Here is a 57,671-nt window from a genome sequence, read left to right as displayed (position 1 = left end):
AGTGTAGCATCTAGGAGGCCGGGGTGTCAATGCTCTTAAGACTGTGGCGGGTGTCAATGCTCTTGATACCGCGGCACAAGATCCGCCTGCTCCGTCACCGGATGCTGGGCCTTTGTTAACACTTTCTCGATGAAAATATCGACCACATGGGGATCAAACTGCGTCCCTGAATTGTCCCTGAGCTCTTTCACGGCGGCTACAGAGAGGGCAAAAGATTTCAACGCAAGCGCTATACCCACAAGCACAATTAGGATAACAAAGGTGGCAACTCTGCCCTTCAAAAATGCCACCCCTTCATCACGGGATCTGCTCGAAATATTGTGTCAGTGGTTTAAACTATCCGGTAACGTTCCATCCCTTGCTCATAGAGGTCGTCACCATAGATATCATCCACCACTATTGCGGGGAAATCCTCCACCACGAGCCGTCGTATAGCCTCCGGCCCCAGGTCCTCATATGCAACCAATTCTGATGACTTGATCCTCTTCGCCAGCAAGGCACCAGCCCCACCGATCGCGCCGAAGTATACTGCTTTATACTTTCTCATGGCTTCTCTGACTTCAAGGGATCTTACGCCTTTCCCTATCATGCCTTTCAGACCATGTTCGATCAACAGGGGGGTGTATGGATCCATGCGCCCGCTGGTGGTCGGCCCGGCTGATCCCGTAGGGAATCCCGGCCGCGCTGGTGTGGGACCAACATAGTAAATCACCTGCCCCGCAAGATCAAAGGGCAACTGCGAACCAGATTTGATAAGGGAGACAAGCCTCTTGTGAGCAGCATCCCTTGCTGTATATAAGACGCCCGATATCGCGACCTCGTCCCCCGCCCGGAGCTGGGCTACTACCTCTTCAGTGAGCGGAGTTGTTATATAGATAGCCATCTAGCGATTTTCCTTTCCCTGAAGTCTCAAATCTCGAGCCATGACTCATCTTACTCACTTTGGATTCAAAGCTGGCCACAGCCGCAGAAAAAGTCGGCATCGAAGTGGTCCCGGGAGCCGGGAAGGCCAAGTCCAGGATCAAATAGTCATGGATTCATGGGGGGAAACATGGCAGTTGAGGTTGACCGCTACTGGAAGGCTCGCGATATGGCAGGGCATGACTTCCACATGCACGGCCAGAGCAGTAATCCTTCCGCCGAAACCCTGCGGGCCTATGCCAAGCTTGTTGACCCTCATGAGCAGATCTTTTTCGAGATCCGCAAACATTGGATTGAGATTATGGGAACCCAGGGGCCGGAGCAATGCCTTCTTTGCCATAAGCGCGACAGCCTCGAAATTCCCGCCTATCCCCACCCCGATTATAATTGGCGGGCATGGATTCGGGCCAGCCCGTCTTACAGTATCTATCACAAAGTCCTTTACTCCCTCGATCCCGGCGGCAGGAGTGAGCATGGCAAGCCGGCTCATGTTCTCAGCGCCACCACCTTTAGGAGCCACAGTGATCTTGAGCCTATCCCCAGGGACGACATCAACGTGGATGATAGCAGGTGTATTATCGCCAGTATTCCGTCGCTCATAAACAGGATCGTCCACCATCGATTTTCGAAGGTAGCCCTCGATATACCCCTGCCTTACGCCCTCATTCACGGCATCATACAGACTTCCGCCCACTATATGAACATCCTGGCCAATCTCCAGAAACACTACGGCAACCCCGGTATCCTGACAGGCGGGAAGGCATTCTTCTCTCGCGATACGATGATTCTCAAGGATTTGTCTCAGGACTTGCCTCCCTAGGGGTGATTCCTCGATTTCAATGGCCCTCTTAAGGGCGCGGAGGTTCTCCTGAGGAAGGTTGCAATTGGCGCTCATACAGAGCTTCTTCACCGCGCGGGTTACTTCCAATGCAGAGATCTCTCTTACTTGATTAGAACCCAACCGATCCTTCCCCCTCTTCCTGAGCCCTATCCATAGATCGGAAACGACTATCAGTCGGCACCCATTCAAGCCATGGGCGGCGGCGGGATGATCCCCCCATCCATCAGCATTCTAGTCGTTTCCCGGGACCTTCTTATCATGGAGACTGCCTTGTCGTAGAGTTCGTCCCTGCCCAGGGCGATCCTCGCGATCCCCTGCTCCACTGCCTTCAGTCCCACCGCGACGGCTACCCTGGGATAAACTTCCCATTCATCCATCGTAGGTATCAAATATTCCTCATTTATGCCCCTGTCTTCCGCGCATTTTGCGAGTTCCATAGCTGCTGCTATACACATCTCGTCTGTTATCGTCTTCGCCCTGACATCGAGAGCTCCCCTGAAAATCCCGGGGAATCCCAGAGAATTGTTTACCTGATTGGGGAAATCTGAGCGCCCGGTAGCCACGATGCGCGCCCCAGCTTCTTTGGCTTCCCAAGGCCATATTTCAGGAACCGGATTTGCGCAAGCAAAGACAATGGCGTCCGCGGCCATCTCAGCTATCCATTCCTTTTTGAGAGTATCAGGACCCGGTTTGGACAGGGCTATCACCACATCGGCGCCCTTCATGGCCTCAGGAATCTGGCCTGCAAGATGCCTGGCATTGGTTCTAAGGCACATCTCCCACTTTTCCTTATTTGTCTCCATGAGCTCTGTCCTTCCTGGGTGTAGCGTCCCTCTGCTGTCACACATGATGATGTTTCCTGGTTCAGCTCCTGCAGCGATTATCATTCTGGCGATGCAAATATTCGCGGCGCCGGCACCCACAAGGGTTATTCTCACATCAGACAATCTCTTGCCAACTATCTTAAGCGCGTTGAAAAGCCCTGCAAGGGTGACCGCCGCAGTCCCCTGCTGATCATCGTGCCATACTGGGATCTGCATCTCTTCACGGAGACGTTCAAGAAGGTAAAAACACTTTGGCTGCTCGAAATCCTCCAGATTGATCCCGCCAAACGAAGGCTGAAGCCATTTGATGGCTGAGATGATCTCCTCAGGGTCTCTTGTATCAAGGCAGATAGGAAATGCATCCACCCCGCCAAGATACTTGAATAACATGGCCTTTCCTTCCATTACCGGGAGCCCAGCCTCCGGTCCGATATCCCCGAGGCCAAGCACCCGAGTCCCATCTGTTACAACAGCCACCGTATTCCATTTATTGGTATACTCGTAGACTAATTCTTTGTCGTCCTTGATGGCCTTACAGGGCTCCGCAACACCGGGAGTATACCATATGGCGAAATCTCGCATGTCCCTGATACAGCCTTTAGGGGTAATCTCGATCTTACCCTTATAAAAGGGGTGAAGCCTCATGGCCTCTTTCGCGGGCTTTTGAGCTCTGGCGAGCATCCCTTGTTTATCTATTATCGCATTCCCATCTGACATCGCATTATCTCCTTCCCCGGACATGGCGAGTCCCCATTCCGTCCGAAATCTGCGCGGCTCCAGCGGACATGATCTTCTTCTTCTTTGAGGCGGACAAAACTCCTCTTTTCATCCCGAGCGCCCTCAACACCAGAGAAGCAAACGGCTGCTGGATCATGATGCTAACTCCGGAAGGAATTGCCACAAGAGGCGTGAAATAGGCGAGGGCGATGGCTATCCCGGCCCCGTCGTTTCGCATTGCATTAACAAATAGAAAAGCCTTAGCATCATCTGGAGAGAGCCTCAATGCCGTACGTGCCGCAAAATAGGCGATGACATAACCCATTATAGTTTGCAAGAGGATGACCAACAACACAAGGAAGGTAACCCTGCTATACTGAGCAAGAAATGGCGCATTCGCTGCCGCGTTGGAAACAACCACCAACATGACTGAAAGCTTCATGATGAGGCTGAGAAATGGACGAGCTATTGAAACGTACCTATTTCCTTTATGGGTGAAAAGCATTGCCAGGATAACCGGAATGAGCACGATCTTCGTAAGGGTGAGGAGAAGACTGCGAGGACTGAAGGGAATCACATGCCCTGCCACAAGCCCCATGATTCCCGGCACCGCGAAGCTACCCAGGATGGCGGTGAAAGTCAAAAGTCCGATACCAAGGGGAACATTACCCGAAGATAGCCTTACCCAGAGGGATGAACTGGTGGCGCTCGGCAGCGCGGCGAGGAGCACATGCCCGGCCCAAAGCTCGGGATTTGTTGGATAGAAAAGCCTGGATATAACAAAAGCTAATAGCGGCATGACGAGGTAAAAGGATAAAAATGTGCCAATAAACGCCCCGGGCTTGCGCCCGACCTGACGGAAGTTCTCTATCCTGCAACCGACCGTGCCTGAAAATGTCATTATGGCAATAAGATAAGGTACTATTGACACATATTGAGCAAAAGTCTTCTGCCAGATAGCCCCAACAAGTGTGCATCCAAGGATGATCCAGAAAAATCCTGCGCCAATCATGCGGTCTACGCGAGACACCCAGATAGATATGCCACCGGTCTTGCCTTCCTGCAACAACCATCATCCCACCATATCTTAAAGCAAAACGAATATTCGGCGATCCATATTTCTACTTTGTAGAGGAATCCCCGGCGCTTCAATATGTCATCATTCTACTGCAACATGGATGGCATTGTAAACCCTGAGAGTCAGTTTTCAGTCATCAGCAAAATCAACGCCGTCACCGGGCATGTAGACCTCAGATCTTCCGGGATCTTCTACCGGCGGCCAAGATGGTATTCTTCATTAGCATTGCGATCGTCATCGGTCCCACCCCGCCGGGGACGGGGGTAATGAAACCTGCCACTTGACTCGCCCCTTCAAAATCCACATCCCCAACCAGGCCTTCAGGCTCTCTATTTATCCCGACGTCTATGACCACAGCACCTGGTTTGATATATTCTCGCCCTATTAATCTGGCACGGCCCACTGCCGCTACCAGGATGTCGGCCTGCCTGCAGATATGGACGAGATCAGTGGTCTTTGAGTGGCAGACGGTAACAGTAGCATGACTCGCTAGAAGCAAAGCAGCTACAGGCTTGCCAACTATATTACTGCGACCGACCACTACCGCATGTTTACCTTTGATCTCAACACCTGTGCGTCCTATAAGCTCCAGTATGCCGGCAGGAGTGCATGGCACAAAGGAGGGGTAGCCCAGCGCGAGCCGCCCGACATTCACCGGATGAAATCCATCAACGTCCTTCGATGGATCAATTCTCTCCAACAGCCTTTTCTCATCAAAACTTTCAGGAAGCGGAAGCTGTAACAGGATTCCGTGGATCTTTTCATTGGAATTGAGTTCTTCTATCAAAGATTCTACTTCTCTTTGAGAAGCGCTTGCAGGCAGGCAATGTTCCTCAGAATACATCCCCAACCTGCTGCATGCGCGTTTTTTGCTATTTACATAGATCCGCGATGCGGGATCACCACCGACCAGGATAACGGCAAGCCCGGGCACAATCCCATGATCTCGCTCCAGGGCCTCAACTTCCGCCTTTAATTTCCTTTGGATCTCTGCCGCAATAGCTTTGCCGTCAATGAGCCTGGCTGTCATCTGCACCGCTCCTCCGTATAATATCTTTCACTATCTCTTTGAAACGGAGTCCTCGCTCCTTATAATTCCTGAACATATCGAAACTGGCGCATGCAGGGGAAAGGAGAATGACATCGCCGCTCTGGGCGGCATCGAAAGCTTTATTGACCGCATCCTCAAGGCCGCCTTCTGCATGAATCATCATGGGCATATGCCCACGGCGGACGCCGGCCGCTCTAACCGCCTCTTCGATCTTCGAGGCGGTAGCTCCCAATAATACGATGGCCCGCGCCCGCTCAATGGCAACCTCGGCGAATTCATCAAAAGGTAGGTGTTTATCATATCCCCCTGCAATCAACACTATTGGTTGCTTGAACGATCTTAGGCCAGCAATAGCTCGACTGGGGGTCGTGCTGATAGAATCATCATAAAAGCGTATGCCACTTACCTCTCCCACTAGCTCTATCCGATGTTCCACTCCTTTAAATTCCCTGATGACATTCCTCAGCACAGACGAAGAAATGCCCTCGAGGCCTGCGATCGCGGTGGTTGCGAGAATGTTCTCAACATTATGGTCACCCGGGATTTGTATGTCCTCCCTGGAACAGACGAATTCCTCCCGGCCGTTCAACCTGAGCCAGATCTGATCACCCCTTAAGAATGCGCCTGACTCAACCTCGCTGAGCCTGCTGAAGAACACAACACCAGCAGGGCACCTTGGCACCATCTCCCGGGAAATACGATTGTCAGCATTGAGCACTGCAAAGTCCCCGGGCTGCTGATGTAGAAAAATATTAGCCTTAGCCTCTATATATTCCTCCATAGTTGGATGATAATCCAGATGGTTGGGATGGACGTTGAGAACGACGCCTATATTGGGACTCATTCCAAGCTGCTGTAATTGGAAACTACTAAGCTCCAGGACAGCAATAGAATCGGGTCTCATGTCAAAAACGCGGCCCAGAAGGGGTGTTCCGATATTCCCGCCCACAAAGACATCTTTCCCGGCAGCTTTGAATACGAGGCCGGTAATCGTGGTTGTGGTGGTCTTCCCATCACTCCCGGTAATCCCAATGATCCTAGAAGGACAAAGTTGGAAAAAGAGCCGGAGCTCACTGGTTTCCTCGACCCCTCTATCACGAGCCCTGACAAGCTGAGGGAGATCCCGCCTCATCCCGGGTGTCACGACCATCATGTCGAAAGATTCCAGATCGTCCAAGTATGATGGCCCCAGATGAAATTCAACCGGCAGTCCCTTGAGGTTCTCGAGCACCGCGTGAAGCTCGGCGGCGGGCTTTGCATCACATGCGACAACTCTTGCCCCTGTGGATACCAAAAATGGAATGACTGATAGATTGCTCACCCCGATACCTAATACTGCTATTCGCTTTCCGCGAAGGTTATCGATGACTTTCCGCTGTGATGGCGTCAGATCACGGTCTAGCATATAGAAAGTATCCCCTTATACTCAATTACATTCAAAAATAAAATCCATGTGGGCTGGTGCCTAATCGGGGAACAAAGACTTACATCCGCATGAACATTATACTTCATCAAAGCTCGCAGGGGAAGCGGGGTCGCCTGGTCCCATCCATTATGGTAAAATTTATGTCGGGAACTTTTCCCCTGTATTTACGTTTATGAAATGGTGAAGGGTAGTGAGAGAGAGTGATCCGGACGGAGGCACTGGCAGGCGTCAGCCTCGCGCGTAAACCTGTCGAGGAATTTGAGCGCCTGGTCCAGAAATATGACAAAGCCATATATAACCTCGCTTACCGGCTTACCGGTGACAAAGAGGAGGCAAAGGATCTGGTGCAGGAAGCCCTGGTGAAGGCGTATCGTTCCTTCGATAAGTTCCAACTGGGCTCCTCCTTTGAAAAATGGCTCTACAGGATCGCGAGCAATATCTACATAGATCGTCTGCGTAGAAGGCCGAAATTCAGGATCGAGTCTCTTGATAGACCCATAGATACACTTGACGAACAGTTGCCCCGGGAGCTTCAAGATAATTCAGCGGGGCCCGAAGAGCTGGCTGAAATATCAGAACTCCACCAGGCCATCCAGAGGGGAATCCAATCCCTTCCGCCTGAATATCGCCTCGCTGTGGTATTATGCGATGTCCAGGGGTTCTCATATGAAGAGATCAGCGAGATACTCAAATGTTCCATCGGGACAGTGAGATCACGAATCCATAGAGGTCGAAGACTTCTCCGGAAGAGGCTATTGCCTTATCTCGGCCACCGCCAGGAAGAGGATCATGAAGCATCTCACAGATCACCCGGTGGGAGGTGAAAAGGGTGAATTGGGATCTGCCGTGCGACAAAGTCCAAAAACTGCTTTCATCATATGTAGACCGGGAGCTCAGTTATGATGAAGAACGTCGAGTAGCGCTCCACGTTGATGGGTGCCTGCGGTGCGCGAAAGAATTGGAGCAACTCCGGTCACTCAAGGATCTGCTCTCGTCGGTTCCCAGCCGTGATCTCCCCGGAGATTTTTGGCCAGGACTCCGGGCAAAGTTGGCTGGAGAACCGGCAGGCACCCGCGATATATCTCGCATCAGAAGAGGAACATGGTTCGCGATTTCGACCCGAAGGCCATGGTTCACCATACCGGGTAGTAACCGGCTGAGAATGGCAGTAGCCGCGGCGGCTCTGCCGCTTGTATTCTTCATGACGGCGCCTTTGATTTGGTCAATTGTTTCGCGACCGCAGCCTGTAGAGATAGCCCCCTTCTTGCGAACACATGCGCTATCTGCATATAGACAACCTTGGTCCGATGATGCATGGATCAATTATATGGCTTTGGAGTCCCAGCACAACCCTGGATTGACACCAGTGGAACAATTGGCTCACCCCGATGTCAGCGTGCCTGGCGGCAGCATGCCTACCGGGTTGAATGCATCTAATGATGACCAGGCAGCGGTCAGGCTGGTCGACTTCGACGCCCAGCCATGGGGCATACTCCCCTGATATGGGGTGACTTATATGCTCACTTTTCGAGGACTCTTTATACTACTGGTTGCCGTGGCCGCGGTAACTGTGCTGTGGTTCCAGGTCACGGAAGCTGCGATCCCGGATCAGGAAAACCCGGCCATGGCCATTTTGAGACGGGTTGCGCGGGAAAGTGAAAATCTCAGGTTTGAGGGCACCCAAGTAATGATATACTGGTCGCCTAGGGGCGCAAAAGCCAGTATCGTCCGTATTGCGCGTGAGGGCCTGTCTAAGGTCAGGATCGAATATCTGCCGTCGGCTGATAATCCATACCGTTTGTTTATCTCCGACGGCAGCAGGATATGGACATATGCCCCGTCACAGAAGATCGTGACTTCTCAGCCGGTAGGGCCGAGATCTTATTCCGTCCAATTTCCTATAGAAGGCGTCTATATGAAAAATCTCGACCTTGCTGGCGAAAATTACATGGTGAAACTCTTAGGACGGGCGGTTGTTGCGGGGCGAAGATCTTACGCTATTTTGCTATCACCAAAGTACAGGGGAAACCCTATTCGAAGGATATGGGTAGATTCGGAAAACCCGGTGATATTAAGGACGGAGGAGTTTGATGACAACAAAAACCTCACTTACCTGTCATATTTCGTCAGGATAGATTTTCCGTCAGATATCCCTGATGGACTCTTTGACTTCGCTCCTCCTCCAGGTGTAAAAGTAATATGTGAAAAGGAACAGCCTACGATGGTTCCACCGCAGGACCTCAGGCGGAAGTTCGGAAGTGACATCATATTTCCATCCTTCTCGACCCTGGGTTATTCCCTGGAGGGGGGGGCCCCAGCAAAGCTTGGGCCAGTAGCGTGTATTCACTTGCAGTATTCGGATGGATTTAACGTGGTGTCATTCTTCCAGACGCTCTCTGCTGATCGATCAAGGATACACCTGCAAAATGCAGAGACGGTAGAGGTAAACGGTTCAAAGGCTGATCTGGTTGAGGAACCACGGGCCAACATCCTTAGATGGGAGGCGGATGGCAGGAACCTCTTCCTGGTAGGCAATGTTTCAAAGGATATACTGATAAAAATGGCGGAATCCGTGAAGATTAGCGATGGGGTCCGTCGATCAGAGGGGCTCATCGAGGATCTCGCCAGCAAGTTTCTCCTTATACTGACAAGACATTGAGCTAGATGCAAAGGAGGATTTTTTATGAGCCTAAAGGAATTTAAAAGTAAATATCTACCATATGCAGTGGTTGCCATAGTGTGTTCTCTCATTACATCAGTCGTAGTGGTGCAGCTTACACATGACAAGCCGACTTTTGCCAATGAACCTGCGCCGGTGGTCAGCGCGGCCGGATCAAATGTGGTGGCCATTCAGGCCCTGGGAGAAAACACCATAGCCGATGTTGCAGAGAAAGTCTCGAAGGCAGTTGTGAATATCGATACAAAGCGCACAGTGCAAGTCAAGTCCGTATTTCCGTTTGACGACGAGTTTTTCCGCCAATTCTTTGGTGAATCATTCACGCCCAAAGAAAGAGTCGTTCCAGCGCAAGGGTCGGGTTTCATAATCAGGCCAGATGGATATATACTTACCAATAGGCATGTCATTGAGAAGGCAACAGAGATCAAGGTGACGCTTTCTGATGGGCGGCAGCTAAATGGCAAACTGGTGGGACAAGATTCCCTGTACGACCTGGCTGTCGTCAAGGTTGATGCTTCAAATCTACCGACGGTCGAACTTGGGGACTCGGATAAGATCCGTCCCGGGGACATAGCCATAGCTATCGGGAATCCATATGAATTTCAAAGAACCGTGACTGCAGGTATCATCAGCGGACTTGCGCGTTCCCTAGATGACCCGACAAAGCCCGGCAGCTACATCCAGACTGACGCGGCCATCAACCCCGGAAATAGCGGTGGTCCCCTGGTGGATATACGTGGCAGAGTGGTAGGGATCAATACTGCAATCATACCATTCGCACAGGGTATTGGTTTCGCAATCCCGGTGAATCAGGCCAAAAGCATTCTTGACGACCTTATTACCAAAGGGAAAGTGGCAAGACCATGGATTGGCATCGGGCTTCAGGATCTCAACAAACAGCTTGCCGATGCCTTGGGGCTCAAGAGCACCAAGGGTGCCATCGTGACAGAGGTCCAGCCAAACAGCCCTGCTGAAAAGGCAGGCCTTTCGACCTATGATGTAATCCTTGAATTCGGCAATATAAAAGTCGACAATTCCGATCATCTGGTCAAGCTCGTAAACTCAAAGAAGATCGGCAGTAAGGTCATTCTCAAGGTATGGCGCAATGGCGGCACGAGGATCATAGTCGTGACCCTAGAAGAGAGGCCGACGAGCATTGAGTGAAGTCTCCTCCTCTAATGTGATTTCCTCTGCTGACATTGCTTCCATATAATAGAGTCCCGTGCATGCCAAAACCTCCTCAGCGCAGGGATCGGGCCCCAACGCCCGGTCCCTGCGTCTTTATGACGCATTCCTGCGGCAGCCGGCCAGGGACCCTTGAAACGGAAAATGAAAAGTGGTATACTTTATTTAGCGTTAGATAAACTCTTTTGTAGGGAGTCTGAACCATAATGGTAACATCGAATGAGCGAGAAAATGACAGAGGCTCTCCACAATCAAGCTCGTATGACACCCAGCACAATGGCACTCTTGTCCGCGATCGTATCCTACAAGCCGCTATTTCTTTGATTGCCGGGAAGGGATACGAGGGGACATCGGTGCGAGAGATCGCGGAGGCCGCGAATACCACAGTGCCCATGATCTACTATTATTTTGATTCTAAAGAGGGGCTCTATGTCAGCCTCCTGGAGCATGGCATCGAATCTTTTTTGAATTCGGCGCCTGAATATCCCCCCAAATCTGGATTTCCAAACCATAGTCCCAAAAAAGCGGATTACCTCAAGCGAGCAATTGCCTCGGTGATTTCATTTTGCCAGTCTAACAAGACCATAGTGGAACTGATCTTTGAATCGTGGTTCATAAAGGGCTGTCCCTCTGGGGTTCCTAAGGTGGAGCAAGTCTATTGGGTCATGGTGGAACGCTTTGCCGCCATTCTCAAGGCAGGAATCGATGCCGGAGAATTCGCTCCGGTGGATGTGTATCTCGTCTCACAGCATATTGTAGGCATCATTACCAACCTGATGGCGCGACACCTTATCGGAGATGAAAAATTCTCCCCTGAAGAGATCGCCGGAGAGACAGTGGATTTCCTTATGACAGGTCTAGCGCCCCGCCAGTAAAGGCGTTCAGGATAGGGCCCCATATAACCCATATGATCTTTTGGCTTCAGATACAGAATCCAAAGAAGAGGTGAGATGAATGGCAGAGTTCTCTTACGACCTCAATGTGACCCTTGATCCTCCATCTGGTTCCCCCGGGACTACCGTAAAGGCAACCGCCAGATTCAGCAACGTCGTGGGTGAGATCAAGTCAGTCTATGCCATGGTGAACGCCTACGGATACTCCGAATTCCTTCCCAAGGCAGGCGAGAATACATATTCGACCACTATCGTCGTCCCCTACGGAGCGCCTCCCGGAACATATGATGTCACATTCTTTGCGCGAGATACGCAGGGTAACAGGGGGAAGGGTGTAACCGTTCAATTCACTGTAACCTAGACAGGCGACTCACTGCGAATCCGGGGCCCCAAGGGCGCAGATCCCGGGAGAGGCGGGGTGACCGCCTCTCCGTTTCAAACAAGGGAACCCGAATTCTAACCAATCATGCGGCCCCGAGATGGAGCCGCATAGTACCCGCAAACCACAAGATTCATGGATGCCGACATTTACCGTTTGATGAAGAATTGCTCAGGTGTGAGATAACCAGGGCTTGAATATGCATAAGCCAAATTGCCCTTGCGCGGAACATTCTTGAAATTCTTCTTGACCACTACAGGTATGTTATATCCTCCTAGTATGGGGATAACATACATATTCTTCGCCCACAACCTGAACATATCCTCGAGAAGCTTTTCGCGTTCCTTCTCGTCTATGGTGACGAGCATCTTGCTGAAGTCATCCTGTATTTTTGCAGCGTCTCCGACCGGTTTCTCGCCTTCCTTGCCACCGGTTACATACCACCTGCCCCAGAGGGGTGCCCAGTATGTGTTGATCTCATTTGGAACAAGACTTCTCATAGAATAACTTGCAACAAAGTAATCTGTGGCAAATTCCGTTGTATATCCCACAAACTGATAGTTATTTGAGTCGATACGAGGCCACCAGAGAGAGCCAGATATGGCGTCTACAACCGTCTTAATCCCGACTGCATCCCAATATCTTTTCACCATCTGCATGACATCGGCATGTATTGAATAACCTAAGTTCACTACAATTGTCAACGTCAGCGGCTTGCCATCAGGACGAAGCCTGAAACCATCCTTGTCTCGCTTGCTGAGCCCCATTTCGTCAAGAAGTCTATTCGCTTCCTTCGGATTATACTCATAGAACTTGCGGATCTCAGGATCATTCCCTACAGAAGCTACAGGGAACATTGTATATACCGGGGTCGCCTGGCCAAGGTAAGCCACCTCATTGACTTCATCCCGGTTGATGGCCATGGAAAGGGCTCTTCTAAACCTGACATCCCTCACCAAATTCCGCAGCACCTCATCACCTTCAAGGGTTTGATTCGGGAATATAGCGCTCGCTCCCTCTCCTGCATTCCAAAGATAAACCTCGTAACCCCCTTTGTCCCTGTTCTCCATAAGAAGTGGATAGTCTGAGAACGACAGGTTCCTTGCCTGCATATCGACTTCTCCAGAGACCGCCTTCATGGTGATCATCTGGATATCTTGCACCATGTCCCATGCTATCCTGTCTATATAGGGTAATTGATTACCCTTGGTATCGACTTTCCAATAGTAAGGATTCCTCTCTGCTATTATACGAGTGGCTGTTGGGCTTGATCTGAGAACCCAGGGTCTTATAGTAGGAAGATCAGGATTAGTAAAAGGCTGGGCTCTGTCTGCAAACAGCTTATACCAGCTATCAAATTTAGCCGCCTTGACCTTCGCATCAAGCTGACTCTTCGAGGTATACTTGGGATGGAATTGCTTCATATAATGCTTAGGATAGTTGAATACAGAGGGTCCTGCATTTGGGCTGGCGAGGTATTCCAGGAATAGGGCATGAGGTTTTACAAAGCTAAACCGGACGGTATAAGCATCCACCTTCTCAAACTCTGCAGGCTTGCCATTTACCTGCAGCCAGGCGGGATAGACAGGGGTCAGTTCCTTATTGCAAATTACATCTTCATACCAGAAGGCAATATCATCTGCGGTCAAGGGTTCCCCGTCTGACCACTTAATGCCTTTTCTAAGATGAAGTGTAAATGTCTTCCCGCCATTTCCTATCTCCCACGACTTAGCCACATTGGGGATCAGCTTCTTGCCATCTCTGTCCCATCTTACCAGGGGTTCATATCCAAGGCGGACATGTATCATGGTGTCTCCTGGACTCAAGGCGACTCTACGCCATGTCCCTCCATACTGGCCTACTTCATCCACAGGAGTGACAACCATTGGGTCATCGGGAAGTCTTTTCTCTACAGGGGGAAGCTTGCCTTGCTTCACAAGGGCCGCAAGCATCGGGGCCTCATTATAATCTCTAGATGCCGCAAAAGATGCATAAATGTATCCAGCTACAAGAGCCATCACAAATAGGACCGTCACCAATCGTCTCTTAATAGAATTGGTCATGCTTTCTTCCTCCTTATTATATTGAGAATGATCCTAACCCTATGTTCCACCATGAACGATCTAGATTAGCTCCTGCTAGCAAGGAATCCCATAGATCATTTCTCACCCCCTCGTAAATCCTGCCCTCGAGGCACTATTGATAACATGAAATCCTGCGAGATACCAAACCCGCTGGCTAGATATACCGCCTATTCTTCATAGCCTGGTACACCCTTGTCACGGCGAGCTCTACCGCAGCTTGGCAAAGATCAACTCCCTCATTCTCCGAGATGGCCCACGACTCTTCAAGAGCCTGGCCGAGCTTTTCCTCGAGCACCTTGAATACCTCTTCTTTCCTCATTTTAAGCGCGCTCAAGGACCTGGAGTATTCCTCCATAGAGGCCACAACCCCGCCTGAATTAGCTATAATATCGGGAACCACAGGGATCTTTCTCTTCCTCAAGACCTCCATGCCTTCCAGCGTTATGGGAGCATTTGCAGCCTCTACTATAATCCCTGCCTGCACCTTTCCGGCTTCCTTTGTTCCTATCACATGGCCCGCAGCAGCTGGGATCAATACGTCCACGGGTAGACTCAGAAGCTCAGCATTGGTAATAGATTTCCCGCCAAACCCAACCACGGTGCCAACTTTTCTCGCGTATTCAGCCAGTTTCTCTATATTGAGGCCATCTTCATCAAAGACCCCACCCTGAATATCGCTTATGCCGACGACCTTTGCACCAGATTCATAGAGGAATTTGGCCACGTGGCTCCCCACATTTCCGAAACCCTGAATTGCGACGCTCGTGCCCGAGATCTCCTTACGAGAAATGCGCCTGACACACTCCCTGGTTATATAGGCACACCCATATCCCGTGCTTTCTTTCCTCCCCGGAAGCCAGCCATGGGTGCCTTCAGGTTTTCCCGTCACCGACGCCGGGTCCAGAGTCTCATTGTAGATGAATGCCATCTCCTCAGGCCCTGTCCCCATATCAGGGGCTGGGATATAGATATGTTTACTGAAGAGATCCCGATAAGCTTGAGCATAATACTCCACAATATCAAGCGCGACTATCTTCTCGAATTCCTTGTCCCGCGGTTTCCGGTCATAGAGCCTGTAAAGGTATTCCCAATCGACCCTTACCCCCGTCTTCCCGCCCCCGAATTCTATGTCAGATACCGCAGTCTTGAGAGTCATGAGCCTTCCAAGCTCTATCGTCTCCCACATGTCCACGTCCGGGGCTATGCGAATGCCTCCCTTATATGGCCCTCGAGCATCATTATGAAGACATAGGACGCCCGAGAAAGTCACCGTCTTACCCAGTATCTTGCACGAAAGCCTAAATACCCTGACCTCCTGAGGATTGATTATTGCTTTGATCTCCTCTTCTCGAAGGCCGAGATGTCTGCCCCCTTCAACAATGTAAGCCACCGATCTAGTTACTGGTTCAGCGACAGGAATGACCTTATCCATATAACCCCTCCTCGATGAGCTCTTCATGAGTTACCTCGGGCAATCCCCTCATTTAAACGTTCAACTTAATGTGACTAATTAATCTGTTCGACATACCATCAGAATTTCCTTCTTACATGATGCGAGTCTTTTTCACGAAATTCATATGGCCACATCATGCATAGGGAGAATTTATTCCCCTCGCAACAGCTTAAGCAGGTCATCGGACCTATTAACGCTCACCCGCACAGGTCTATCCATAGTGCCATAGTATTCGATCCTACGCTCATATGGGGGGTTGATTTTATAGATAGGTAACTCCCGGCAACGTTGAATACCCAGGCGCGCCTTCTCGCGGATAAGCTCTCGGGCTTTATGGGGATGAAGATGAATGGCCGCCCCCCAATTCAATCCTTTCTTCACCGCGGCAACCTCGATGCCAGGCACAAGCGCTAGCGCCTCATTACAAACGGCATCATCTCCTGAGACCATCACAGTCGGAACACCGAAGTAACCGGCAAAGAGCATGTTTACCCCGAGTTCTCCCACGGAAATGCCATTTATGGTGTACTCCTTGACATCGAAACTACCTGTATGGGCCAGATGCCCCCCTGGCGTGCCCGCCTTGGAATGCTGTCCCACAATCACCATCGCGTCAAAGGATGCATCCAGCCCAAATGGATAGGTCATTGGCCTCCCCGCAAGAAGCTTGGCAGATGGATGGAGTTCCAATGGATTTATGGCGCCATGACCATGCCCGTCAAGAACCAGTATCTCATCAGCGCCAGCATCAAGCGCCCCCTCGACCGCTGCATTCACCTCAGCTGTGACAAGGCTCTTCGCCAGCTCATAATACCGGGCCCCTGGCTCGCCGTAGTCATCGAAATTGATTATACCAGCTGTACCTTCAAGATCAGACAATATATATACTTTCATAGAAACCGCGCCATAAAGGCTATTGACAGTCCCAATCGGCAGAAAAATGGCGCTCCCCCTTTCTGAACTTTACTTCAGACGCCCAAGATCGTGAGATGCAAGAATCGGCACCCCACGATCGCCAAAACGAATTTCATTCAGCCAGATCGATTCTATCTAGCCTCGCCTATATTAGCCTTGACCTTTTCTACCGCCTCAATTATGTCATCCATATCTTCCTTAGACCCCAGGAGCACACTCTGCGGGATCCATACCCCTTCTTCATTACACGCCCTCTCGGTGGCGGGCAAGAAGACTTTGTCATAACCGGCGTCTTTCCTCGAGTCGATCAGAGCGGGGAACTTATACAGCGGCACATATCCGGGGCTTACTGGTATGCCTTCCGCGTGCAGGGCTTTGAGGAAATTCTCACGCGGCAGGTCGCCAAACTCTTCGCTACGATACCGGAAGATATAAAGATGATATGCATGCCTGGTCACTCCTTCATCAGGTACCAGCGGTTCCACTCCCCCTATCCTCTTCAATCCCTCTGAAAGATAGGCCGCATTCTCTTCACGTGCCTTCATCTGCTCCTCAAGCCTCTCCATCTGGGAGAGTACCAGCGCTGCCTGGAACTCTGTTAGACGGTAGTTCCATCCAAGTATTGGATGATCATACCACCCGCCTTCTTTCACCCTCCCCACATTCATCAAAGACCAGGCCATATCCGCGAGCTTCTTATCATTGGTAATGATTATGCCGCCTTCACCTGAATTGAGATTCTTTGATGCCTGGAAACTGAAGGTTCCCATATTGCCGATGGAGCCTACCTTTTGCCCTTTCCACTCTGCACCTACAGCCTGGGCCGCATCCTCCAGGACCATCAGGTTATGCTTCCTGGCGACTTCAAGAACTCCATCCATGTTGGCGGGGCATCCTCCAATATGTACTGGAATGATGGCCTTTGTCTTTGGAGTTATAGCTTCTTCTATCTTCGTGGGGTCTATATTGTAAGTATCAGGATCAATGTCAACGAATCTCGGAGTGGCCCCCACCAGGACCGCAGCGCTTGCTGTAGCGATAAAGGTGTAGGCTGTAGTTATCACTTCATCGCCCTCCCCTACCCCCATCGCTTTCAGCGCGATCTCAAGAGCAGCGGTCCCATTGACACATGTGACTCCATATTTCGCGTCATGATAGCGGGCGAATTTCTCCTCCAGTTCCCCATTTTTCTTTCCACCACTCACCCAGCCCCAGGCGCCGCTTCTCACTACCTCTATAAGGGCGTCCTCATCAGCCTTTCCGAATATCGGCCATTTTGTAAACGGCTTTGTTCTTACAGGAGTTCCACCTTTGATAGCCAAAGATGCCATACGAACCCAACCCCCTCGATGTTTTCCTTATAGTATTTCTGCCGCAGCATCTCAAGCCTGCGCATCATGGCCCGGATTTCCTAGACTCTAACGTCATCCTCATATTTCGTGAATGAACCCCCTTATCCCTGCAATGGCGGTTTCGGCGAGTTTCTCGCCCGCCCCTGGCTCGAGGGGCAGCCGACTATAGATCCTGCATGAGGCATAGCCAGCATAACCCCGCCTTTGAATATCATCGGCTGTAGGAATATATCTCATGACCACATTGGCATTTCCGAGTGTCATGATATTCCGATCAGGAAATGCCTCCTTGATCATAAGCCCAAGGCGTGTAAAGGCTTCCCCAGGGAACCCGACCAGTAGGACATCGCCTATCCGGAACAAGTGTACGACCTCACACTCTGTTTTCGGCAGCGTCCCAGCCTGTATCTCGGAGAGTAACTTTGAATTCCACTCTTGTATAATCCGTGCGTAGCCGGGATTTTCCGTCTGAATAGCCTCGGCCTCTTTCATTTCCTCTAAAATGGCATCCCGGTCAGGAATCTGAAGCGGAAGCTCTACAGCAATTTCCATGGCATCTAGGGTGAGATCAGTAAGGGGCGACGAGTTCCTTATACCCTCAAGGGCGGCATCAGCTATCTTCTTCCCGTATTCCTTAATGGTCTCAGCCGTCCCGGATCCCCAGGAAATCCTGTTTATGGCCGGGTCAATATCCCCGCAGAAACCATTCAAAAAGACCGCCTCATACCCCATATCATCCATGGCTGCCACCACTTGACCCGGATAGTCAGCGGAGATCTCTTCATTCCTTCCGAGAACTACCGGGTGACAGGCATAGTTTATCAATACAAGTGGACGGGCACCCTCTCGCTCAAAGATGATCCCCCTTATCCTGGCGTCGACGGGGCCATCATCGCCGAGGACCCTGTTGTAGCCTATCCCTTCAAAATCCTGCACAAAATGGCTGACACCTTCCACTCTCTTCATGCTCTGTAAAGCTTCCTTGGCCGCCAGGATGAACTTTTCTGCTAGCCCGCTGACATACTCCGCATCCACCTCACCACAACCTGAAAGAGTTGCCACAGCCGGGCCGGAATGGGTATGAATCGAAAGCAACATGATATCCTTGCTTTCTAACCCATATTCCCCCTTCAGACTGTCTTTTACCGTCTGCACAGTCTTCGCGTCAAGCCCCACTAGATCGCAATCTATGAGAAGAATCGTCTTCCCATTATGTCTAAATGAAACGGCTCTGGCAAAAAGAGGATCAAGAACTCGCCGGGCTGTTCTTCCCAGAAAATATCCATAGCCGGATAACTCCACGCCGGGTTTGGGCGTGATATCTACCTTGCTAAATCCAGTTTGCATCTCCCCTCACCACCTCCAGCACAAAAGCGGTTCAAGTATTTTCCTAGCCATTTCCCTCTCTCTTCCTGCAATCACCAAGCAGATCCAACGCGGCCTTTACAAATGCATCTTCAGTTCCCGGAGCAAATGGAGTGGCTCCTGCTTCATAGCCACCCTCCAAGTAAGTTCGGTCGGTCACTATGTACCCGGCATAGTCATTACTATACCCACAAATGGTGAGATAAGAGAATCCCCCGTGGTTTATAAGCTCCTTCCCTATATCATGAGCGATCTCTCCGGGAAGGCCAATTATTGCAGTCTCATCGTCAAATCCGATAACTTGCAGTTCGCAGCTCAGATACTCCTCCCCGGACTCACGTAGATTCCTCACACGAGGAGCAAAGTAAGACTCCGCTTCTAGTGCTGTGATCTTGGCCATTTGTTCTCTTATCTTATCTAAAGAAGCACCGCATGCCTTGAGAGCCTCCAATTCCTTCCTGAGCTCCTGCAATTTGTGCTTGTAGTCTTCATCAGAAGATAGCGGCTCTTTTAATTTTAATTGAACATGCCTTGAGCCTACCCAAAGCTTCCCATCTTTTATAAGATGACCTGCGTCTATCTTCTTTTCTATTGCTTCACCCCACCTAATATTGTCTGCCGCAACTCTGTCTCCAAGGGCTAGAAGATCTCCCGCCAGCCTCAACACCTCTCCCCCAAGCACGAGACCAAATCTTTCAATCTCCTTGAAGCTTGGAGTTCTCCTGGCAGGGTTTATGTCAGCGCAAGCGCCATTAGTGAAAAGCACTGTGACATTTTCTCCCATGACAGCCTGAATTACTCCCACTACTGCACCGGGATAATCCGCGGAAATATAGAGGTTTTTAGAACCTAGTACCGTGCCATGACACGCAAAATTGATGAGAATAGCCTTGATATCTCCTGACTCATTTTCCGCAATCAATACAGTGAGACGCGGCAGTATACCCCAATCTGGGTCTCTTCGGTTTTGGCTCAAGGTATGGACGTCCATGAAACCTATCTTCATTTTACATGGTTCGCACTGAGATCTTGCAAGATTGACAAGACTTGCGAGTTTCCGAATGGTTATTTCTCTCAGGCTTGCATCAAATCCTGTGATGCCCTTTCGTAGTCCGTCAGGGCCGGAGTGCGTGTGCGTGCAGCAGATCATCAGATTGCTCGTGGGGAGCCCAGTCTGCTTTGTCACTCTCTCCCTTACCTCAGCAACTATTTCCTTGTCCAGACCTATCAGGTCACATGTTATTATGGCGACCTCAGTATGGCCATCCCCCACAACTAGACACCGCGCAAATAGGTCATCGTGTACCCCGATGGACACATCTTTCCGTGCGGCATAACCGGAAAGCAAACCTCCTATCGGAGGCGTGATACAAACGCTTGCAGCACCAACATTAAACATCCCATACCCCCCTTTAGGTCTCCTAACGATCTGCCAGGGACAAAACAATTATGCGGATGCTGTCCCTGGCAGATCGTTACTTCTCAAGATACTTGATAGAATATGTGTGTAGTTTACTTAAAGAACAATTGCTCTGGCCAAGTTATAAGGTCGCCTTTATTACGCCAATCAGCAGGGGCCTTTTCGATGAAATTCCTCAAGTTATTCTTCACGATCATTGGTCTGAATGGAGCCTGGCAAAGACCAATTATATAGAGATTCTTGTCATGTATACTAAGGATCTCCTGGCCTATTTCGTGTTGCTTTGCTTTATCTATGGTAACTTTCAGCTGATCATAGAGGATCTGCAGCCTACGCAAGTCGCCGGTAGGCTCTTCCCCGCCTTTGCCCCCTGTAGCGTACCAGATTCCATATAATGGCGCCCAGTAAGTCGAACCTAAAGTCGGAACATACCATAGCCCGTAGTCTAATACCCAGTTAACAAGTGCGCAGCTGTACCCCGGAAGCTCCATGTCCCCGGCAGGCGCACGCGTATACCACAGTGATCGTTCTAGGACCGTAACGGTAGCTTTGATCCCAATATCCTTCCAGTAATTAGCAACCATATGGAATTGATCAGCGACATTTGCCCCGAATTCCCAGGTCTCTATTGTGAGACTGAGAGGCTTACCGTCCGGACGAAGTCTATATCCCTGAGCATCCCTCCTTGTTAGTCCCAAATCGTCTAGGAGTCTATTAGCCTCTTTCGTATCGTATTCAATGGCTGTCTTGCCAAACTCATCCTTAAAGAACGGATCCCCAGGTCCACCAACGGGTTGCGCAATTCTCGCCATCCCATTGAAGAACAAGGAGTTCATCTCATCTCTGTTTATGGCCAGCGAAAGCGCCATCCTGAATCTACGATCGCAGAAAAGTTTCCGCAGGATGGGATCCTTCACATTTTGGTTGACATAGATACATGGTATGCCTGCTCCTATCCATCTCAATACCCTATAATTGCCTTTGTCCCTATTCTCCATATAGATAGGATAATTCTGGAAGCTAGCTTGCTCGAAATCCAACATGTCGAAATCGCCATTTAGCGCCCTCATTGTGAGAACTTCTAGATCTGATATGTCATCATAGGTAACTCTATCGATATAAGGAAGCTGGTTCCCTTCAGGATCAACTTTCCAGTAATAGGGATTCCTCTCCGCAACCATTCTCGTAGCAGGTAGTGGCACTGTCACCTTCCAGGCAGTTATTACAGGGAGTTCGGGGTTTTGAAATCTATTGTTTTTTCTGGCAAATAATTGATACCAAGACTCAAATTTGGCTTCTTTGGCCAACTTATCAAGTTTGTCCTTTGGGGTATATTTAGGATGAAATTGCTTCAAGTAGTGCTTTGGCGCAAAAGTTTCTCCGTCATATGCCAGGAACTCAAGGAAGATCCCGTAAGGTTGCTCAAAAACAAATCGCACTGTATAATCATTTACCTTCTCTACTTTTCCCGGTTTCCCCCCTACAGTAAGCCAAGTAGGAAATGAAGGAGTAAGCTCTTTGTTAAGAAGTATGTCATTGTACCAGAATAAGACATCATCCGCAGTAAAGGGTTCTCCGTCAGACCACTTCATTCCTTTCCTCAGATAGAACGTGTAGACTCTCCCGTCTGTGGAGATATCCCACTTCTTGGCTACATTCGGGACTACCTTGAGCTTGTCATTGCTATACTGCCATCTCACCAAATAATCGCTGGATGTTACGATCCAACTATATGAATTGGCGGGTCCCCTAATTGCCCTTCTCAACGTTCCTCCGTACTTTCCGACCTCCTCTATCGGCTTGACAGTCAACGGCTCCTCCGGCAACCTCTGATCAATACGTGGAAGCTTCCCCTGTTTCACGAGTTCTGCAAGCATTGGCGCCTCATTATACCTTTTTTGAGCAATGCAAATTGATGATACTACCAACAGCAGGACGGCACATAGAACTAATAGGATCTGACCGCGTAGGCTTCTCATTATTTCTATACCTCCTATTCACCGGTAAATCCTTTCTTAGACCCAAGGCATCCAGGACATTCCAGCGTCAAATCCATTCTAGAGCCTTATTCCCCTTACCTCATGGCTTTGCCCGAGAACCTACCTCCAAGATTCGCCTTCACCCCCTTTCTGCAGCATGGCGCAGGCGCAATCCCAAATCATCTTGGCTCAATCACAAAGATTGTCGCGTGCGCCCAACGCGTAACCAGACGAGCCAGATGGCCGCTTTTCCGCATAAATCGCTACCTCCTCACTAATGATACTTTCATCTCCGTCTCCGTCACACTGGGACAAAGCCTAAGTCATTGCAACGGAAATATGTACCGTAGCTCTTTTCACCACCTCCTACTCTATCCTGCATCCCCCCTTCTAACTTATAGAACCATTATATTTTTTGGAAAGCATGCCATCGAATTTTATGTTAGGAAATCCAAAATCAGATACCTCGTATGCTACAGTAATCCAGGCAACCCCTACATGCGACTGACGGGATCGCTCATCGGGACATACCTGATAGAAGAGTTATTCTGCGGAGGATCCAACACCATACATTTCGAGTACCTTGCGGGTAGTCTTTGCTATCTCCCTCGCTATTCCCGGCATGATCGATTGGGACGTAGCTAGTGTTATCACCCTCCTACTCACATCCTCCGTAACTGGGCAGTTGTGCGGCCCGGAGTATTTGCTAAATAGGGGACTACTGTATAGTGGACTTGGATAAGCAACCATGGCCGGCACCCTCTCTCTAGTAAGAGCCTCTACGATCTCATCCCGTTTCGGGGCCATCCCAGCAGGCAGGATAAATGTGTAAACATGATAAACACTCTCGGCATAAGGCTTCTCTGAGGGAAGGCGAAGGTCTAGCCTCCACAGTTCCTCTGTATATATAGCAGCATTTCTTCGCCTTGCTTCATTGAATTTCTCTAGTCTACGAAGCTGAACAATACCAATTGCGGCCTGAAGAGCAGTCATTCTATAGTTCCACCCGAGACGCTCAATTACATGCCAGCTCCTCTCTCCTTGATGGCGAACCCTACGGCACACGCTGGCAAAATCCGTGTCATCAGTGGTGATCATGCCACCTTCACCGGTGGTCATGTTTTTGGATTCCTGGAAACTAAAACATGTGGCGTGAGAGATGCTGCCAAGCTTACGACCTTTATACTCAGCTCCGTGAGATTGGCAAGCATCCTCGATCACTAGGAGATCATGTTCATCGGCCAATTTCCTGATTGCGTCTAAATCCGCAGGATGTCCAAATAGATCTACAGGTATAATTGCCTTAGTTCTAGTGGTTATTTTACGATCAATATCCTCGGGAGAAAGACAGAAGGTATCCAGATCTATGTCTGCGAATACTGGAGTTGCCCCCTGCTGCAGAACAGGTCCGACAGTCCCAATAAAGGTAAATGCAGGCACAATCACTTCATCTCCCGGACCTATATCATAAGAGGCAAGCGCTGTATGTATTGCAGCAGTCCCGGAATTCACTGCTATGGCTTCTTTGGCTCCCACATAGGAGGCAAACGACTTCTCAAACCTTTCAACCTCATCACTTGATAGCTGCGTGATTCTGCCGGACCTCAGGACCCGTTCAACTTCGGTTATTTCCTCGTCATCCAAAACAGGCCCAATGTAAAGACTTTCGGGTATACCAGGAGAGGATCTGACATCGCTGCCTATATTCATATTGAGACACCTCCAGAGATTAATCATGTCCCGTAACAAATTGATCCGCACATGATATATAGCTCGTCTTTCTATTTTAGCCCGGCAAAAACTCCGAACCTATAGATGCCTTATCTTACCCTTAAACCTTTTTACCAATTCAGAGTCAACCCTATCTCCATTATTGATGTTGCTACTAACATATATTGGAGGTATGATACCTTTCCTTACAAGCCTTTGCGCGACCTGACACATAATGCTGTTAAGTATCAGGATTCCCGCCACCGTTGATGTAGGCCCAACTGGATATGGCAAATCCTTTATCGCAACACTGGCATCCCCAGTGCCACAGCAGTTGTCAATGTATAGATCGACCACTTCATAGAGTTTCTTGTTACTTGGGTGACGCGAATCCATAGAGTTCGAATGCTGCAGGGAAGTGATGGCAATTGTAAACAGCCCCCGTTTTTTCGCTTCCATCGCCATTTCAACCGGTACCGGATTTATGCCAGAATTAGAAGCAATGATAATTACATCACCCGGGGAAACATCATAATCGTTAAGTATAATGGAGGCATACCCCTGGACACGTTCGAGAGCAGTGCTCTTGGCGGCGCCGTCATTAAACATGAGACCTGTCTCAAGAATTGCATTGACATTGGCGAAGCCCCCAGCGCGATAAAATACCTCCTCGGCAAGCATGTGGGAATGTCCAGTCCCAAATACATGAAGAAGGCCATTATGAGCCATCGAGTCTGCAATCGCTACTGCCGCTTTTTCCATCTTTTGCTCTTGCGTGGAGCAAATTCTGGACATTAAGTCCACGATATTAGTGAGATACTCTCTGCCGATCTCGAAACCCTTGCAACCGTCGACGCTACAAATGTCAAAGGAGTCTATTGTATCCATGGATTCATTCTCCTTGAAGATAAGTCTGCGATTCGCGCTCAGGTGGCCATACTGATAGACAGTTGGAGAGAATACGCTTCACCAGTGATATTTCATCATATTTTCTACATGATATCAAGTATCATTTATGAAGTATTACTACATGACAGATAATATTTCGCATATGATCTACATATATGAGCCAGAAAACGTCTTAGACGGCCGATTTTAGGTTTGATGGGCCTCAATGACTATGCTGAACTTTTAACGAATTCAACCCCGACTGTTGATATATGACGATTTCCGCAGGTCTCCAGCCCGAAAGGAGCTGGCGCGGCTCAGGCCGGCAATCCTTAAGGGAGAAGATGAATTCAGAGAAGATAAAGGAATCGTATCAGTCCCTCAAGTATGCAGAGCGGAGTTTCCGGCACATCAGTGGAGGAGATCCTCCGCTACTGGGATAAGCTTCGTTTGAGCCAACATGTGTCACGGGCAGAGGGTTACGCATCCAAAGAGTGGAATTGGCAATTAGGGGAATTGGAGCTCAAGATCAAAAAAGAGATGGAATTTATAAAGGGGGAACGCCGGTTAGGGGATTGATGGAGTCCTATGAGTATGCTAATCTCTTAGTTGATATAGTCGCAGAGCGAGGAATCTTTTAGTTCTAGGCGGTCCAGACCCTGAAATGAGCCAATATGATCCCAATGGCCAACATACGTATAATTGCCATGAAAATTATCCCTTTGGAGTCGATGCGAATGCAACCGCAAAAGCAGGTTAAACCTAGTTCCATGAATGTTCAGAGTAGGATACAGACCGTCTATGAATCACTCCGGCCTTCCGAAAAGAAGGTGGCAGATTTTCTACTAAAACACGCGGACAAGGTAATCTACCTTTCTGTCTCCGAGTGCGCAGACAGATGTAACGTGAGTGAAGCAACCATCATTCGTTTTGCTCGCTTGCTTGGTCTGTCAGGCTATCAGGAATTGAAGATAGAGATGGCAAGAAATCTACTTACCCCGACCAGCGATCTCTATGAAGAAATTACTCCCAATGACAGCCTGCCAGAGGCGGTAACTAAGGCATTAAGAGCAGACAGTCAGGCCGCGGCTGATACACTCTCTATCATGGATTTCGGCAGATTAGAGAGGGCCATTCAGGGTATTTCCAACGCAAAACAGATTCTCCTAAATGGGGTGGGGACCTCGAATCTGGCGGTTCAATATTTAGGTTACAAGCTATTGAGGCTCGGCATCCCAGTTTTATCATACCAGGATCCTCATCTGCAGCTCATCTCAACGGCACTTCTCGACCAAAATAGCCTTGTAATAAGCATTTCCCACAGCGGGGCCACAAAAGAGGTGATAAACCTTATCAGGGCCGCAAAAGAAAAAGGGGCGACCACCATATCTATAACCAATTACGAGCGTTCTCCCCTCGCCAAATACTCGGACATCATGCTGTTGACATCCTCCAAGGAGACCCCTTTCGGGAGTGGAGCCGCGTCCTCTCTTATCGCCCAGCTTGTAGTCATTGACGCCCTATTCGTTGGTCTAGCGCTATATCGTCGCGAGACTTCATTCAGCTTCCTAGAAAAAACCGGTGAAACGGTGAAATCTCAGAAAATATAGGGGCGGGGCATCTGCCTCGCCCACGAAGGGTTCCTTGGCGTGTGCACCTCTCACGTACCTACCGATCAGGCGTCTCATCGAATCTTCGATCCCGCCTCAACCTCGCGGTCAACAGTCAGAACTGAGATCTTGCCTTCGGCGCTGGTTGCCGCAAGAAGCATACCCTGGGAAATGAGTCCCCTGAGCTTCGCTGGCTTCAGGTTGGCCACTACTACAATTAGCTTGCCCTTAAGGTCATCCGGGGAATATTGCTGAGCTATGCCGGCCACGATCTGACGCCTTTCATCCCCAAGGTCCACCTCAAGCCTGAGAAGTTTGTCTGCTCCGGCGACTTTGGCAGCATCCATCACCTTTGCTACCCTTAAATGGACTTTGGCAAAATCATCGATGGTAATTATCCCTTCTGGCACCACTGGCTGCGTCTTCGCTTCTCCTTCTCCAGACTCGCGCTCAACTTTAGACGCATGATCAGCGCCCGCCTCCGCCGTTCCTCCCGGCGTATCTTCCATGGATTCAATACGTGGGAATATTGGTGATCCCCTCCTTATCTTGCTTCCGGGCTTCATAATGCCCCAGGTCTCTGCCTGATTCCACCCGGCTGATTCCGGTCTTCCATCGAGGCCGAGTTGATTCCAGACCCGGCCGCACGATTCAGGCATGAATGGACTCAATGTGATGGCGGCAATCCGCAAGGATTCCAGCACGTTATACATAACTGTGTTCAGCTGGTCCCGAGTCTCTTCATTCTTTGCAAGCGACCACGGCGCCCTCTCATCAACATACTTGTTCCCGCCTGTGACCACCGTCCAGATTTGCTCAATGGCTTCGGAAAAGCTGAGTCCCTCCATCTTTTCCCGCGCCCTCTTGATGGCCTCAATTGACTCGGATATGAATTCCCGATCACGCGCCGGCATGGCGCTGAAATCCTTAATAGGCTGCGGCACCACGCCTCCAAGAAATCTCTCCGTCATGGCCACGGCACGATTTAGCAGATTGCCAAGGTCATTAGCAAGATCGGAATTGTAGCAATTTATGAGCCCCTCCACCGAGAAATCCCCATCGCGGCCGAACGGAATCTCCCGCATCAAATAAAATCGCAGTGGGTCAGCTCCATACTTTTGCGCCAAGGCGATGGGATCTACCACGGTCCCCTCGCTCTTGCTCATTTTGATGCCCTTGATATTTACGAAGCCATGGCCAAAGACAGTTTTCGGCAGCGGGAGGTCACATGCCATCAATGTGGCAGGCCAGATGACGCAATGGAACCATGTTATATCCTTCCCAATCAAGTGCAGGTCAGCGGGCCACCATTTATTGAATTTCTCCGGCCCTTCCATATAACCGGCGCCAGTCACATAATTGATCAGGGCATCAAACCAGACATAGACAACCTGCTGGGGGTCAAGTGGCATCGGGACTCCCCAGGCCATGGTAGAACGGGATATGCTGACATCCTGCAAGCCGTCCTTGAGGCGGTTCAATATCTCATTCTTCCGCGTTTCAGGCTGAATGAACTCTGGGTGTTTCTCGATGTGGTCTATAAGGCGATCCTGAAATCTCGAAAGGGCGAAGAAGTAATTTTTTTCCTCAACCCATTCAACTCTCTTGCTGGGATGAAGTGGACAATGTCCCTCCACCAGATCATCCTCTCTCAAAAACGCCTCGCAGGAAACGCAATACCAGCCTGAATAGGTCCCTTCGTAGATATAACCGCGCTCATTGGCACGCCTGACGATATCCTGCACGGTCTTTACATGATCCGGATCGGTTGTCCGGATGAATCTGTCAGGCCGCACATTCAAAATATCCCACGCCCTCTTGAAGGATGCAACGATCCGATCACAGAATTCTTTAGGCGTAAGGCCCTCTGATTCAGCCTTTCGAGCCACATTGAGGCTATGTTCATCTGTGCCGGTCAGAAAAAAAGTATCATATCCGCAAAGCCTTTTAAACCTTGCGATCACATCTGCGGCAATCTTCTCATACGCGTGCCCCAAATGCGGCTCCGCATTCACATAATCTATGGCAGTGGTCAGGTAAAACTTCCTGCCTTGCCCTTCACCAGTCTCTTTTTCATGCTGCACTTTCGAGGTCGCCCCCTCTTATATTAGCTGACTAACCTGATGGGAGAGGTCCACCAGCTTGACATCTTGCACACCATCAACCTTGAGTATGTCCGCCAGGATCTCTTCAAGCCGAGTCCCCTTGCCATCGAAGTAGCCAGGAATGACGTCGACACCAAGCAGCATCAATGCCGTACCACCAGCAGTCTTACGGGCAACATGCATCGAGCCGATATTGACGCCATACCTGCCAAGCACCATGCCCACCGGCCCCACGACTCCAGGCTTATCTACATGTGGAATTATCAATACATGCCCTTCACAGGGGGCGTCAGCCCGGTACCCATCTATCTCCACAATCCGAGGATCGCGCTTCCCAAACAAAGTCCCTGCGGCGCGATGAGTACCCTTGTCGCTATCCACCTCTGCTATTACCACGCTCGCGAAATCAAAGGAGTTGACCTCCTTCGACTCAGAAATCCCGATACCTCGTCCGAGCGCCAGAATCCTCGAATTTATGATGTTGACCTCTTCTGTCATGACCTTGCTCAAGAGCCCCCTGAGGAATGAGGCCATGATCATGCTTGTGTCCACATCAGCAAGGTCGCCGCCATATGTGAGCCTGACCTTTCTTATACCCGCTCCGCATAGCCCGGCAAGCAATTTCCCCAGGCTTTCCGCAAGGGGTAGAAATGGCCCTACAGCAGCCAAGGTTTCTGCAGAGATCCTCGGCGCGTTCACGGCATTTTTGTATGGCTGGCCAAGCAGGACATGTGCCACCTGCTCCGCTACATCTACAGCCACATTGATCTGCGCTTCTTCTGTAGATGCGCCAAGATGTGGTGTCACGATCACGTTATCAAGCGCGATAAGAGGATTTCCCGTAGGGGGCTCCTGCTCAAACACATCCAATGCCGCCCCTGCCACTTTCCCCGAGACAATGGCATCATAAAGGGCCTTCTCATCCACAATGCCACCACGGGCACAGTTGATTATCCGGACTCCATCTTTCATCTTCTTGAATTCTTTTTGACCGACAATGCCCTTCGTTTCCTGGGTAAGCGGGCAATGTACGGTGATGAAATCAGCGGAGGATATAACCTCATCAAATTCCGAAAGCTCCGTGCCCAACTGCGACGCCCTTTCCTTGGAAAGGAACGGGTCGTATGCGATGACTTTCATATGCATCGAATGGGCTCTACGAGCGACTTCCGTGCCGATTCTTCCCAGTCCTATTATGCCCAGGATCTTCCCATAAAGTTCAACGCCAGTGAAACGGTTGCGCTCCCAATTGCCAGCCTTTAGTGAAGCGCAGGCCTGAGGCACATTGCGCGCAAGAGCCAGAATCATGGCCCAGGTATGCTCGGCAGTGGACATTGTGTTGCCCTCGGGAGCATTGAGGACAATGATACCTCGCCTGGTGGCACTATCCACATCAACATTATCTACCCCAACGCCGGCACGCCCTATCACCTTGAGCCGGGCCGCGCGAGCAATTACATCCTCCGTGACCTTTGTCCTGCTGCGGACGATGAGAGCCTCATAATCTCCAATTTTTTCAAGAAGTTCCTCGGGAGTGATTCTAGGCAGGAAATCTATCTCAAACTCTGGAAATGAACGGAGGGTATCTATCCCCTGCTCTGCAATTGAATCAGCAATCAGTATCTTCATTCTCCCACCTGCTTCCCACGCATGGCACTCATGGCGGCTGCAACCCCTGACCCGAATTTGACCGGATGCCCCATGTCCGCCAACGCAAGCTCAATTGCGGATATGGCCTTTATAATATCCATTTGACTTATGTACCCGAGGTGCGCAAGTCTGAAGATCTTGCCCGAAAGCTCTCCCTGCCCTCCAGCTAATACCACCTCATATTTCCGCACCTGTCGCCTGAATTCATCTGCGCTCATTCCCTCGAGCCCCTTTACGGCCGTTACCGTGGTAGACGCACAATCATCCTGGGCTAGAAGCGGAAAACCAAGCGCCGCTACCCCGCTCCTGGCCATCTGAGAAAGAACCTCATGATGCTTGATGAAATTCTCAGGCCCTTGTTCGAAGATGATGCTCAGAGCTTCATCGAGGCCGAATAACAGCGAGACAGCCGGTGTAGCTGGTGTCTCCCATTTTTCAGCCGACCGCTTGGCAAGGCGAAGGTCAAAATAGAATCGCGGCAGCGTTGCGCTCTCCATCGCTTTCCAGGCATCCTTGCTTACACCAACAACAGCGAGTCCCGGAGGCGTCATAAGAGCCTTCTGTGATGCCGCAATGACTACGTCCACGCCCCAGTCATCCATGGAGAGTTCCATGGCCGCAAAAGAACTTATCGCGTCTACGATGACCAGGGCTCCGTGTTCCTTGGCTATCCTGGCTATAGACCTGACATCCGTCCTTACGCCTGTAGAAGTCTCATTCTGGGTCACAAAGACTGCCTTGATTTTAGGATCACGTTTCAATTCTTCCTCAAAGTGAGCAGGATCCACGGCCTTCCCCGGTTCGCTGGAACGTATTCTGGTCACATTTACATGATAGGCCTCCAGGATCTTGGCATAACGCTCTCCAAAAGCGCCTGCTACACCAACCAGCACATGATCACCAGGGGATAAGAGGTTACTTGCGGCAGCCTCCATGCCGCCGGTCCCGGACGAGGTCAGTATAATAGCATCGCCACTGGTTTTGAGAAGTTCCTTCGCCTTCTCAGTGATATTCTTGAATACCTTATGAAATTCCGAGCCGCGGTGGTTTATAATCGGTCTTGACATGGCCCTGACCACTCGAGGCGGAATAGGTGTGGGACCGGGAATGAAAAGGTCGAATTTCTCCTCGAAATTCATAGAGCCTACAAATAGATCATGAACTTGTCCAGCAGACATGGTAGATTCCCCCTGGTGAGATGAGATGTGACTATAATAATTGTATATAATTTAACAGTCCCAGTGGCGAATGTCAACTGAGGAAGAAACCCTCTGGAGGAAGAAGCCCGCTCATGAAGAAACCTGCAAATGCGAACGGAAATGAGTCCTATGATCCGCCATGTCTATGCTGAGGTCTCGCTGACTTCGTGGGATGCGGCGTTCGCGGCGAGCCAGTATCCTGCCACAGAAAGGGCTCTTGCTATGGCTGTTATGCCCATTGAAACCCCCCAGCCCAGGCGTTCATAACCGAATGTCCACAGCATTGGCCCGGTAGTCGCCGCGAGTTGGACGGCCATGTTAAAATATGCTACATCTGTAGCCCGATGATCATCGGATGCAACCTCCAGGAGACGGTTTAAAAGACCAAGCCCGATGCCGGCAGTAGCCGCCCCGCCAACGAAATCCATAAGGGTAGCAAACCAGAGATCCTTCACGAAGATCCATGCCGCAGGTAGCATGGCGATCCCGGCTGAACTCCATATGAGCGCCGTGCTGTATCCTTTGCGTTTGCTCAACCTGGACCACCAACGATAGGTGACAACAGAGCCTATAGAGCTTGCCACCGTGGCCAGGCTCATCCAGACATTGTTGGCGTGAAGGAATTCTACACGATAGATAGTGAATAACGGCCATGCTCCCATCCATGCGAAATGGAAATATAGGGTTGCCAGGAGGAACCAAAAATATGGACGATCACCCCGCACCCTGCGCCATTCATTGGCAGCGCCGGCCCAGGGCTTCTGCGCTGGCTGCGGTTTCCCGTCATGCTCGCGACTGGCCTTCTGTTGCGCACCTTTTTCCTGTGAACTATCAGGCCCATCCAGCGGGATGACCAGACGATTCAGGAAATATGCCTCGGCAATTCCAGCGAGGAAAGATGCGACAAAGGCGACCTGATACCCGACCGGATAGGCAATATGATCCATGATCCATCCCCCAAGGAGCACTGAAACCGTGCCGCTGAGGGTCATCCAGATGCTACGTTCAGCAAAGGCATCAGACCTAACCTCGGGAGGAATAGCGGATCCTATGATGCTCTGCCACGCTACGCTGAGGAATGCCTGCGGAATTGTCATGATGGTGACCACCGCCAGCAACAGTATAGGTTGCCATCTTGACGGGAAAAAAGGGATCAGTGCGAGAGGCGTATATAGGAAACGCGTAAGCAGGATCAATGCCACAGTGAAATGCTTGTGGTTTGAACACCTGTCTACTAAAAACGCTGCCGGCAGGGCCGAAACCAGGCTGATCATGGCCGGAAGAGAAGTAATGAGGCCTATTTCCGTGTTTGTGGCCCCAACCCGCAGGCCGAAGATGCCGAGAAAGGGAATGACCAAATTCACCGAAACCAGGGCGGCGACTCCATTATAAATGTTATAACGGATGTTTTCCTCCAGCAGTGCCCGCCTGGTTCTTGGCCTATTCCTATCCCGCGCTTTGGAGAAAGAGAGGCGTAATCTAAGACGCGCCAGATCTAGACGCCTAAAGTGCAAATCCTGTGACCCCTTCGGTCGCGAGGGTAACCAAATCCCTCATCAGCGACTCGCGACTGAAGATGATTATATTCTTCTGGCATGCTGGTGGCAAGCCCGACATTACTGCTATTGACGCCTGAACTCCCCATTGCGGCCATCTTCAAGAAACCAGCGCCTTCAATTTCGCAAGGACATCGGCAACCGTCGCCCCCGGCAACTCACAAAGATATGTTGCATTTCTGACCCGCCAGTCCAGGCTTTTAATCTGATCACATAGAATTACGCCACTTACCGTCAGCCCTTCTGGAATCAAGACTTCAAATGGATATCCTTTTACTTGCGATGTGATCGGACAAAAGATTCCAAGACTGGTCACTTCATTATATGGGCGCGGGGATATGACGACAGCGGGTCTCCTTCCAGCTTGTTCATGCCCTGCTTGCGGATCAAAAGTGAGCCATACCACATGGCCCCGGTCAGGAATGTAGGTGCCGCGCATTACCACAATTCCTTCCCCATAGGGTCACCAGTTGATATCTCCCTATGTACATTTGATTCATTTATGCGTGAGACAAGTTCTTCCATAGAATATTCTTGGGATATGGGGCTGATCACAATTCTTCGGCCTCTGAGAGAAAGGTTGACTCGGGAACCCGGTTCAAGATTGACTTCCGAAGCGAAAGACTTTGGGATGCGCAATGCCAGACTATTCCCCCATCTTTGAACCTTAACGATCATTTCTCCACACCTCTTTCCGTCCGGCTAAATCTCAATCACCTGCCGATGCTTGTTGATGTTGTCCGGACGGAAACCATGCAAACATGTATCTACCTTGAGTATACATTCAAATCGGGCAGGATGCAATATATAACCTGAAAGAATCAATGTCGCGAAATATGGAAGGGCACCCCATAGAAGGTGCCCATATTCTTGCCCACGCAACCCTTTCCGATTAACGTCCCGCCACCGTCGGGCAAGGCCCTAAACTAGACTGCAATCAACTGGCTCTCTTCGCCGGCTTCTCTCTCGAACTTGACATCCTTCTTGGCAACCGCCGCTACTCCGATGTGATGATCTGCTCCGGCGTAGTAGACATAATATTCGTCTCCTACATCAACATGTCCGCAGCTGAAGACCACATTAGGAACAAGCCCCTCCTTCTCCCATGCCAATTCAGGTTCTAGGACCGGCTCATTCTGCCGGGCGATTACCTTTGTCGGATCCTCAAGATCCAAGAGCGCCACTCCAAGGCGGTAAACCCAATTTTCGTCCACCGCATGGTAAAATAGCAGCCAGCCATCATCCCTCTTCATTGGAGGCCCTGCGATACCTACCTTTCTGGATTCCCAGCCAGGACGGATATCCATTATCTTCCGGTGATCAGTCCAATTCTTCAGATCCTCAGAATACGCGACCCAAATGGCTGGAGGCCTACGATGAAACATGACATAGCGCCCACCTATCTTTTCCGGCAGAAGCGCCGCATCCTTGTTGGGTTCGTCCAACATGATCCCGTGCTTTTTCCATGAGATCAGGTTCTGACTGGTAGCAAGGGAAATCCGGTAGTCATCCGCGTACCTTGCCCCATATGCTGTGTAGAACATGTAATAAGTGTCGCCGAGTCTGGTGACGCGTGGGTCTTCAACCCCCGAACCTTCCTGCTCGCCCTCCCCGACCAGGACAGGACGATCCAACCTCAAGAAATTGAATCCATCTGTGCTGACCGCATATCCAATACTAGAAATGAACTTCCCGCCGACACCACTGTAATCACGATTCATTCCACGATATAACAGGTGAAAAAGTCCCCGGTCATAGACAGCAGCGCAGTTGAATACTGCCGCCCCTTCCCATTCATGATCCTGAATGGGGCTCAAAATCGGTCTTGTGGTGATTCTCCTCAGCTTAATCACAGCCTCTCCCTCTCCCTTATCCCTTTAGAAGGGGCTATTATGCAGCCTTTATTCTGGACCCGAGTAAGCAAGTTTGAACCCGTTCATTCACAGATTCTATCTGGTTCTCCTGACAACATTCTACCAGCTATGCATCTGAAATGCATATGCAAATTATTACTTAAATCTTCGCACATTCCACATGTAGCAACTGAATCCTGGCCGGCAATGGACCAGATAGCGCAATAGAAATCAGACTGGCACCTTCGGGGCGACCTAGACAAGTCCAAGTGCAGGCCCCTATGCAGACATGCCGATGATCCTATCCACAACCAACTGGCGAAATTCTGGCGACAGACTGCTGAAGTATGCGCTGAAGCCTGTCACCCGCACAACAAGGTCAGAATATTTGCCAGGATCCTTATGCGCCTCCAGCACCTTCTCTGCATCCATTACGTTTATATTCACCATGGTCCCGCCTAGATCAAAATGGGTCTTTATGAGACTAGATACGACATCGACGGCTCCTTCCTCATTTGAAATCGCAGGATCTATCTCTATCTGCATAGGCGCTGCGTTGCCATACCCAGGCTGTACAGACGCTATAGCCACAGCCATGGCGGTAGCAGCTCCATCCTTCCGGAAACCGGGGTCAGGGTTGGCCCCGTGTGAAATCGGGTCGCCGGCATGTCGTCCATTGGGCGTGGCGCCCAGGTTCTTGCCCATGGGAATGGTGTTTGCCCAGGAAAATAGACCCGGGATCATATTGTATCCGGCCGGGGTGGAGTTCTCTTTCACAAGCCTGGTAAAAGCCTGTGAGATGCGCACTGCATATTCATCAGCACGGGAGCCGCCGCTTCCGTATCGCGGGATATTCTTCATCATGAGCCTCAGTTGCTCCCCATCAGGCCCCGCCCAGTCAGTATCCAGATAATGCATCAATTCTTGCCATGTCAGTAGCCTTTCTTTTTCAACACGCTGTTCTATGGCAGCAAAGGAATCAGCTACTGTAGCGAGGGCCGCCCCATCCAGACACATGTTATAGAATTCAACCCCACCATGAGAAGCGTCAAGCCCTTTCTCAATAGGCCCGTAACAGCATAGATCAAGTACTAATTCGGGGAATACTTCATGCATGTGCTCAAGATGGAAGTCAAGGCCTCTGGCTATGGTATCCACAGCAATCCCGAGGTGTTTGATGAAGCGCGCCCACAATTCATCCACGCTTGGGGTGACGCTGGCGTCTGCCATCATCTCGCGTAGTGCCACATCAAATACCGTGGCAAAGTTGATCTTGACGCAATCCATTAATGTATATTCACGTCCCGGGATGCCATACCAGTGGCAACCAGCATAAGCACGCTCGCGGGCAAGCTCCATCGGGTAGCCATTCTTTGCAAATCCCTCAACGGTAGGATCAGTCCCCAAAAACTTAGGAATCCCAGTCTTATCATTGATGAGGATCTCCACGCCTTTACGCATGAGGTCGGGATCTACTCCGTTTCCGACACATACGCCGATATTGGCCGGAATCCGCAACCGGTGGGCAGCCTCCAATATCAGGAACGAAACCGGGTTCGTCGCATCGTTGCCAGCTGCGTCATACCCTCCGAGCTGGAGGTATGCCGTATCCCTCAGCAAAAGGCATGCTATATGGAATATCGCCCCTTCATCTGTGAGTATGCCTGCCTCCATATCGCGCTTATAATAGGGGTAAAGGAGCACGTCGAGCCGCCCAAGCGAACCGCTGCCGTTGTACATACGCGCAATTATGAGATACCAGAGTGTCCACTGGCACGCTTCCCTAAATGTACGGGGCGGATCTGTTATGAGACGTTCATTCATATCTGCCATGGCGTTCAGATTCTCTTTGAATTGCGGGTTTTCTTCCTTTTCAGCCATACGGCGCGCCTCTTCGACATGGCGCTTGATCCAGTTCTGCACGCCGAGGACTATATCTTCCAGCCCGTCATAGAACTCTGCGGACCGACATTCGTCATAGGACCCTGAAGGCTGAGACCCATCGCAGGGCCCGGCAGATTGGGCCTCATTGACCTTCCGATAATGTCTAATCTTATCCAGAAGGCCTCCCCAACCTAATTCAAAACCGATGGCCATATCCTGACAGAAGTGCTGAGTAGCGCCTATTCCGCTGACAAGCTGATATTTCTTCTGATTTTCACGTAGATGCGAATAATCGAAATCTGGATTCCAATGAGGCTTGCGGTAGGACATGAAGTTAACCATATAGCCGCCCAGGAGCGAGCTTATAGGATCTATATAGGTTGGGTGCACCTCCAGGAGCCTCCTGAAATTCTCGCCACATGCTTTCGGCCCGAAAAACCCTCCACTGGGATGGTTGCTCACAGGCTTGAAATCCTTCAGCAGCACATCGGTAATGGGCATCCCGGAAGAGCTCACAGTCTGGACGATTTCCCTTTTGTCCGGAGGCGGAAGTATAAGGCCCCAGTCATCATGATCCATGGATCCGATAACCTGCTGTTTCTCCCTTGTTTGTTCCAACTTCGTGGCGCGAAGCGCCTCGATGCGCTCCTGATAAGTCATTACATGTACACCCGCTCTCTGCCAATCAGACTCGCCATGAGGTCCCTCAATTCATCCATTCGCTGTTTGCCTGGCGGCTCCACCTCCGGCAGCCCCCTTCGTTGATTGAACTTCCATGGCTTGCTCATCCCAAGCTTATGATATGCCAGGAGCTTCACCCTCTTGACACACGTAAACTCCCTGACAAGACAGCCGATAGCTAATATATTCTCGTCTGAGTCGGTGTAACCTGGTATGATAGGGACCCTTATCTCCACAGGCTTATTAAACTCGTTGATTCTATGAAGGTTCTCGATAATCCTGCCATTTGGAACGCCAGTCAGCCTGAGATGCTCTTCTGGATCCATTTGCTTGAGATCATATAGCAAAAGATTTACAAAAGGGAGAAGCTGCGCGAGTTTCTCCCAGGCCACAAAACCCGAGGTATCGAGGGCGGTATGGAGCCCTTTCTCCTCGAGGGCTTGTAGCAGAGCAAGACAAAAATCAAACTGGAGGGTAGGTTCGCCACCGGAGAGGGTAACCCCGCCACCGGATGTCTTATAGAAAGGAAGGTCGGAAATCACCTCTCTTACGACATCCTCAACCGTATATTCCCGGCCCTGCACCACAAGGGCCTGATTTGGACAATTCCTTGCGCACGTCCAGCATGAGCGACATAGCTCCCTGTCATAGACCCTTCCCTTTTCCGGATCATCCCTAAGAGCCCCTGTTGGGCACGCCGCTACGCATCGCCCGCACCCGATACACTTATTGTCATAAAAGGCCAGCTCAGGCTTGGGATCGATCGACTCCGGATTATGACACCACAAGCAACGTAAAGGGCAGCCCTTAAAAAACACGGTAGTCCTGATACCAGGCCCGTCATGAAGAGAAAACCGCTGAATATCGAAAATACGCCCAGTCGGCGAAGGTTTTGTGTTGTTAGGAACGCCGTCATATACTTGATTCATGCTAGTTTGATTCTCCGTTTGCCCATGGTTTTGAGCCAGATATTCTATTTATGGAGGCATCTATCGAATCTTTGCTGATCCGCCCGCAACCCTCTGAGACAAATTCTATATAAAGGCTGATATTCCTATCATAAAGAAAAAATCTCAGCATATCCCTTGTGCACTCTGTTCACACTGTACATATCCTGATATACTGGGAGGTGAGGGGGAGTGAGCATGTTACCGGAGCTACGGTTCACAGAGGCCCGCGGGAGATTCAGCGCCATCTTTGATAATGTCTGGAGCTTACTCCAACCAACGGTGGTCGTCCGACGCAGAAAGCATGAGGATATATTGATGCTGCGTCGGGACTTGCAGCAAAACATCATTCTGTCAGCATACCGCTTCCCGGTCAAGATAACCCGGGAATCCGATAAATCTTATACCCTAACCATAGACGCCTTAGAATTATGGGCCAACGCTGAGACATTAGAAGCCGCAGTTGCGCAGCTTGTGGCCGATTTAAAGGAATATGCTTTAAGCTATGCAAATAACGCCCAGCTGTACCTAAATTCGCCTAACCGCCGCCAGCATTTCCCGTATGTATTGCGGATTCTCATGTGCGATTCAGATAAGGAAATAGAACACCTCCTGGAGTTGGAGAATGCCTCCTAGGTTTCGCGACCTGAAGCGCTTTATTGAAAAGACTGGCTGGGTGTTAGTGAAACAGACTGATCACTGGTATTTCGAAAAAGTATTGCCTGACGGACGTATCCTGCGGACCAAAATAAGCTTTGCATTGCATAAGGAAATACCGGCAAGCCTCTGGCAATTTATTCTGAAGAAACAGTTGGCGCTACCTGATGAGGAATCTTTTTGGCTCGGGGTGGGAGGCAAATTCAAATATTGACCAAAAGGAATTGCATCTTTGATGAAGAATAAAATTTATATGATGAATTAATTAGGAGCATGCGCGGTGGGTGTCCGCATAAGAGCGACATCCGCTCCGCACAGATCGACATACGCATACATAATAGAAAGGCTGGCGAATTCATCAATGGAGAAATACCTTGGGGATAGCACCTTCTTGGTCAAGCGACGCAATCGCGCCTTGATCCTTGAGATAATCCTGAAACGCGGCCCCATTTCACGCGTTCAGATCTCCGACATAACTCATCTGAGCCGCGCGGCTGTGAGCACACTTACCGCCGAACTCATCGAATGTGGATTGATTCATGAGGTACCTCAGGTTGCTTCTGAAGAAAGGCGAGGCGCGGGTCGAATACCTACCATGCTTGATATCCGCCAGGGACTTGGTGGCGTTATAGCCATTGACATTGCGCGGGATCGTGTTGCCGGAGCTTTCATAAACCTAAAAGGAGGCATTGATGAGGAAATAGTTCATGAGGTTCAAGACCCACGCGAGCTGCCGCAAGTGGCGGACCTTGTCCGGCAATTAATAGCAACGCTCAGAACTAACGCCTCTGAAAGGGGCAAGCTTCCCCTCGGCATAGGAGTATCTTTGCCGGGAATAATCCATCGAGAGACCGGCATCCTAGAATATTCATCCACCCTGGGATGGGAAAATGTTAATTTGATGAATATCTTCGCCAAAGACTCCGATATTCCGGTAATGATTGACAGAAACGCTAGGGCAATGGTCCTGGCGGAACATACATTTGGGGCAGGACAGGGATTCAGCAACCTTGCTCTGATATACGTGGGGACCGGAATTGGCTGCGGCCTTATGCTGAACGGGGAAATCTTCGCGGGCAGCACCAGCAGGGCTGGAGAATTAGGACATACTCATGTGGTAGATGGAGGTAGACGATGCTTTTGTGGCGGCAGTGGGTGCCTTGAGACCGTCGCCTCCGGCCGGGCCATTGCAGAACTCGCCATCGAAGAGATCGAGAAAGGAAATAAGTCATTGATAGGCAACCTCGCAGGCGGCGATCTCAGCAATATCACCGCAGAAACAGTGGCAAAAGCAGCCAACGAGGGGGACCGGCTGGCGCTCGAGATATTCGAGAACGCAGGAACCCACCTCGGAAATGCTATAGCTAATCTTATGGGCATCATTGACACGAGGCTCATAATCCTCGCGGGCGGCGTGATGAACGCAGGTGACCTGCTCCTAAAGCCCATAAGGAACATCATAACAGCCAGGACTCTTAGAGGCGGCGAGCCCCCAGAGATCAGGGTCAGCGCATTCGGAGACAAAATCGGCGTGATCGGAGCAGGGGCGCTAGCCTTGAAGGAACTTGTTTACTCGCCGAAACTCATCCTGCCGGGAGATATTGACCTGGAGGCAGCGCAGATCAAGTCTGCATTTATCAGCTATAACCGCAATTTCTAACCTCGGGGGTATCTAGGTTAGTTCACGAACGCATGCCCGAAGGAGTTCTGCCTCTGCCCCAGATCCTCAGCAGGATTACCTTAACCAAAATATTCGGAAATCATTGACTTACAATAATTATAGATTAAAATCTAATTAGCCAATTTATCCAGCAATCAGCTAACTATGCGGATTACCTTGGGTATTGCCATCAGAGAACGAAATTCCCATCATCACGAGAATATTCGCCTTTATTATATCGGTCTTCTGCATTCCGTCCCGCAGACATAGAAGATATCCTTGCCAGGCGGGTCTAGATTTCTATACGCCTGTCAGACTGGTGCCCAAAAAGCGAGATAGGGGGTGAAAACAGGAAGAGGCCAGTGAGGGTTATCTTCGTGTTTTGCCACGCTGAATCTTCTAAATCACCGCAAATCACATCAGGGGGGATGAAAAAGTGAAGCCACATATCAAACTGTGTTTCATCGGCATTTTGGCCCTTTCGATCATTCTCCTGGGGACCACCGCAGGGCTCGCCTACAATGAAGCTCCTATGCTTTCCAAGTTAGTCAAAGAAGGTAAACTTCCACCTGTGGAAAAGCGGCTGCCCGTAAAGGAAGACATCATGGTCGTCACGCCCGTAGAAGAAATAGGACAATACGGTGGCACATGGCGGGCTGTACACTGGGATCCCGGTATGGGCAATCTAAAGATGATAATGTACGACCCACCAGTACGATGGAATAGAGATTATACAGCCTACGTGCCCGGACTTGCAAAAAAATGGGAATTTTCAAAGGACGGGAAAACTATAACCTTTTACTTCCGAAAAGGAGTTAAATGGTCAGATGGTCATCCATTTACAACAGAGGATCTCAAGTTTTGGTGGGAGGATCTCGCCCTCAACGAGGACTATCAGGTAATCCGTCCTCCATGGTGGGCATATAAGAATGGCAAACTCATGAAGGTAAATTTCATTGATGATTACACAGTCTCGTTCACCTTCGACGCCCCCAACTGGAACGTCCCTTACGTCCTTGCATCGGGATTCTGGGAATGGGAGCCGCTAATGAAACCCAAGCATTATCTAAAGCAGTTCCATCCCAAATACAACCCCAAAATAAAAGACTGGAAGACTTTCCAGGATAAGGACCAGTGGTGGCAGAATCCTGAATATCCTACACTCTTTGCCTGGCATTGCGTGAAGTATGTCCCTGGCGAGAGGGTAATCTTTGAAAGGAATCCCTATTATTGGAAAGTAGATACAAAGGGTAACCAGTTGCCTTATATAGACCGGATCGAAAGTGTTGAAGTAACAGATCCCGAAGTTCGGCTCTTGCAAGTGCTGAAGGGCGATTATACCGCTACCTTCCGCGGCGTTGATAATCCGCGAAATATTCCAGTATTGCTCGAGCGTCAGGAGGCCGGAGGCTATCGCGTGATCCTATGGCAGAATGGCGCCGGTGGATGGCCAGGCATCTTAGTAAACCAGAACTATGTAGGGGATAAGTGGATGCGGGACCTTCTGCGAAATCAGAAATTCAGAGCGGCTCTATCGCTTGCGATCGACAGAAATCGTGTCAACGAAGTCATATGGAACGGCATGGCCACACCGCGCCAGGGCACCATCAGTAAGGAATCTTGGCACTTCCGGAGCCCGGAGGGACAAAAGGTCTACAAAGAATGGGCTAATAACTATGCCAAATATGATCCCAAAGAGGCAAATCGTCTTCTCGATTCAATAGGGCTTACCAAGCGAGATGCCCAGGGATTCCGGACAAGACCCGACGGAAGTAAACTCGAGCTTGTCCTGGACATCACCGGATGGGGTATCGCTGAGATAAATGCTGAGACCGGCGCCCTTGTAAAGAATTTCTGGGAGGCAGTCGGTCTCAGGACCGTTCTGAACGCCGTCCAGGGGACGCCGGAAGAAGGACAGAGGCAAACCCAGAGCACATACCAATTCCGCTTTGCCCACTGTGCAGAGATGGACCTCTGGACATATCCAGACTGGGTGTTCCCGGTACGTGACAGCCGCGCATGGCCAAAGGTAGGCAGGTGGTACATGACCGGTGGTGAAGAAGGCGAAGCGCCTGAACCAGGAAGCCCGGAAGAGAAGCTCATCAAGCTTTATGAAAAAGGCATCGAAGAGCCCAACGTGGAAAAGCGCCACCGCTATGTATGGGATGCGATAAAGATACATATCACCGATGGCCCCTTCTACATCGGCATCACTGGAGACCTGCCGCAGCCCGTAATTGTCAAGAAAAACTTCCGCAACGTCCCGGATTTTGGGATTCTCGGCCCATGGGCTGTGGGCGGTCCGGGTAATACCAACCCTGAACAATACTTCATAAAGCAGTAAACATCCCGCAATAGGGGGAGGGTCATCCTCCCCCTGATACTTGATAGGAAGGGGAGGATCAGATGCTTACTTACCTTTTGCGGCGCGTCCTTTATTCCATCCCGCTTCTGATCATGGTTTCGATCATAGGGTTTCTTGTAATACAGCTTCCGCCCGGCGATTTCCTTACCATAAGGATAACAGAACTGGAGGCGCGGGGTGACTATAGCGCCCGGCTGTACATAGACCAGCTCAAGGCCCGCTACGGTCTTGACAAGCCTATATGGCTACAATACTGGATCTGGATCAGCAACTTCGTTAGAGGAGACTTTGGTTATTCCTTCAGATACGAACGGCCTGTAAGTGAACTTGTTGGCGAGCGCATAGCCCTGACGGTGACGCTGTCAGTTGTCACCATGATCTTCACATGGGTCATAGCCCTTGCCATCGGCATCTACTCAGCAACCCACCAGTATTCTATCGGCGACCGCATCTTTACATTCCTGGGGTTTATAGGCCTCTCAATCCCTGGGTTTCTCCTGGCCCTTATACTCATGTTCGTGGCGGTCTTCTATTTCGATCAATCTGTGGGTGGGCTTTTCTCGCCCAAATACGTGGACGCCCCCTGGAATTTGGCAAAAATCCTGGATATGCTAAAGCATATATGGATCCCCGTGATCATCATAGGGATGTCAGGCACAGCCGGACTCATTCGTGTCATGCGGGGGAATCTTCTCGATATACTAGGGCAGCAATATATCCTCACTGCGCGGGCCAAGGGGCTAAAGGAACGTATCGTGGTGTTCAAGCATGCTGTAAGGGTCGCCATCAATCCTCTGATCAGCATGGCGGGGATGTCCCTCCCGGGGATCATTTCCGGCGAGACCCTGACCTCCATCGTCCTGAATCTTCCAACTACAGGTCCCCTATTCCTTACCGCTCTCCAGACCCAGGACATGTTCCTGGCTGGGACATTTCTGATGTTCCTGGCCATGATGCTGGTTCTTGGAAACCTTCTCGCTGACTTTGCCCTTGCCTGGGCGGATCCTCGTATCCGCTATGACTAGCGGATCTCCGCATCTGTTACGATCAAAGGAGGTGGATGGCTTGATCCCGATCTTGCCGCAACTGAGACGTAGATTCCCCGCTAAAGTAAATCCGGCTCCAGGGACTTCTCCCAAACCCCTGCGCCAGGAAACACAGGTAGGGCGAAGCTACTGGCAGCTTGTCTGGAGGAAATTCAAGAAAAGCAAGATGGCAGTCGCCGGTGCCATAGTATTGGGCTGTTTCTATTTCGTATGCGTGCTTTTCGCGGAATTTTTCGCCCCTTATACTTTAACACTGGAATCACCGCATCTGAGCGCTCCCCCCCAAATACCTCATTTTATCGATACAGAAGGTAAGTTTCACCTGAGGCCCTTCGTCTATGGATATCAGAAGAAGCTAGATTTTGCCACATTCCGGCGTAGTTTTGTGATTGACACATCAAAGAAATATCCGATCTATTTCATTGCGAGAGGAGACACATACAAACTGTGGGGTCTCTTTACAACGGACTTGCACCTTTTCGGGGTCTCAAGGGATGATCCCGAGGCCTCATGCTATATATTCGGTACAGACAGGCTGGGACGGGACCTCTTCTCGCGCATCATCTATGGGGGCCGCATCTCGCTCACAATAGGACTTGTAGGAGTGTTCCTCAGCCTCATCTTTGGCGTAATACTCGGAACGATATCAGGCTATTTTGGCGGCACCATGGATATCATAATCCAGAGAATCACGGAGCTTCTCATGGCCTTCCCCGGCATTCCGCTCTGGATGGCCCTAGCTGCGGCAGTGCCACCAAACTGGTCCCCCATTGGAGTCTATTTTGGAATAACAGTGATACTCTCGGTCATCGGATGGGGCGGTCTGGCGCGTCAAATAAGGGGAATGGTGCTTTCCCTCCGGGAACAAGATTTCATTGCCGCGGCTAAGAGCATCGGCGCAAGCAACTGGCGTATAATAACACGTCATCTCGTGCCAAATTGTCTAAGCCACATCATAGTCACAGCCACGCTCTCCATTCCTGGAATGATATTGGGAGAAACCGCCCTGAGTTTTCTTGGCCTGGGGCTTCGCCCCCCCATGACCAGCTGGGGTGTGCTTTTACAGGAGACGCAGAATATACGCTCCTTGCGCCAGAGTCCGTGGCTCATCATCCCCGTTTTCTTCGTGATATTGACTGTTCTATCCTTCAACTTCATGGGGGATGGCCTACGTGATGCCGCCGACCCTTATTCAAACAAATAAGGCCAGACCCTCTCGCTATAGGATGCAAAAGCCAGGGAGGTGGAATGAATGAATCAAATGTCTTCGCAGGAACCAGTTGGAGCAACGCTCAGTCACGCCGCCACGGAGCCGCCTCTTATCGAACTCAATGACCTCAGGACATATTTCTATACATCAGACGGCATAGTGCGCGCCGTTGATGGAGTTTCCTTCTCCATCGGGAGACATAGGGCTCTTGGCCTCGTGGGAGAAAGTGGTTGCGGCAAAAGCATTACTGCGCTGTCGATAATGGGCCTTGTCCCTCAACCGCCAGGCAAAGTGACCGGCAGGATTCTTTTCTACCGCGAAGGTGGGTCGTCCGTGGCCTTGGACAGCCTACCTCCCAAAGGACCTGAATATCGTTCGATTCGCGGAAAAGAAATAGCCATGATATTCCAGGAGCCCATGACTTCGCTAAATCCCGTATATACCATAGGCAATCAGATAATGGAGGCTATAATGCTACATCAGGGGTTAGACAAAAAGGCCGCCCGAAGGCGGGCCATTGAAATGCTCGACCTGGTGGGGATCCCGAATCCAGAAAGGCGGGTCGATGAATATCCTCATCAAATGAGCGGTGGGATGAGACAGCGTGCTATGATCGCCATGGCTCTATCCTGTAATCCATCCCTTCTCATAGCCGATGAGCCTACTACCGCTCTGGATGTCACAATCCAGGCACAGATACTGGACCTTATGAGGGAACTCCAAAGAGAGTTCAATGCCTCAATATTGATGATCACCCATGACCTGGGAGTAATAGCTGAAATGACTTCCGAGGTAGTTGTCATGTACCTTGGACAGGTGGTAGAGCATGGCACGGTTCGAGATGTATTCAAAAAGCATTTGCACCCATACACGGATGGGCTCTTGAAGTCTATGCCAAGAATAGGCTCTCAGGCGAAGCAACCTCTCATCCCAATCCAGGGCAACATCCCTGATCCTTTTGATTTTCCCGAGGGCTGCCGGTTCGAGCCACGATGCCCGGCCCGTATGGCAGAGTGCCTGGAACCCCCTCCATTATTCCAAATGCCTGATGGTCATGAGGTCCGCTGCTGGCTCTACAAGGAAAGCGGGGTGAAGGTCGATGCCTGATGATATCATGCTAAGGGTAAAAGGTCTTAAGAAATACTTTCCGATTCGCAGTGGCATTCTTCAGACTATAGCGGGCTATGTGAAGGCCGTAGATGGGGTCGATCTCTTTATCAAGGAAGGTGAAACATTGGGCCTGGTCGGGGAAAGCGGCTGTGGTAAGACCACCACTGGAAGGTGTATAATTCGCCTGATCGAACCGACTGCTGGCACGATAGAGTTCAAAAGCCGTATTCTCTCCCAGAATGGAGAATCGAGTTTTGTGGACCTCCTTAAGCTTGGGCCTGCAGAGATGAAAATGATCAGGCAGGAGATCGCCATGATATTCCAGGATCCCAATTCTTCTCTGAATCCCAGGATGAGCGTAGGTGATATAGTAAAGGAGCCCCTCATAATCCATGGCAAAGCAAAAGGAAAAGAGGCCGAGGAAAGGGTAAGCCAGATTCTTGAGGCCGTAGGCCTTCGTCCCGAACACATGCGGCGCTATCCTCATGAATTTTCCGGCGGGCAGCGTCAACGTATAGGTATAGCGCGAGCGCTTGCTCTAAATCCCCGTCTGATTGTATGTGATGAACCTGTGTCAGCGCTTGATGTTTCGATCCAGGGTCAAGTGCTGAATTTGCTCGAGGAACTTCAAAGACAATTTGGCCTCACATACCTTTTCATCGCGCATGATCTCTCCGTTGTCCAACACATCTCAAACCGCGTCACGGTAATGTACCTGGGGCGAGTGATCGAACTTGCCGACACGAACGAACTCTATAGTAGCCCTATGCATCCTTACACTGAGGCGCTTCTATCAGCTGTGCCGGTGCCAGATCCTGATTATAGGAGAGAACGGATCCTCCTAAAGGGCAATGTGCCATCTCCCATAAATCCACCAACGGGATGCTATTTCCACCCGCGATGCGTCTACCAGGAAAAGCTATGCGGCGAAGAGATCCCCCCGCTTCGCGAAATAAGGCCCGGCCATTATGTAGCGTGTCATCTAGCTGAAGAACTTAAGTTGCGAGGGGTGGAGATATGAGAAGCTGATCTGACCTCTGGCCTTGTCACGGTATTCTTCCACCGGATATTCAGACCCGCACCCAATGATTCGCCATTACTTGCGGATTTCCTGCCGGGGCAATGCTCTTGCAGGAATCTTGCGTTTTCTGGCGAATATGTCGAAATCATTGTTCATATGGCTGCCTCGATGATATATAACAGGATCTCGCGGAGGGCCAGATTATCTGCTAGCATTAAGGAGGCAATGAGATGCTTTTTGCAAGGTTAGATAGAATAGGACTCCAGATGACTGACTCACCTGCAATGAAAAAGGGATTGGAATTTTTGAAAGGATGCGTCAATGGCACAGAAAAAGAGGCCCTGGCGATACTACATTCCCTCGGGCCTGGTGAATCACGCAGGTTTTCCGTGGATGGAGAGCGTATTTGCGCAGTCCTGACACGCTATATGACAGTGCCCGCCGAAGAGAAGCTCATGGAGGCTCACCGCGAGTACGTGGATTTCCAGATTGTCCTATCAAGTAGTGAGACAATCCTCTGGGCTGATGCGGCAGATTGCAAGCCGGTTGACAACTACTCCGCTGAGCGCGATATCCAATTCTTTGCAGTCCCTCAAGAGCATCAGAAAGTTATCCTGACGCCTGGCTTTGTGGCGGTATTCTTCCCAGAAGATGCCCACGGCCCCGGGATCATGAGTATCTCCCCGGAGGTTGCAAATAAGATCTGCCTCAAGATCGCGGTGGATGAGATTCGATAACAAAGGATTCGATGATAAAGGAGCGGACTCTTATTCTAATCCGCTCCTTGTTATATGCCGGGGCAAAACGTAACGGATATGTATTGTCCTACTGCCGCGCAGCCCTAACGACCTCCAGGTATTTGCGCGCGAGAGCAGATAGGTCATCCCAGCGCCTCTCAGCTATCATCTTTTTATCAACGAGGGCAGTCCCGACTCCAACGAATGAAGCCCCTGCCTTGATGAAATCCCCCGCATTTTCGAGATTCACGCCTCCAGTCGGACTCAACCGGATCTGAGGCAGAGGGCCTTTTATATCCTTGAAGAAACTTGGTCCCAGGCGGGTGGCAGGGAAGACCTTCACCACATCAGCCCCCGCTTCCCAGGCAGCCAGTATTTCTGTCGGCGAGAATGCCCCCGGGACGACCACCTTGCTATATCTCTTGCAAAGCGCGATCACGTCTCGGTTCAAGACCGGAGATACGACGAACTGGGCGCCGGCAAGGATGGCCATTCTCGCTGTTTCACTGTCCAAAACAGACCCAACACCTATGATGACCTCATCACCCATCTGTTTTGCCACCTGGGATATCACATCCAAAGCGCCTGGTGTCGTCATGGTAACCTCTATGGCCTTCAGGCCTCCATTCTTCAAGGCGGTTGCTACATCCACGAGCTCATCAGAACTCTGCGCGCGAATTATCGCTACAACTCCAGTATCTATCATAGTCTTGAGATGAATGTCCCGTGAATCCATATCTAATACCTCCCGGGCTATTGTTCACTTGGCTCGCGCCGTCCTCGACAACGCGGCCATATATCCGCTAGTCCCTATCACAATCCTTTACCTGCTGATCCTAAGCCCCGCCCCTTTGAGCTGGGCTTCAACTTCCTCTAAAGTAACCCAGTTCAGATCTCCTGGAATTGTATGCTTCAAAGCCGCCAGGGCATTACCATATTTGACTCCCTTGTCTACATCGCCGGTAAGATATCCATAAATGAATCCCGCGCTGTAAGAATCGCCAGCCCCTACCCTATCCACAATCTCGACATCATAGGTCCTATCGGTATAAAACCTGCCATTATGATAGGCAATAGCCGTCCACTTATTCCTCCAGACCGACGGCGTTTCCCGCAGAGTTATGGTCACTACATCAAATCCGAAGGTCTCGTGCAACTTTTCCGCCACCTTCTCATAAGTTTCGTCCTTGATCCGAAATACACGGTATGTATCTTCTTCAGTGGTAATCAGGACATCCACATACTCCATCATCGGAACCATGCACTTGTTGGCTTCCTCTTCAGCCCAGAGTTTGGCGCGATAATTCAGGTCAAAGCTCACCTTGCATCCGGCCGCCTTGGCGCTTTTGAGCGCCTCCATGGTGACATCGGCCGCCGATTTGCTGAGGGCGGGAGTTATGCCGCTTACATGGAATGCCTTTGCCCCTTTGAAAACCTCATCCCAATTCACTTCCCCGGGCTTTATCAAGCTGATGGAGGAACCAGCCCGGTCATAAACCACGCTACTGGCCCTGGGAGCCGCCCCAAGCTCGAGAAAATAGATCCCCGCTCGGCCATCTTCGGCCCATACAACGTGCGAAGTGTCAATTCCATGCTCTCTAGCCTTGTTAACTATAAGCCGTCCTAGAGGATTTTTCGGGACGCGGGTAACATAGGCCGTCTTGAGCCCTAGTCGGCTCGCAGCGACGGCTACGTTGAGCTCCCCTCCGCCTACCTGAACGTCAAAGGAGCTTGCCTGCTCGATCCTCTTGAAATCCGGTGGCGAGAGCCTCACCATCGCTTCGCCGAAGGTAACAAGATCATACATCAGTTACACCTCCGTTAAAGATATCTGGGCAATGATTAGAAATCGGCTATAGCTTCTACAAGGATCCTTACTGCCGCTTCTATCTCAGAAATACTTATATATTCATCCGCCGCATGAGCATTTGCAATCGACCCGGGGCCGAAGACCACCGAAGGAATCCCGGCTCTGACAAGCTTACTGGCGTCAGTTCCATAAGGCGCTCCAGTGATCCTGGGAGATCTCCCGAGGCGAATGATTGCCTTCTCAAGCGCCCCTACAATAGGCTCATCTCGCGAAATCTCCATGGGAGGATCAAAAAGATAAGGGGGTTCCATCTCCACTTCTAGTTCCGGATCCTTCCGCTTCAAATCCTCAAGGAGAGCTAGTACCTCCCCTATCACATCATCCGCATTCTCGCCGGGCAATGTTCGCCTGTCTATATTGATGGCACACCGATCCGGGACTGTATTGATCCCAGACCCACCTTTCACCAAAGTCACTGTGATCAAGGGTGGACCAACTAGAGGGTGACTCCGAGCCATGTAAGCCCTTCCCAAGCCCTCAATAGCCTTGATCACATGAGACATCTTATATATGGCATTTATTCCTTCCTGCGGCTGCGAACTATGAGCCGCCCTACCATGCGCGGTGATCCACCATCTCGCACATCCCTTGTGGGCAATGACCAGATCAAGCCCGGTTGGCTCACCGACAATAGCCGCGCTAGCCTTCATGCCCGAATCTATCAGGGCTTGCACTCCCCTAAACTTGTGCTCCTCATCAACCACTGCGGCCAGCGCCACTGAGGCATCGATCTTTTCTGGCGAAGAGGCAATTGTTTTCAGCGCCAGCATCATGCTGGCCAGCGATCCCTTAGCGTCACACGCGCCCCGGCCATAGATCCGATCCCCTGCTGTTTTCGCCATAAATGGATCTATGACCATTCCATCCACCTGAACTGTATCCATGTGTCCTTCAAGTAGGATTATCTTCTCAGGGTCCCTGCCTTCCAGCTTCACTATCACGTTGGGTCTATTTGGAAGAACCTCATGAACCTCCACAGCCAGACCAAGATCCTTACCCCATTTGGCAATGAACTCTGCCATATGTAGCTCGCCATCATCGGGTCCGGGGTTTTCCATGTCACGAGGGTTGACGCTTTTCAGCGATATAAGTTGCGACAGCAACTGGATGATCTCGTCGCGACTGACATCTGCACCTGCCATTCCGACCACACTGCCCCTTCGCTACACTTGCGCGATGATCTCGACCTCCACGCACGCCCCGCCGGGGAGTTCGGCCACTCCAATAGCCGATCTCGAATGCTCCCCCTTTGTCCCAAAAATCTGACGGAGGAGTTCTGAAGCGCCATTTACCACCTTCGGCTGATCGCCGAATCCAGGGCCCGATGCCACATACCCCGTTACCTTCACGATCTGCTTTACCTTATCTAGATCGCCGATGACTGATTTGATCTCAGCAAGGCATCTGAGGGCACATATCCTGGCGGCCTCATAACCTTGCTCGATAGAAACGCCTGCCCCGAGCTTGCCGGGATGAACAGGCTTGCCATCAACTATCGCCGTCTGGCCCGAGGCATAGACAAATTCCCCGGCCTTGACCGCCGGCACATAAGCCGCGACAGGCTTCGGGCACTCCGGCAATTCAAACCCCAATTCCCTTATTTTATCTTCAACGCCCATCAAGGTCCCCCCAAACCGAACAAAAATATGACGCCTTTCAAGTGCGCCTTCAGCTAGACTTCCCTATTTCCTTCTCCACAATGAACGGAATTCCTTCGTCTCATCGCCTGGCCAATAGCTAGGCAAGTATCTCTTTCATTACCTCCAATGCGGTCTCTATATCCTCGCGGGATACATGTCTGTGAGTCACCAGACGTATTCCGCGGGGAGGCCTGGTGGAGACTAGAACCCTTCGTTTTTCTAGTTCGTCAACAAAGGTTGAGAGTGGCATTACAGATGGATCGATATTGACATTCACCATATTTGTCTGAACTGTCTTCAGGTCAACAGTGAGCCCGGGAATTTCCGCAACCCCTTTTGCTAGCAACTGAGCATTTTTGTGGTCCTCCTCGAGCCGGTCACGCATTTTGCTTATAGCGATTATCCCTGCCGCGGCAAGGACCCCCGCCTGGCGCATCCCGCCTCCTAGCATTTTTCGCACATGCCTTGCCCGTTTTATGAAATCTTTAGAACCAGTAAGCACAGAACCCACGGGGGCGCTCAATCCTTTGGAAAGGCAGAACATCACAGAGTCTGCGTAACTCGCCAGGACCTTTGCATCTACGCCAAGATAGAGGGCGGCATTGAAGATTCGCGCTCCGTCCAGGTGCACAGCAAATCCATGCTTTTTGGCAAGTTCATATAATTCCTTGCTTTTTTCTACGCTCACCACCGTACCACCAGCACGATTATGAGTATTCTCGTAGCAGATCAGAGATGTTGGAGGGTGATGAATGTTATAGGGTCTCAGCGCTTCTTCTATATCTTTGGCGTCCATAACGCCCATATGCCCCGTGACGAGCCTCGGGGTAAGACCACATATGGCCGCCAGGCCGCCGGCCTCGTAATAGTAAATGTGACTATCCTTCTCAAGAATGACTTCCTCCCCATGGCGAGTGTGCACCTTGAGGGCGATGAGATTTCCCATTGTCCCGCTGGGAACGAATAAGGCCGCCTCCTTACCGACCACGCTGGCTGCAAGTTCCTCCAGGGCGTTCACAGTCGGATCCTCCCCATAGACATCATCGCCGAGCGGGGCCTTAGCCATCGCCTCCAGCATCTCCTCCGTGGGCAGCGTCTGCGTATCACTCCTGAGGTTTATCATACCATTTAGCAAGGAAATCCCTCCTATCCTGATTCTTTGCGGCATCATCAGATTCTTCGATCATCAGATTTTCCGTTAGATTCCCTATATTGTAAGTCCTTCCAGGGACCGCGAACAACATGGCCAATGAAACGTTGATCAGTATCACCCCGTGCCATATAATTATATAATCAATGAGAAGACAGATCCATGGGGACTGGCCTTTTATGAGGCTGTAGTTGGGAACGCTAAGATATGAAATCTCTGGAAATATGACATATCGAGAGAGGCAATGAAATATGCAAGTAGCAATTGTGGGGCCACCACTTTCAGGAAAAACCACGCTATCTAATCTGCTTGCGGGTAACAGCGGAGATCAACCGTATGGGAAGGAAATGCGGCCAGGCAGACAGGATGTGGCGATTCGGATGGCAAAGGTGCCAGATGAGAGGATTGATTTTTTCTCAAATATGTTCAAACCACGCAAAACCACCTATGCCCAAATACAAATCACGGATGTGCCCGGTCTATCAGCTAGCACGAACGGCTCTAAGGCTGATTGCAGTCGTTTTCTGTCCTATCTTCGCACTGTCGACGCTTTTATCTATGTGATTCGCGCCTTTGGAAATGTGCCAGGCGCACTGCCTATAGACTATGAAATCGACCCTATTAGTGAAATCGAATCCTTGAATCTAAACCTTATCCTGGCAGATCTACAGGTCGCACAGAATAGAATCGAGCGGCTCGAGCATTCAAGGAAAAGAAACGCGGATGAAGAAGCTGAACTTGAATTATTGCAGCGCGCGAAGCCGCTTCTTGAGGAAGGAAAAAGGCTAGATCGACTTTTGACGCCAGAGGAAAAGCATAACCTCAGGGGATATGCGTTCTTGACCTTAAAACCCATAGTCATTGTGGTGAATCTAAGTGAGGATCAGTTTTTGGAGCATTCTTATCCTGGCAAGGAGAAACTCAAGGCCTATCTAGCGGAACATGATATCCCTCTGATCGAGCTCTCTGCTAAGATTGAAGCGGAAATACAGGAGTTACCAGGAGAGGAACAAAAGGTGTTTCTGCAAGAATACGGGATTACTGAGCCAGCCATAGGGCAATTGTCGAAAAAGGTCTATCAGGTGCTCGGCCTCATTTCCTTCTTCACCGTGGGGGAGGATGAGGTTAAGGCGTGGCCGATCCAGGATGGCACAACGGCAAAAAAGGCTGCTGGCAAGGTGCATTCAGACATAGAAAGAGGATTCATAAGAGCCGAGGTGGTCTCCTTCGAGGATCTCAAAAATGCAGGCTCAGTGGCTGCCGTCAGAAGCGGTGGGGTCTATCGGTTAGAAGGTAAGGATTATATTGTGAAGGATGGCGATATCATGAATTTCAGATTCAACATATAGGTCTGGCCCGCAGCTGCAATCAAACCATATATGGGGATCTGCTATGTACATGAAGTCGGCTATATGGGCAGATCTGGCTGCACGCATAGCCATATGTTCGCATCTGGCTATGCGTGCGAATCTAGCCGAATAATCGATCTGGCTATATTTGGATTCAACTATGTGCCAACTCGGCCATATGGGCATATTCAGCTACATGGATGTTTGCCTTATTATGATCGTTACATCACTACCACAGCTTCCCTTATCCCTATACGCCTAAGGAACATATACTCAGCATCAGAAATCCGCATTATGGAGTAGCGGGCTTCGTCTTCTGAGAATATTCCGATTACGGGCGCAAACCCTACAAAAAAGCCAATCGGCGCTGCGGCAAAGATAAAGGGCGCCGCAACAACCCCCCCAATTATCTGCTTGATCACCGGATTATCATCCGTCCCGCCTTCCATGGGCTCATCCCCCTTCTGAAAGGTGCCATGCAGGCAACATATAGATGAACCGGCAATACCCGAATGCCAGTATGCGCGCCGCGTACGATCAACTCCTGTTTTTGTCCGGGCTTGGTAGCCTATAATATGCGAGCGCTAGTTAATATTATGAAAACAAGCATAGATTGGTTCCTCACCTTTTTCACCGCTTTTTCATAGAATAGAACAGATCTCCGACAAAATATTGTTGACAAAGGGGGTAACCGGCATGGAAGAGAATCAGGCACTCAAGCAGACTTATCCTCCTGGATATATGCCTGACTACTCAAGCGACGAATTCGTCTGCTTGCGGGCGGTGGTTAGGCTGGATATGACATTCTTCGCAATCCTGGAGAGCCGCATGGGAAGGCAGATCACAATAGTCCGGATAAGCGAACCAGAGTATAGGTTCCTGAGGCGCATTGGCATAGCAGAGGTTACCGTGATGTAGCCTGGCAAAATCAAAATAGGATATTGCTGCAGGCTATGCCTGTACGCCTCAGGCTATGCCTATACGCCTCGGGCTATATATAGATACATTGATATGTTGGGCCCTAAAAGGGCCCAATTTTCGCTATGAGCAAACCAACGTCGTGATTTCAGCTCTAATGCACATGTATATCCAACTCCGAAGTCACAGCAATGTCTAAGCATCCCAATATCTAAGCATCCTGTAGTTGCGCTCTTTGTGTGCACCATCTGCGTCGAGCGCAACTTCTAAAATCGAGCTTGTATGATTTGCGAACTATAACCCCATAAGCATCCACCGCTTATGTCTCAGATTGTCACCGTCTGGCACCCCCAATTGTCACCAGATGACAATCGCTAAGGGTCATAGATTGTCATCCCATGATCGTCTGCCTACATGACAAATCATCACCGCATTACATCCGCCAAACGCCGTAAAGTATCATCCCGTGATCGTCTACCCCAATACCAAACTGTCATCGGATGACAATCTCCAAGCGCCATAGAGTGTCATCCCATGATCGTCTACCCTCACGCTAGACTGTCACCAGATGATTATCGGCAAAGTCCACAAATTGTCATCCCATGATGATCTGCCCCTACACCAAACTGTCACCACATGACATTTGCTAAAGATCGCAAACCGTCATCCGATAACCATCTGTCCCCCATATCAGACCGTCATCGGATGACATTCGCTAAAGATTACAAACTGTCATCCTATGATCATCTATCCCGCAGGTCTGACCGTCATCGGATGACAATGGCCAAAGACCACAGACTATCGTCACATGATCGTTTGCCCCCAAATCAAATTGTCATCGCATGACAAATAATGCTTCGATAACATCATTAGAAATACGAAAATAGTTGCATTTGAGGGTAACGCGATGATTTCATATTGAATCTTTGATTCGATCTACATATCAGGAAAATTAATGGCAAATATTTTACGTTAAATGGCAGGAGATCCATCCCTTGTGTGGAATAATGTGGTATGTACATAAATAGGATTCCGAAGGAATTATTATCGGACAAGAAACTAGGGGTATACGAGAGAATGCTGTATATCGCCATTCTCCTCAATAGCCCAGATGGCCAGAGCCCAGTCCGGACCGAAGAATTGATGCGATCTGCCGGCTTTCGGTCGCGAAACACACTTAAGAGATACTTGAGAGTACTGGCGGATAAAGGCTGGGTAGAGATAATCGAACAAAAAAGGGATCGAGCCAGTTGGTTGACCATAATAGCGCGCAACCCTGTTTTAGATGCCAGGGGACGCGAGGCAGAGGAATTCCAAAGGAAGCTGGCCAGGGCGACAAATCGGGGAGAATTTCTTATGAAGGCATGGCTGGATTTGCTGGTCGACGACCAGGACTTTGAGGATAATGTAAGACCTGATTTCCTGCAAAACCCGGTGACTGGGCAAAATTTGGAATATGATCGTCTCTATCATAGGGGAGTAGCATTTGAATTCAACGGGGCCCAACACTATGGCCCGACAAAGCGATATCCGGGCAAAGAGGAAGCTGTGGATCGGAGAATGCGAGATCTGATCAAAAAGGGTCTTAGTATAGAGAATAGAATACAACTGATCATAATTCACCCCACGGACTTGACACTGAATAAGATTTCCGAGAAGATCGGGGCTCTCCTCCCACTGCGCCAGTTGGAACTCGATGATCCATTAATGCTTGCAATTAAGAAGGCATCCAAAACGTATGTGCGACAAGTAATTGAGGGGGGCTAGGGTGGAAAGACAATCTGCGACCAAGGAATTATGTTTCGATAATAGATTACTTGACGATGGCGCCCAGCTATAGATGACTAAGCTCGAATTCAAAATATGAGCTGATTGCACACGGCGCGCCTGGCGACCGCTGGTATAGCTTTATCTTTCAACTCTGGACTTGCCAATCCATAATCTATCGCAGTCGACATTGGGTGGTAGCACCCAGCTAGATCTAGCGCAGATAGTCCAGGAGCGTGGGCTGTATCACCTGCGCCCCGGCCGCAAGGGCGGCCTTGTAGATCACCTGCTGGAGCTCTAACGCTACTGTGGCCTTGGCTATATCCGTATCCTCTATCTTTGAAAGCGATGCGGCCAATTCCACCTTGGTCTGTTCAATGCGGGTGGCCGCGCGCCCGAGGCGGGCGCTTCGCGCCCCAAGCTGGCCGATCATCTCCGTGACCTTATCTATGCATGCATCCAGCCTGCCTACATCCTGCCTTATCTCATCACCGTTGTCGGCCATAAGGTGATCGCGCAGGGCGATGA

The 57,671-nt window shown here is 50.4% G+C and carries 53 protein-coding genes (1 of these 53 running past the window's edge); 20 read left to right on the top strand and 33 right to left on the bottom strand.

Annotated features, from left to right (window positions below; all coding sequences use genetic code 11):
• Nucleotides 1-53: 53 nt before the first annotated feature.
• The 7 genes from HPY52_01110 to HPY52_01080 all read right to left on the bottom strand — a co-directional run bounded on the left by HPY52_01110 (nt 54) and on the right by HPY52_01080 (nt 6,822).
• Nucleotides 54-281 (bottom strand): hypothetical protein, encoded by a 228-nt coding sequence (locus HPY52_01110; protein ID NPV78864.1) that lies wholly within the window; start codon nt 279-281, stop codon nt 54-56.
• A gap of 50 nt (nt 282-331) precedes the next feature.
• Complete coding sequence (locus HPY52_01105; protein NPV78863.1) at nt 332-883, bottom strand: Fe-S-containing hydro-lyase; 552 nt, start codon at nt 881-883, stop codon at nt 332-334.
• Nucleotides 884-1,021: 138 nt separating this feature from the next.
• On the bottom strand, nt 1,022-1,882 hold the full coding sequence (locus tag HPY52_01100; GenBank protein ID NPV78862.1) for a fumarate hydratase: 861 nt from the start codon (nt 1,880-1,882) through the stop codon (nt 1,022-1,024).
• Between the two features lie 65 nt (nt 1,883-1,947).
• Nucleotides 1,948-3,303, bottom strand: a complete 1,356-nt coding sequence (locus tag HPY52_01095) for an NADP-dependent malic enzyme (protein NPV78861.1) — start codon at nt 3,301-3,303, stop codon at nt 1,948-1,950.
• A gap of 4 nt (nt 3,304-3,307) precedes the next feature.
• A complete protein-coding gene (locus HPY52_01090; protein ID NPV78860.1) occupies nt 3,308-4,369 on the bottom strand; it encodes a bile acid:sodium symporter family protein in 1,062 nt (353 codons plus the stop codon).
• Nucleotides 4,370-4,553: 184 nt separating this feature from the next.
• Nucleotides 4,554-5,411 carry a bifunctional methylenetetrahydrofolate dehydrogenase/methenyltetrahydrofolate cyclohydrolase FolD gene (folD, locus tag HPY52_01085; GenBank protein NPV78859.1) on the bottom strand — a complete coding sequence of 286 codons (858 nt, stop codon included), beginning with the start codon at nt 5,409-5,411 and terminating at the stop codon, nt 4,554-4,556.
• The gene (locus HPY52_01080; protein NPV78858.1) at nt 5,392-6,822 is read right to left on the bottom strand and encodes a UDP-N-acetylmuramoyl-L-alanine--D-glutamate ligase; all 1,431 of its coding nucleotides are present in this window, start codon (nt 6,820-6,822) and stop codon (nt 5,392-5,394) included. The genes folD and HPY52_01080 overlap by 20 nt, the downstream gene beginning before the upstream one ends.
• Nucleotides 6,823-7,058: 236 nt before the next feature.
• Here HPY52_01080 and HPY52_01075 point away from each other — a divergent pair, with 236 nt between their 5' ends.
• The 6 genes from HPY52_01075 (at nt 7,059) to HPY52_01050 (ending at nt 11,974) form a co-directional block, all read left to right on the top strand.
• Nucleotides 7,059-7,682, top strand: a complete 624-nt coding sequence (locus tag HPY52_01075) for a sigma-70 family RNA polymerase sigma factor (GenBank protein ID NPV78857.1) — start codon at nt 7,059-7,061, stop codon at nt 7,680-7,682.
• A gap of 5 nt (nt 7,683-7,687) precedes the next feature.
• Nucleotides 7,688-8,359 (top strand): hypothetical protein, encoded by a 672-nt coding sequence (locus HPY52_01070; GenBank protein ID NPV78856.1) that lies wholly within the window; start codon nt 7,688-7,690, stop codon nt 8,357-8,359.
• Nucleotides 8,360-8,374: 15 nt separating this feature from the next.
• Entirely contained in the window at nt 8,375-9,517 is a 1,143-nt protein-coding gene (locus HPY52_01065) for a DUF4367 domain-containing protein (GenBank protein NPV78855.1), read from the top strand.
• A gap of 24 nt (nt 9,518-9,541) precedes the next feature.
• Nucleotides 9,542-10,699, top strand: coding sequence for a PDZ domain-containing protein (locus tag HPY52_01060; GenBank protein NPV78854.1), 1,158 nt, complete (start codon nt 9,542-9,544; stop codon nt 10,697-10,699).
• Between the two features lie 227 nt (nt 10,700-10,926).
• Complete coding sequence (locus HPY52_01055) at nt 10,927-11,595, top strand: TetR/AcrR family transcriptional regulator (protein NPV78853.1); 669 nt, start codon at nt 10,927-10,929, stop codon at nt 11,593-11,595.
• 79 nt (nt 11,596-11,674) lie between these two features.
• Entirely contained in the window at nt 11,675-11,974 is a 300-nt protein-coding gene (locus HPY52_01050; protein NPV78852.1) for a hypothetical protein, read from the top strand.
• Between the two features lie 167 nt (nt 11,975-12,141).
• On the opposite strand, the gene HPY52_01045 is transcribed toward HPY52_01050, so the two are convergent.
• From HPY52_01045 to HPY52_01005, 9 genes are all read right to left on the bottom strand, one after another.
• Nucleotides 12,142-14,055 carry an ABC transporter substrate-binding protein gene (locus HPY52_01045; protein ID NPV78851.1) on the bottom strand — a complete coding sequence of 638 codons (1,914 nt, stop codon included), beginning with the start codon at nt 14,053-14,055 and terminating at the stop codon, nt 12,142-12,144.
• A 175-nt stretch (nt 14,056-14,230) separates the two neighbouring features.
• On the bottom strand, nt 14,231-15,508 hold the full coding sequence (locus HPY52_01040; protein NPV78850.1) for a Glu/Leu/Phe/Val dehydrogenase: 1,278 nt from the start codon (nt 15,506-15,508) through the stop codon (nt 14,231-14,233).
• A gap of 171 nt (nt 15,509-15,679) precedes the next feature.
• Entirely contained in the window at nt 15,680-16,423 is a 744-nt protein-coding gene (locus tag HPY52_01035; protein ID NPV78849.1) for a peptidase M55, read from the bottom strand.
• Between the two features lie 152 nt (nt 16,424-16,575).
• Nucleotides 16,576-17,775, bottom strand: a complete 1,200-nt coding sequence (locus HPY52_01030; protein ID NPV78848.1) for a DegT/DnrJ/EryC1/StrS family aminotransferase — start codon at nt 17,773-17,775, stop codon at nt 16,576-16,578.
• A 99-nt stretch (nt 17,776-17,874) separates the two neighbouring features.
• Entirely contained in the window at nt 17,875-19,143 is a 1,269-nt protein-coding gene (locus HPY52_01025) for a hypothetical protein (protein NPV78847.1), read from the bottom strand.
• Between the two features lie 43 nt (nt 19,144-19,186).
• On the bottom strand, nt 19,187-20,560 hold the full coding sequence (locus tag HPY52_01020) for a hypothetical protein (GenBank protein ID NPV78846.1): 1,374 nt from the start codon (nt 20,558-20,560) through the stop codon (nt 19,187-19,189).
• 113 nt (nt 20,561-20,673) lie between these two features.
• Nucleotides 20,674-22,560 carry an ABC transporter substrate-binding protein gene (locus HPY52_01015; protein ID NPV78845.1) on the bottom strand — a complete coding sequence of 629 codons (1,887 nt, stop codon included), beginning with the start codon at nt 22,558-22,560 and terminating at the stop codon, nt 20,674-20,676.
• 543 nt (nt 22,561-23,103) lie between these two features.
• Nucleotides 23,104-24,270, bottom strand: coding sequence for a DegT/DnrJ/EryC1/StrS family aminotransferase (locus tag HPY52_01010; GenBank protein NPV78844.1), 1,167 nt, complete (start codon nt 24,268-24,270; stop codon nt 23,104-23,106).
• A gap of 99 nt (nt 24,271-24,369) precedes the next feature.
• Complete coding sequence (locus tag HPY52_01005) at nt 24,370-25,158, bottom strand: SIS domain-containing protein (GenBank protein ID NPV78843.1); 789 nt, start codon at nt 25,156-25,158, stop codon at nt 24,370-24,372.
• Between the two features lie 387 nt (nt 25,159-25,545).
• Here HPY52_01005 and HPY52_01000 point away from each other — a divergent pair, with 387 nt between their 5' ends.
• Together HPY52_01000 and HPY52_00995 are read left to right on the top strand one after the other, a co-directional pair.
• On the top strand, nt 25,546-25,737 hold the full coding sequence (locus HPY52_01000; protein NPV78842.1) for a hypothetical protein: 192 nt from the start codon (nt 25,546-25,548) through the stop codon (nt 25,735-25,737).
• Nucleotides 25,738-25,928: 191 nt separating this feature from the next.
• Nucleotides 25,929-26,768 carry a MurR/RpiR family transcriptional regulator gene (locus HPY52_00995; protein ID NPV78841.1) on the top strand — a complete coding sequence of 280 codons (840 nt, stop codon included), beginning with the start codon at nt 25,929-25,931 and terminating at the stop codon, nt 26,766-26,768.
• 74 nt (nt 26,769-26,842) lie between these two features.
• Here the strand turns inward: HPY52_00995 and metG are convergent, their stop codons facing one another.
• The 9 genes from metG to HPY52_00950 all read right to left on the bottom strand — a co-directional run bounded on the left by metG (nt 26,843) and on the right by HPY52_00950 (nt 38,625).
• Complete coding sequence (gene metG, locus HPY52_00990; GenBank protein NPV78840.1) at nt 26,843-28,852, bottom strand: methionine--tRNA ligase; 2,010 nt, start codon at nt 28,850-28,852, stop codon at nt 26,843-26,845.
• Between the two features lie 18 nt (nt 28,853-28,870).
• Nucleotides 28,871-30,502, bottom strand: a complete 1,632-nt coding sequence (locus HPY52_00985) for a phosphoglycerate dehydrogenase (GenBank protein NPV78839.1) — start codon at nt 30,500-30,502, stop codon at nt 28,871-28,873.
• The gene (locus HPY52_00980; GenBank protein ID NPV78838.1) at nt 30,499-31,701 is read right to left on the bottom strand and encodes an alanine--glyoxylate aminotransferase family protein; all 1,203 of its coding nucleotides are present in this window, start codon (nt 31,699-31,701) and stop codon (nt 30,499-30,501) included. The genes HPY52_00985 and HPY52_00980 overlap by 4 nt, the downstream gene beginning before the upstream one ends.
• A 164-nt stretch (nt 31,702-31,865) precedes the next feature.
• The gene (locus tag HPY52_00975) at nt 31,866-33,236 is read right to left on the bottom strand and encodes an MFS transporter (GenBank protein NPV78837.1); all 1,371 of its coding nucleotides are present in this window, start codon (nt 33,234-33,236) and stop codon (nt 31,866-31,868) included.
• Nucleotides 33,237-33,378: 142 nt separating this feature from the next.
• Nucleotides 33,379-33,717 carry an endoribonuclease MazF gene (gene mazF / locus HPY52_00970; GenBank protein NPV78836.1) on the bottom strand — a complete coding sequence of 113 codons (339 nt, stop codon included), beginning with the start codon at nt 33,715-33,717 and terminating at the stop codon, nt 33,379-33,381.
• A complete protein-coding gene (locus tag HPY52_00965; protein ID NPV78835.1) occupies nt 33,717-33,956 on the bottom strand; it encodes an AbrB/MazE/SpoVT family DNA-binding domain-containing protein in 240 nt (79 codons plus the stop codon). Before HPY52_00965 ends, mazF begins: the two co-directional genes overlap by 1 nt.
• A gap of 248 nt (nt 33,957-34,204) precedes the next feature.
• The gene (locus tag HPY52_00960; protein NPV78834.1) at nt 34,205-35,131 is read right to left on the bottom strand and encodes a glycosidase; all 927 of its coding nucleotides are present in this window, start codon (nt 35,129-35,131) and stop codon (nt 34,205-34,207) included.
• A gap of 279 nt (nt 35,132-35,410) precedes the next feature.
• Nucleotides 35,411-37,675, bottom strand: a complete 2,265-nt coding sequence (locus tag HPY52_00955; GenBank protein NPV78833.1) for a formate acetyltransferase — start codon at nt 37,673-37,675, stop codon at nt 35,411-35,413.
• Nucleotides 37,675-38,625 (bottom strand): glycyl-radical enzyme activating protein, encoded by a 951-nt coding sequence (locus HPY52_00950; GenBank protein ID NPV78832.1) that lies wholly within the window; start codon nt 38,623-38,625, stop codon nt 37,675-37,677. The genes HPY52_00955 and HPY52_00950 overlap by 1 nt, the downstream gene beginning before the upstream one ends.
• 216 nt (nt 38,626-38,841) lie before the next feature.
• On the opposite strand from HPY52_00950, the gene HPY52_00945 reads away from it, so the two are divergent.
• The 9 genes from HPY52_00945 (at nt 38,842) to HPY52_00905 (ending at nt 48,449) form a co-directional block, all read left to right on the top strand.
• Complete coding sequence (locus tag HPY52_00945) at nt 38,842-39,279, top strand: exoribonuclease R (GenBank protein ID NPV78831.1); 438 nt, start codon at nt 38,842-38,844, stop codon at nt 39,277-39,279.
• Nucleotides 39,269-39,514 carry a hypothetical protein gene (locus HPY52_00940; GenBank protein ID NPV78830.1) on the top strand — a complete coding sequence of 82 codons (246 nt, stop codon included), beginning with the start codon at nt 39,269-39,271 and terminating at the stop codon, nt 39,512-39,514. Before HPY52_00945 ends, HPY52_00940 begins: the two co-directional genes overlap by 11 nt.
• Before the next feature lie 66 nt (nt 39,515-39,580).
• Nucleotides 39,581-40,960, top strand: a complete 1,380-nt coding sequence (locus HPY52_00935) for an ROK family transcriptional regulator (protein ID NPV78829.1) — start codon at nt 39,581-39,583, stop codon at nt 40,958-40,960.
• A gap of 436 nt (nt 40,961-41,396) precedes the next feature.
• Nucleotides 41,397-43,304, top strand: coding sequence for an ABC transporter substrate-binding protein (locus HPY52_00930; GenBank protein ID NPV78828.1), 1,908 nt, complete (start codon nt 41,397-41,399; stop codon nt 43,302-43,304).
• A gap of 62 nt (nt 43,305-43,366) precedes the next feature.
• A complete protein-coding gene (locus HPY52_00925) occupies nt 43,367-44,350 on the top strand; it encodes an ABC transporter permease (GenBank protein ID NPV78827.1) in 984 nt (327 codons plus the stop codon).
• Complete coding sequence (locus tag HPY52_00920) at nt 44,343-45,575, top strand: ABC transporter permease (GenBank protein NPV78826.1); 1,233 nt, start codon at nt 44,343-44,345, stop codon at nt 45,573-45,575. Before HPY52_00925 ends, HPY52_00920 begins: the two co-directional genes overlap by 8 nt.
• A gap of 48 nt (nt 45,576-45,623) precedes the next feature.
• Complete coding sequence (locus HPY52_00915) at nt 45,624-46,688, top strand: ABC transporter ATP-binding protein (GenBank protein ID NPV78825.1); 1,065 nt, start codon at nt 45,624-45,626, stop codon at nt 46,686-46,688.
• Nucleotides 46,681-47,712, top strand: coding sequence for an ATP-binding cassette domain-containing protein (locus tag HPY52_00910; GenBank protein NPV78824.1), 1,032 nt, complete (start codon nt 46,681-46,683; stop codon nt 47,710-47,712). Before HPY52_00915 ends, HPY52_00910 begins: the two co-directional genes overlap by 8 nt.
• A gap of 230 nt (nt 47,713-47,942) precedes the next feature.
• Nucleotides 47,943-48,449, top strand: coding sequence for a YhcH/YjgK/YiaL family protein (locus HPY52_00905; protein NPV78823.1), 507 nt, complete (start codon nt 47,943-47,945; stop codon nt 48,447-48,449).
• Between the two features lie 88 nt (nt 48,450-48,537).
• Here HPY52_00905 and eda read toward each other — a convergent pair whose 3' ends face one another.
• The 6 genes from eda to HPY52_00875 all read right to left on the bottom strand — a co-directional run bounded on the left by eda (nt 48,538) and on the right by HPY52_00875 (nt 53,203).
• On the bottom strand, nt 48,538-49,185 hold the full coding sequence (gene eda / locus HPY52_00900) for a bifunctional 4-hydroxy-2-oxoglutarate aldolase/2-dehydro-3-deoxy-phosphogluconate aldolase (GenBank protein NPV78822.1): 648 nt from the start codon (nt 49,183-49,185) through the stop codon (nt 48,538-48,540).
• An 87-nt stretch (nt 49,186-49,272) separates the two neighbouring features.
• Nucleotides 49,273-50,256: a sugar kinase gene (locus HPY52_00895; GenBank protein NPV78821.1), complete on the bottom strand. Its 984-nt coding sequence runs from the start codon at nt 50,254-50,256 to the stop codon at nt 49,273-49,275.
• A gap of 35 nt (nt 50,257-50,291) precedes the next feature.
• Complete coding sequence (locus tag HPY52_00890) at nt 50,292-51,461, bottom strand: M20 family metallopeptidase (protein ID NPV78820.1); 1,170 nt, start codon at nt 51,459-51,461, stop codon at nt 50,292-50,294.
• A 21-nt stretch (nt 51,462-51,482) separates the two neighbouring features.
• Nucleotides 51,483-51,938: a RidA family protein gene (locus HPY52_00885; protein ID NPV78819.1), complete on the bottom strand. Its 456-nt coding sequence runs from the start codon at nt 51,936-51,938 to the stop codon at nt 51,483-51,485.
• Between the two features lie 118 nt (nt 51,939-52,056).
• Entirely contained in the window at nt 52,057-53,082 is a 1,026-nt protein-coding gene (gene ltaE / locus HPY52_00880) for a low-specificity L-threonine aldolase (GenBank protein ID NPV78818.1), read from the bottom strand.
• Nucleotides 53,063-53,203 carry a hypothetical protein gene (locus tag HPY52_00875; GenBank protein ID NPV78817.1) on the bottom strand — a complete coding sequence of 47 codons (141 nt, stop codon included), beginning with the start codon at nt 53,201-53,203 and terminating at the stop codon, nt 53,063-53,065. The genes ltaE and HPY52_00875 overlap by 20 nt, the downstream gene beginning before the upstream one ends.
• A 157-nt stretch (nt 53,204-53,360) precedes the next feature.
• On the opposite strand from HPY52_00875, the gene ychF reads away from it, so the two are divergent.
• Nucleotides 53,361-54,458, top strand: coding sequence for a redox-regulated ATPase YchF (gene ychF / locus HPY52_00870; GenBank protein NPV78816.1), 1,098 nt, complete (start codon nt 53,361-53,363; stop codon nt 54,456-54,458).
• Nucleotides 54,459-54,679: 221 nt separating this feature from the next.
• On the opposite strand, the gene HPY52_00865 is transcribed toward ychF, so the two are convergent.
• Complete coding sequence (locus tag HPY52_00865; protein NPV78815.1) at nt 54,680-54,907, bottom strand: hypothetical protein; 228 nt, start codon at nt 54,905-54,907, stop codon at nt 54,680-54,682.
• A gap of 247 nt (nt 54,908-55,154) precedes the next feature.
• Between HPY52_00865 and HPY52_00860 the strand changes: the two genes are divergently transcribed.
• Nucleotides 55,155-55,376 carry a hypothetical protein gene (locus HPY52_00860; protein NPV78814.1) on the top strand — a complete coding sequence of 74 codons (222 nt, stop codon included), beginning with the start codon at nt 55,155-55,157 and terminating at the stop codon, nt 55,374-55,376.
• 1,014 nt (nt 55,377-56,390) lie between these two features.
• Nucleotides 56,391-57,143 carry a hypothetical protein gene (locus HPY52_00855; GenBank protein NPV78813.1) on the top strand — a complete coding sequence of 251 codons (753 nt, stop codon included), beginning with the start codon at nt 56,391-56,393 and terminating at the stop codon, nt 57,141-57,143.
• A 214-nt stretch (nt 57,144-57,357) separates the two neighbouring features.
• On the opposite strand, the gene flgL is transcribed toward HPY52_00855, so the two are convergent.
• A protein-coding gene (gene flgL / locus HPY52_00850) for a flagellar hook-associated protein FlgL (protein NPV78812.1) crosses the window boundary here: on the bottom strand, nt 57,358-57,671 show its end. The gene runs 586 nt beyond the window's last position; only the last 314 of its 900 coding nucleotides appear in the window; its start codon lies off the right edge, out of view; the stop codon is at nt 57,358-57,360.

Source organism: Bacillota bacterium (assembly GCA_013178415.1).
GTDB lineage: Bacteria > Bacillota > SHA-98 > Ch115 > Ch115 > Ch115.
This window is presented reverse-complemented; position numbering and strand designations above follow the sequence as displayed.

What these genes read in the sequence shown, in the direction of transcription:
- HPY52_01105 (NPV78863.1), bottom strand. Translation starts at nt 883, where the DNA reads ATGGCTATCTATATAACAACTCCGCTCACTGAAGAGGTAGTAGCCCAG.
- HPY52_01095 (NPV78861.1), bottom strand. Translation starts at nt 3,303, where the DNA reads ATGTCAGATGGGAATGCGATAATAGATAAACAAGGGATGCTCGCCAGA.
- folD (NPV78859.1), bottom strand. Translation starts at nt 5,411, where the DNA reads ATGACAGCCAGGCTCATTGACGGCAAAGCTATTGCGGCAGAGATCCAA.
- HPY52_01065 (NPV78855.1), top strand. Translation starts at nt 8,375, where the DNA reads ATGCTCACTTTTCGAGGACTCTTTATACTACTGGTTGCCGTGGCCGCG.
- HPY52_01060 (NPV78854.1), top strand. Translation starts at nt 9,542, where the DNA reads ATGAGCCTAAAGGAATTTAAAAGTAAATATCTACCATATGCAGTGGTT.
- HPY52_01055 (NPV78853.1), top strand. Translation starts at nt 10,927, where the DNA reads ATGGTAACATCGAATGAGCGAGAAAATGACAGAGGCTCTCCACAATCA.
- HPY52_01050 (NPV78852.1), top strand. Translation starts at nt 11,675, where the DNA reads ATGGCAGAGTTCTCTTACGACCTCAATGTGACCCTTGATCCTCCATCT.
- HPY52_01045 (NPV78851.1), bottom strand. Translation starts at nt 14,055, where the DNA reads ATGACCAATTCTATTAAGAGACGATTGGTGACGGTCCTATTTGTGATG.
- HPY52_01040 (NPV78850.1), bottom strand. Translation starts at nt 15,508, where the DNA reads ATGGATAAGGTCATTCCTGTCGCTGAACCAGTAACTAGATCGGTGGCT.
- HPY52_01035 (NPV78849.1), bottom strand. Translation starts at nt 16,423, where the DNA reads ATGAAAGTATATATATTGTCTGATCTTGAAGGTACAGCTGGTATAATC.
- HPY52_01030 (NPV78848.1), bottom strand. Translation starts at nt 17,775, where the DNA reads ATGGCATCTTTGGCTATCAAAGGTGGAACTCCTGTAAGAACAAAGCCG.
- HPY52_01025 (NPV78847.1), bottom strand. Translation starts at nt 19,143, where the DNA reads ATGCAAACTGGATTTAGCAAGGTAGATATCACGCCCAAACCCGGCGTG.
- HPY52_01020 (NPV78846.1), bottom strand. Translation starts at nt 20,560, where the DNA reads ATGTTTAATGTTGGTGCTGCAAGCGTTTGTATCACGCCTCCGATAGGA.
- HPY52_01015 (NPV78845.1), bottom strand. Translation starts at nt 22,560, where the DNA reads ATGAGAAGCCTACGCGGTCAGATCCTATTAGTTCTATGTGCCGTCCTG.
- HPY52_01010 (NPV78844.1), bottom strand. Translation starts at nt 24,270, where the DNA reads ATGAATATAGGCAGCGATGTCAGATCCTCTCCTGGTATACCCGAAAGT.
- HPY52_01005 (NPV78843.1), bottom strand. Translation starts at nt 25,158, where the DNA reads ATGGATACAATAGACTCCTTTGACATTTGTAGCGTCGACGGTTGCAAG.
- HPY52_01000 (NPV78842.1), top strand. Translation starts at nt 25,546, where the DNA reads ATGCAGAGCGGAGTTTCCGGCACATCAGTGGAGGAGATCCTCCGCTAC.
- HPY52_00995 (NPV78841.1), top strand. Translation starts at nt 25,929, where the DNA reads ATGAATGTTCAGAGTAGGATACAGACCGTCTATGAATCACTCCGGCCT.
- HPY52_00985 (NPV78839.1), bottom strand. Translation starts at nt 30,502, where the DNA reads ATGAAGATACTGATTGCTGATTCAATTGCAGAGCAGGGGATAGATACC.
- HPY52_00980 (NPV78838.1), bottom strand. Translation starts at nt 31,701, where the DNA reads ATGTCTGCTGGACAAGTTCATGATCTATTTGTAGGCTCTATGAATTTC.
- mazF (NPV78836.1), bottom strand. Translation starts at nt 33,717, where the DNA reads ATGCGCGGCACCTACATTCCTGACCGGGGCCATGTGGTATGGCTCACT.
- HPY52_00965 (NPV78835.1), bottom strand. Translation starts at nt 33,956, where the DNA reads ATGATCGTTAAGGTTCAAAGATGGGGGAATAGTCTGGCATTGCGCATC.
- HPY52_00955 (NPV78833.1), bottom strand. Translation starts at nt 37,675, where the DNA reads ATGACTTATCAGGAGCGCATCGAGGCGCTTCGCGCCACGAAGTTGGAA.
- HPY52_00950 (NPV78832.1), bottom strand. Translation starts at nt 38,625, where the DNA reads ATGAATCAAGTATATGACGGCGTTCCTAACAACACAAAACCTTCGCCG.
- HPY52_00945 (NPV78831.1), top strand. Translation starts at nt 38,842, where the DNA reads ATGTTACCGGAGCTACGGTTCACAGAGGCCCGCGGGAGATTCAGCGCC.
- HPY52_00940 (NPV78830.1), top strand. Translation starts at nt 39,269, where the DNA reads ATGCCTCCTAGGTTTCGCGACCTGAAGCGCTTTATTGAAAAGACTGGC.
- HPY52_00925 (NPV78827.1), top strand. Translation starts at nt 43,367, where the DNA reads ATGCTTACTTACCTTTTGCGGCGCGTCCTTTATTCCATCCCGCTTCTG.
- HPY52_00920 (NPV78826.1), top strand. Translation starts at nt 44,343, where the DNA reads ATGACTAGCGGATCTCCGCATCTGTTACGATCAAAGGAGGTGGATGGC.
- HPY52_00915 (NPV78825.1), top strand. Translation starts at nt 45,624, where the DNA reads ATGAATCAAATGTCTTCGCAGGAACCAGTTGGAGCAACGCTCAGTCAC.
- HPY52_00910 (NPV78824.1), top strand. Translation starts at nt 46,681, where the DNA reads ATGCCTGATGATATCATGCTAAGGGTAAAAGGTCTTAAGAAATACTTT.
- HPY52_00905 (NPV78823.1), top strand. Translation starts at nt 47,943, where the DNA reads ATGCTTTTTGCAAGGTTAGATAGAATAGGACTCCAGATGACTGACTCA.
- eda (NPV78822.1), bottom strand. Translation starts at nt 49,185, where the DNA reads ATGGATTCACGGGACATTCATCTCAAGACTATGATAGATACTGGAGTT.
- HPY52_00895 (NPV78821.1), bottom strand. Translation starts at nt 50,256, where the DNA reads ATGTATGATCTTGTTACCTTCGGCGAAGCGATGGTGAGGCTCTCGCCA.
- HPY52_00890 (NPV78820.1), bottom strand. Translation starts at nt 51,461, where the DNA reads ATGGCAGGTGCAGATGTCAGTCGCGACGAGATCATCCAGTTGCTGTCG.
- HPY52_00885 (NPV78819.1), bottom strand. Translation starts at nt 51,938, where the DNA reads ATGGGCGTTGAAGATAAAATAAGGGAATTGGGGTTTGAATTGCCGGAG.
- ltaE (NPV78818.1), bottom strand. Translation starts at nt 53,082, where the DNA reads ATGATAAACCTCAGGAGTGATACGCAGACGCTGCCCACGGAGGAGATG.
- HPY52_00875 (NPV78817.1), bottom strand. Translation starts at nt 53,203, where the DNA reads ATGTTGTTCGCGGTCCCTGGAAGGACTTACAATATAGGGAATCTAACG.
- ychF (NPV78816.1), top strand. Translation starts at nt 53,361, where the DNA reads ATGCAAGTAGCAATTGTGGGGCCACCACTTTCAGGAAAAACCACGCTA.
- HPY52_00865 (NPV78815.1), bottom strand. Translation starts at nt 54,907, where the DNA reads ATGGAAGGCGGGACGGATGATAATCCGGTGATCAAGCAGATAATTGGG.
- HPY52_00860 (NPV78814.1), top strand. Translation starts at nt 55,155, where the DNA reads ATGGAAGAGAATCAGGCACTCAAGCAGACTTATCCTCCTGGATATATG.
- HPY52_00855 (NPV78813.1), top strand. Translation starts at nt 56,391, where the DNA reads ATGTACATAAATAGGATTCCGAAGGAATTATTATCGGACAAGAAACTA.